Origin of the sequence: Streptomyces sp. NPDC094147, assembly GCF_044764265.1 — a bacterium.
Classification (GTDB): domain Bacteria; phylum Actinomycetota; class Actinomycetes; order Streptomycetales; family Streptomycetaceae; genus Streptomyces.
The window spans coordinates 180,616-237,150 of the sequence record NZ_JBIWHT010000005.1 but is presented as its reverse complement, the minus strand read 5'-3'; the positions used below and the strand labels follow the sequence as shown (position 1 = coordinate 237,150).

Here is a 56,535-nt window from a genome sequence, read left to right as displayed (position 1 = left end):
CCGAAGACGCGGCGCCCCGCCCGCTGTTGGATGACCACGCCGACCACCACGCGCGTGTGCTCCGCCGGCACCCGGGCGAGGTCCAGGGTCATGACCTCGTCGTAGCCGAGGCCCTGGCCGGTCTGACTGTCCCGGTTGAGGTCAATGGTGCCGTCGGGGGAGCGGCTGCCGAAGGACACCACATAGTCGGGCGGTCCGTACGGGGCGAGCGTCGGATAGACCCCCGCGACCACGTCGAGGTCGTGGGCGGGTGAGCCGAGCGGGCTGGGATCCCATCGGAGTGCCACCTCGACCATTCCGAGCCCTTTGCTGATGCCGCCCATCCAAACCCCTCCCCGAGTCCGCCCTGCCGCCCCCGCGTGCTTCCCATGCTGTCACGCTCCAGGAGGAATCCGGCGGTCGGCCGATGGCGTACTGCGCCACGTAACTCCCCTGACACGCAGCTGACTTGAGGCGGCCGTCGGCGGTGCTCGGGCTGTCGGGGTACGCGCCCGCTGTTGTGAAGCCGTTCGAGGAATGGTTTGGTGTGCGGCGCCGGGCGCGGTGATCATTGTGCGGGGTGGGGGCCGACAGGGTCCCCGGGGCCTTCGGGGGATCACGATGTGGAACGGTCAAGACGCCGACCTGGAAGCGTACTTCGAGCGGATCGGCTACGGCGGTGACACCGAGCCCACGCTGCGAACTCTGCGGGCGCTGCACCGGGCGCACGTGGCGGCGATCCCATTCGAGAATCTGGACGTGGCCCTCGGCCGGCCCGTGCCGCTGGACGTGAAGAGCCTGCTGGGCAAGCTTGTTGGGCAGGCGCGCGGAGGCTACTGCTACGAGCAGAACTCGCTGTTCGCCGCCGTACTGGAGCGGCTCGGGTTCGAGTTCGGCGGGCGTGGTGCCCGCGTCCGGACAAGCGGAACGCCGCTGCCGGTGACCCATGCGCTGCTGGTGGCCACGGTCGACGGTGAACCGTGGCTCTGCGACACGGGGTTCGGGAATCAGGGACCGCTCGAACCGGTGCCGCTGAAGGACGGCGCGGTGGTGGAGCAGGGCGGCTGGACCTTCGGGGTGCGTACCGAAGGCGACGGAACTCATGTGCTGCGGTCATTGCGGCCCGAGGGATGGGTCGACCTCTATGCCTTCGCCCCGCAGACCGTCTATCCGGCCGACTTCACGATGATGAACCACTACAGTTCCTCGCACCCCCAGTCCCGTTTCGTGGGCCAGATCGTGGCGCAGCGGACCTCACCCGGAGCGCGGCGGGCCCTGGTCAGGGACGAGTTGACCACGGTGCGTACGGACGGAACGGTGGAGCGGCGCAGAGTGCCAGCGGACGAGCTCGGACGGGTGTTGTCAGAGGTCTTCGCTATCGTGATGGAGCAGCAGGACCTCGTACAACTGGGCGCATTGGGGGGCGGGTTGCATGAGCGGGATTCTCGACCCCGCGTTCGGCATTGAACTGGGTTTCGGGCGGTGGGACATATTGCTGCGGAAGTAGTCCGCCGGAGCATGACCGGGGCGTGGATTCCCGCCGTACGATGGCGCGGTGCTGGTCAAGTGGATTCGCTGCACCGTGGTGGACCGCCGCGGTTTTGAGCGCGGGCAGCGGAAATGGGCGGGGTTACTGGGCGAGCCCGGTTTCCGGGGGCAGAGTGGCGGCTGGAGTCGGAGGCGGCCGGATGTGGCGCATGTCTTCGCTTTCTGGGAGAGCCGGGCGTTCTACGACTCCTTTATGGCGCGGGCGCACGACCGGCTCGCCGCCGCGCAGTCCGGCACATACAAGGACATCGAAGTGAAGCTCTTCGACCATCGCTTCGACGTGAAGACCGGCTTCGAGCCGCGCTTCACCGACGCGGACGTGGTCCGCGTTGCTCACTGCAAAGTGCACGAGGAACGGGTCGACCACTTCGCGCTGATGCAGGAGAAGGTCTGGAACCCCGCGATGGCCGGGTCGCCGGGCATGCTGCGCGGGGTGTTCGCCGAGGCGCCCGGCCATGAGTTCCTGGTGCTGTCCATGTGGCAGTCGGCGGCCGAGCACGGCAAGTACCGGGCCGAGCGGGTCGAGCGGCTCTCGCTGCGGGCGCAGACCGAGACCGATGTGGCGGCGCTGACTGGCGATGTCGTCCAACTCGACGGGGACTGGACGGTCTGAATCAACTCCCTTCATCAGTAGGGGACTTGATGAACGCCCCTGCCTGGGCCGCGGCGAACGCGGCCGCGGCCGCCTGGTCCGCGAGGCGCGTGTCGATCGGCTCGCGCGTGATGAACAGGCGCAGGAAGAGAGGCGCCGAGACCGCCCGCACCAGTGCGCCGGCCTCGGTGTCGGCGGGTACCTCGCCCCGCTCGACCGCGCGCCGGACAACGGCTTCGCAGCGCCCGAAGCGCTCGGTGTAGAACGTGCGCAGCGCGTCCGCCGCGCGCGGTGACTGGAATGCCGCGGCGATGAACGCGGTGGGAGCGGCGGCCGCGGCCGCATCCGTGAACGAGTCCGTCACCTCGCGGGCCAGGGCGCGCAGATCGCCCTCCAGGCTGCCGGTGTCCGGCGGGGTCCAGGCGTCCTCACCCGCCAGGTCCAGGGCGTCGGCGACCAGCCCTTCGAGCCCGCCCCAGCGCCGGTACAGGGTCGTCTTGTGCACCCCCGAATGCTCGGCCACGTACTCGACGGTGAGGCCCGGGTAGCCGTGCTCGGACAGCCCGGTGAGCACGGCGTCCCGCACGGCGGCGCGGGTGCGCGCGGTACGGCCGCCCGGACGTCGGCTGCCGGGGGCGGGGGTTGTGGGCGTGGCTGGTGGCGTGGCTGGGGCATTGGCATCGGTCGGCTCTTCGGCGGAAGGGGGGCTGAGGGGCTGGGAACCGGGTGACATATTCAATTGCTACTCCTGTTGCATTAGATAGCCCACGTGTGCCAGACTCATCGTAACGCGACGCAAGTTGCATTTCGAAGTCCTGCTGTGTCCTGCTGCCGAACGCCGGGGAGGCGACCTTGCCCACTCAGATCTCTCTGCATGACGTGACCAAGGCTCGCGGAGACACGCTGCTGCTCGACAGGGTTTCGCTGACGATTCGCCCCGGCGAGCGCATAGGAATCGTGGGGGAGAACGGCGCCGGAAAGTCCACTCTGCTCCACCTGCTCGCTGGGCTCGAACAGCCCGACGAGGGCGAGGTGGTGACCGTGGCCGACGGAGGTGCGGGGCTGCTGGCCCAGACCCCGCAACTCCCCCCGGACCGTACCGTCGGCGACGCGATAGGCCTCGCCCTCACCGAACTCCGCACGATGGAAAGGAGGTTGCGCGACCTGGAGGCCGACCTCGGCGCGGCGAGCCCTGCCGGTTTGGGCGAGTACGGGGACCTGCTGACCGCGTTCGAACTGCGCGGCGGGTATGAGGCGGACGCCCGCGTCGACAAGGCGATGCATGCGCTCGGGTTGGCCGAGACCGGCCGCGAGCGGACGATGGGCAGCCTGCCGGGCCGGCGCCCGGGTCCAGGCGTTGGTGTCGGGACGTGTCCGCAACGCCCAGGAGCGGTTGCGCAGGCTCCGGGCGGACCCGGTCGCCAAGCCGCCGGAGCCGCTGCGCTTCGCCGCCCGCCCGGTCACACCCCCGGCGTCGGAGGGATCGATGGCAGAGGCGGTGCCGACGGCCCCTGCGGCGCCAGCCGCGGGCATGACCACGGCCGTGGCTACGGCATCCGAAGCGATACGCGGGGAAAGGGTGGCGAGGCAGAAGCAGTTCCGGGCGCGGGCATGGGGCCTGAGGTGCGGGCACAGAGCGGGGGGCGGATGGCTGGTCGAGGCGAAGGGGGTACGGGTCGGGGGCCGGCTGGCGGTGCCGGAGATGGCTGTGGCGGCCGGAGAGAAGGTCCTGGTCCACGGCGGCAACGGGGCAGGCAAGTCGACGCTGCTCAAGGTTCTGGCGGGACTGGTGGAACCTGACGCCGGGTCGGTGCTGCGGCGGGGGCGGATCGGATACCTCGCTCAGGAGATACCTGTCGCGCGCCCCGCGGTGCGGGTCCTGGCGGCCTTCGGGTGGGGGCTCCCGCTCGGCGAGGACGAACAGAGCGAACGGCTGCTCTCGTACGGGCTGCTGCGGCCAGGCGACCTGCACGTGCCGGTGGGTTCGCTGTCGGCTGGACAACGCCGAAGGCTGGCGCTCGCGCGGTTGCTGGCACGGCCCGCGGATCTGCTGTTGCTGGACGAGTCGGCCAACCACCTGGCGCCCGGCCTGGTCGAAGAAGTGGAGGAGGCTTTGGCGGGATGGGACGGAGCGTCGTGGTCGTGTCCCACGATCGACGGCTGCGGCAGCGCTTCGACGGGCGGATACGCCGGATGGAGGTCGGACAACTGCTCGACTGAGGCGCGGGCGATCTAGTGTTTGGGCATGGCAAGACCGCGGCGCATCGTCCTCGTCCGGCACGGCGAGTCGGAGGGCAATGCCGACGACACCGTGTACGAGCGCGAGCCGGACCATGCGCTGAGGCTCACCGAGTCCGGTCGGCGACAGGCCGAGGCGACCGGGGAGCAGTTGCGCTCGATGTTCGGAAGGGAACGGGTCAGCGTCTACGTTTCGCCCTACCGGCGGACCCATGAGACATTCCAGGCGTTCGGCCTCGACCCCGAGCAGGTGCGGATCAGGGAGGAGCCGCGGCTCCGCGAGCAGGACTGGGGGAACTGGCAGGACCGGGACGACGTGAAATTGCAGAAGGCTTACCGGGATGCGTACGGGCACTTCTTCTACCGGTTCGCGCAGGGCGAGTCGGGGGCCGACGTGTACGACAGGGTGGGTGCGTTCCTGGAGAGCCTCTACCGCAGCTTCGAGGCGCCGGACCACCCGCCCAACGTGCTGCTGGTCACGCACGGGCTGACCATGAGGCTGTTCTGCATGCGGTGGTTCCACTGGAGCGTGGCGGACTTCGAGTCGCTGTCCAATCCGGGGAACGCCGAGACCAGGACGCTGCTGCTCGGGGCCGACGGTCGGTACTCGCTGGACCGGCCGTTCGAGCGCTGGCGCGCCCCGGAACCGTACGGGATCACCGGATAGAGTGGCTGAGCGATGACCGCTGACTCCTCGACCGAATCACTCGACCCGCGCTTCGAACGCGCGCTGGGCAGCCTGCGCGGGCTGTCCGTCGGCGACGCGCTGGGTTCCCAGTTCTTCGTGCCCGCCAACTATCCCCGCCTGAAGAACCGGGAACTGCCCGACGGCCTCTGGCAGTGGACCGACGACACCGAGATGGCGTGTTCGGTGCTCGGCGTGCTGGCCTCGTACGGCCGGATCGATCAGGACGCGCTCGCGCGGTCCTTCGCCGAGCACCACGACTTCGACCGGGGCTACGGTCCCGCCGTCAACCGGATGCTCCGGCTGATCAGGGAGGGCGGGGACTGGCGGGAGCTGGCGTCCGCCCTGTTCAAGGGGCAGGGCTCCTGGGGCAACGGCTCCGCCATGCGGATCGCGCCGCTCGGCGCCTGGTACGCGGACGATCCGGAACAGGCCACGCACCAGGCGGAGATCTCGTCGTACACGACGCACCAGCACCGTGAGGCGGTGGTGGGGGCCATGGCCGTCGCGGCGGCCGCAGCACTCGTCGCCGCCCCGGCGGGACCTCCCGGCCCCGGCGAGCTGCTCGACGGGGTGATCGCGCTGGTTCCGCGCAGCGCCGTCGGTGCCGGGCTGCGGCGTGCGCGGGACATGCTCGACTACGACGATGCGGGGACGGTGGCCGCGGTGCTCGGCTCCGGCCGGCGCACCAGTGCGCACGACACGGTGCCGTTCGCGTTGTGGTCGGCGGCGCGCGGGCTCGGCGCGTACGAGCGGGCGTTCTGGACGACCGCGCAGGTGGGCGGCGACGTCGACACGACCTGCGCGATCGTGGGCGGGGTGGTCGCGGCCGGCCGGGCCGGGGCGCCCCCTGCCGCCTGGCTGGACCGCACGGAGGACTTGCCGGACTGGGTCCCGGCCGCTCCGGTCCGCTGACCCCTCGGCCTGCCTGCCACGACGAACCTGGCCGCCCCGCCCGCTCGGTGCGGACGGGGCGGGCCCAAACACGTACCCCGGGGCGTGTGTCTAGAGTGCGGCGCTCCCGGTCGTGCCGCTCAGGGCCTCCAGGTCGCTCTTGCGGACCTGGATGACGAAGACCGCGGTGACGATCGCGAGGGCGACCAGGGCGACGGCGGCGATGAACGCGGTGCCGATGCCGTGGGCGAGGACCTCGTCGCTCCAAGGGGCGGGCAGCTGACGGGACTTGACGAAGGCCGCCTTCTGCTCGGCCGAGCCGTTCGCCAGGAAGTCCTTGACCTGGGTGGTGGCCTCGTGGCGGCTCGCGGTGCCGAACACGGTGGTCAGGATGGACAGGCCGAGCGCGCCGCCGACCTGCTGGGTGGCGTTCAACAGGCCTGAGGCGGCACCGGATTCCTGGTCGGCGACGCCGGAGACGGCGGTCAGGGTGAGGGTGACGAAGTTGAGGCCCATGCCGAAGCCGAACATCAGCATCGGGCCGAGGATCCCGCCGGCGTACGAGCTGCCGGGGGCGATCTGGGTGAGCCAGGCCATGCCGAGGCCCGTGAGGGCGGTGCCGGTCACCATGAAGGGTTTGGGACCGAGCTTCGGCAGAAGATTGGAGGAGATCCCGGCGCCCGTGACGATCGCGACGGTCACCGGAAGGAAGGCCAGACCCGCCTTGATCGGGCTGTAGTGCAGCACGTTCTGCACGAACAGCACGATGAAGAAGAACATGCCGAACATCGCCGCGGCCAGGCTGAGCATCATCACGTACGTACCGGAACGGTTGCGGTCTGCGAACATCCGCAAGGGCGTGATGGGTTGGGCCGAACGGCGCTCCACCGCGATGAACGCGAGCAGCAGGACCACGGCCGCGCCGAACGAGGCGAGCGTGAGCGGGTCGCTCCAGCCGTCCGTCGAGGCCCGGATGAACCCGTAGACCAAGGCCGCCATGCCCAGCGTGGAGGCCAGCGCGCCGGTGAGGTCGAAGCGGCCCGGATGGCGTTCCGACTCCTTGATGAAGCGGGGTGCGAGGAAGGCGATGAACACGCCGATGGGCACATTGACGAACAGGACCCAGCGCCAGTTCAGCCAGTCGGTGAGCATGCCGCCCGCGAGCAGACCGATGGCGCCGCCACCGGCCGAGACGGCGGCGAACACTCCGAATGCGCGGTTTCGTTCCGGGCCCTCCGGGAACGTCGTCGCGATCAGGGCCAGCGAGGTCGGCGAGGCGATCGCTCCGCCGATGCCCTGCAGGGCGCGTGCCGCGAGCAACTGCCATGGCTCCTGGGCGAATCCGCCGAGGAGCGAGGCGAGCGTGAAGACCAGGATGCCGGTGATGAACATCCGGCGCCGGCCGAGCAGGTCACCGGCCCGGCCACCGAGCAGCAGCAGCCCGCCGAAGGTGAGCGCGTAGGCGTTGATGACCCAGGTGAGGTCGTTGGTGGAGAAACCGAGGGCGGTCTGGATGTGGGGCAGAGCGATGTTCACGATGGTGGCGTCGAGCACCACCATCAGCTGGCATGCCGCGATGACGGTCAGGGCTATGCCGGGCCGGGCCGACCGGTCCTTGGGGCCGGGGCGGGCTTTGGTTTGCTGGGCCGTGCCGATCTGGTTGGGCGTCACTGGGTCCCCCTGAAAGCCGTAGTGAACGCTTCCGTTCACTAATGGGTGACGATAGTGAGTGGCCCGGAGTGAACACAAGGGTTTTCCTTGTGAGTTGGGCCTCGGCGAGGCCTTGCGGCGTCTGGAACATCGGGGTGACGCGGGGCCACCATGGAACGCGGAGTGCCACCGCGCGCATACGCTGCAAGCCCCGTCCCCAACGGTTGCCGCACCCGTCCCCGGCAGTTGGGGGCACCCGTCCCCAACAGGGGGATGTCCGTCCCCGCGGAGAGTCCCCAACGGAGAGAAGAAGATGGCCACTTCGCGCGCCACCGCCACCGGGGCGCAGCCCGTCTCGCTGCGTCGCCGGGGTCCCGTTCTGGAACAGGCGATCCTCGACGCCGCGCTGGAGCAGCTGAGCACGGTCGGCTGGAGCGGGCTCACGATGGAGGGCGTGGCTGCCGGCGCGCAGACCGGGAAGGCCGCGGTCTACCGTCGCTGGCCCTCCAAGGAGGACCTGGTCGCGGACGCGCTGCAGTCCGGACTCCCGAGCCTCGACGAGGCGGGGGACCACGGTTCCGTACGCGAGGACCTCTACCAGCTGTGTCGGCGGATCCGCGGGACGATGTACTCGCGATCCGGCTACGCACTGCGTTCGGTGCTTTACGAATGCGACCACGCTGTGGCCGACCGGTTCCACTCGCTGATCGTGCGCCGGGTGATCGAGCCCTCCAACCGGCTGTTCCGTGAGGTGGTGCGGCGGGGGATCGAGCGTGGTGACGTGCGCCCGGACGCCACCGGTGAGCTGGTCTTCGATGTGATCCCGGGGCTGATGATGTTCCGCTCGAAGGTGTGCGGCAGCGAATGGAGCGACGAGGACATCGCCGCGATGATCGACGAGGTGATGGTGCCGCTGCTGCGTCCGCACGTCGGCTGAACGCGGCCTCGGCGCGACCTCTGTACGGCTTCGGTGCGGCCCCCGCGCGGGCCCGGCCAGGCTCCCTGGCGACCTGGGTGTCGCGGGCGGCCTCCGGCGGCGTAACCTTGCAGGCGCCATGCCGTACGAACCACCCACCCACACCGTCGAGCGCTCGATTCGCGCCACCACCGGAGCCAAGATCGTCGCCGGTGTCGACGAAGTCGGACGCGGGGCGTGGGCCGGTCCCGTCACGGTGTGCGCCGCCGTCACCGGACTGCGACGCCCGCCGGCCGGGCTCACCGACTCCAAGCTGATCAGCCCCAAACGCCGCACCGAGCTCGCCGCGGTACTGGAGGGCTGGGTCACCGCGTACGCGCTCGGTGACTCCTCGCCGCAGGAGATCGACGAGCTGGGCATGACTGCGGCCCTGCGGCTGGCCGCCGTGCGCGCCCTGGAGGCGTTGCCGGTGCGGCCCGACGCGGTGATCCTCGACGGAAAGCACGACTACCTCGGCCTGCCCTGGAAGGTCCGCACGGTGATCAAGGGCGACCAGTCCTGTATCGCGGTGGCGGCCGCCTCGGTGATCGCCAAGGTGCGCAGGGACGCGATGATGGCCGAACTGGGGGACGCGCAGGGGGAGTACGCGGGATTCGGCTTCGCCGAGAACGCCGGCTACCCCTCGCCCGTGCACAAGGTGGCGCTGGAGGAGTGGGGTCCCACTCCCTACCACCGGCTGTCGTGGTCGTATCTGGACGCGCTGCCCCAGTGGCGGCACCTGAAGAAGACGCGGCTCTCCGCGGAGGCGGCCGCACTCGAAAGCGGGGGACAGCTCGGCTTCGACTTCTGACCCGGATTCCGGACGAGTCCGGAGGTTTTCGGTCCGTTTCCCTCACCGTGAGGCTCGGTTCCCGGAGCCTTCCGATCCGCTTCGCGGATGTCCGGAAGTCCGGTGCCACGGCCCGAAATCCCTGGACTTTCCCGCCCAGTTGCGGGGAGACTCCGCCCCGATCGCACCTTTGTGCCCACCCGCCGGTGACGCCTTCACCGGCATTTGATAGACATCCATTCATGCCTCTCATCCCCGAGGAGCCTCAGATTCACGAGAGTGCCCAGGGTCCCCGCGTCACTCCGGCCGCCGGCCGCACCGCGCAGACCCCTCGCCCCGTACCCGGTCCGCGTCCCGCGGCCGCACCGCGTCCCGGACGTCCGGGACCCGGCCCGGCCCGGCCCACGCCCCCCGCGCAGCGGACGCACAGCCCCGCCGCGCCGACCCCGGCGCCCCGGCCGGAGCAGTCCACCGGGCCGCAGATCCAGCTGATCCCGGCCCCGTCCGACGGTGCGCTCGACGCCGCGGGCGAAGCGGTGGACCTGCTGCTCGACTCCGGCCGCGCGCCGGGCGACATCCTGGTCCTCACCACCGGTGAGCTCCACCCGTGGGCGGCGCACGAGCTGTCCTTCGGAGAGGACGCGTACTGGGCCCAGCACGATGCCCGTGACGACGTCTTCTACGCCGGTGCAACCGCCGTGGGACGTGCCTCGGCCCGGCCGGTCGTGGTCGTCGCCGTCAACTCCGACGACGACTCGGCGGCTGCCGCGCTGCCGCTCGCACTGGGCCGCGCCGAGGCGCTGCTCATCGTCTGCGGCGACCCGCAGCGCATCAACGCGGCGCTCGGCGCCGGAGTCTGAACTCCTGGCCCGAGCGGGGAGTTGCCCGCGGTTGCGGGTCCTCGCGGGTCAGGACGGAATCCGGAGCGAGCGTTCCGGAACCCGGGCGTGCCTGAAGGGTCGTGCCGCCGTGCCCTACTGCCGTCCGGCGGGGGCACGGCGCAGGGCGCGCTGGCAGGGTTCAGGACACGCGTGGCTCCGAGCAGCCCGGGAGGATGTGCCCGACCCGCCTACCGCCGGTGGCGCGGCGTCCGCCCGGCATGGCGCCGGCCGTGCCGGAACGGTTCAGCGCGCCGCGGTCCGCCGCAGCATTTCCACCGTGCCCGTTCCCGAGCGCAGCGGCAGCGGCTCGGCCAGTTCGCACTCGGCGTCGGCCAGGGAGCCGGGCCCGGCCGTGGAACTGGGGCGGCGGCCGCCCCGCCCCTCGCCGAGGACCTGCCAGCCGCCCCGCGTGAGCGTGATGTACGCACCGCAGCGCAGCCCGTGCAGGGTGCAGGCGTCCCGCAGGCCCCACATCCAGGCGCCGTCCTCCTCCGTCCAGCGTTCGTCGCCGTCCCGGCAGTAGAGCAGCACGGCGGTGCGTACCGGCGTTCGGCGGCGCAGGTCGTGCGGGATCACCCGGCGCAGGTGCGCGAGGAGAGCGTTGCGGAACTCCCAGCCGTCGGCCGGTGCGGCGCGGCGGCTGAACGACGCGCTGGCGGCGAGCCGCTCCTCGTGGTCGAGCACCGCGATCACGGCGGTCGTGGGTGTCGGCAGGTGCCGGGCGTGCAGTCCGCTGACGACCTCGCGGGGATTTCGGAGCAGCGGGATCCCGGCCGCGGCCCATTCGGCGGGCTCCAGGATCCTGCCGAAACGGTTCGCGGACTCGGCCGCTATGGGGGTGGACACTGCTGCCGAGGCTGCGGACGGAGCGAATCCGAAGGTCATGGTCCTCCCTTCCGGATACGCGCCCACAGTGCGGGCAGGGTCGGGTGAGGGCGCACCACGGCACAGCCCATCCGGACCACAGGGGGACCGTGCGGGGGCGGGTCCAATTCTCGCTGCCGTACGGTCGGGCGGCAACGAGCAATTGACGCCGCTGACCTGAATCGACGGGTATGGCACTCATATCCCTGCCCAGCCTCCAGCGGGGTCACCCCCGCCGTTACGACTGGGCGGCCAGGACCAGTGGGAACACCCCCTCGGCTCCGGAGCGGCGCAGCAGCCTGGCCGCCACTGCCAGCGTCCAGCCCGTGTCGCAGGCGTCGTCGACCAGGAGCACCGGCCCCCCCGTCTCGGCCAGCGCGGCCGCCAGCGCGTCCGGGACCGTGAACGCGTGGTGCAGCGCGCGCACCCGCTGGGCGCTGTTGGACTGCGGGACCCGCTCACCCGCCGGGCCCTGCGCGTAGGCGAGCCGGCCGAGCAGCGGCATCCGGCCGATCTCGGCGATCCGGGCACCCAGGGACTCGACCAGGGCGGGCCGGGTGCGCGAGGGCACGGTCACCACTCCGGCGGGCCGGGCCGGTGCGCCGGCCTCGCCCGAGGCCCAGCCGCCCGGACCCTTCGCCCAGTCGGCGAGCACGCTCACCACCGCCTGCACCACATCGTCCGGCACCGGCCCGTCCGGGGCGCCCGGCGCGAGCATCGGGCGCAGCCGGTTGCCCCAGCCGATGTCCGAAAGGCGCCCCAAGGCCCTTCCGGGGAAGGCCAGTTCGCCCGCCGCGATGCGTCCCTTGAGGTCGATGCCGACCGCGGCGAGACCCGTGGGCCACATCTTGCGGGGCTCCACCTCGACACCGGGCCTGGTCAGTTCGCCGCGCGCGGCGTCCAGTGCCGTACCGGACACGTCCGCCGTGAAGCGCGCGCCCGCGCAGTTGTCGCAGCGCCCGCACGGCGCGGCCTGCTCGTCGTCCAGCTGGCGGCGCAGGAACTCCATCCGGCAGCCCGTGGCCGAGGCGTAGTCGCGCATCGCCTGCTGCTCGGCCGAGCGCTGCCGGGCAACCCAGGCGTACCGCTCGGTGTCGTACACCCAGGGCTGACCCGTGGTGGTCCAGCCGCCCTTGACGCGGCGCACCGCGCCGTCCACGTCGAGCACCTTCAGCATCGTTTCCAGGCGGGTGCGCCGCAGCTCCACCAGCGGTTCCAGGGCGGGCAGCGACATCGGCCGGTCCGTCTGCGCCAGCACGTCCAGGGTGCGCCGCACCTGCTCCTCGGGCGGGAAGGCCACCGAAGCGAAGTACTTCCAGATCGCCTCGTCCTCGCGGCCCGGCAGCAGCAGCACCTCCGCATGGGCCACTCCTCGGCCCGCCCGGCCCACCTGCTGGTAGTAGGCGATGGGGGAGGAGGGCGAGCCCAGGTGCACGACGAAGCCCAGGTCCGGCTTGTCGAAGCCCATGCCGAGCGCGGACGTGGCGACCAGGGCCTTGACCCGGTTGGCGAGCAGATCGTCCTCCGCCTGCTGGCGGTCCGCGTTCTCCGTCTTGCCGGTGTACGACGCGACCGTGTGCCCGCGCTGGCGCAGATACGCGGTGATCTCCTCGGCCGCCGCGACCGTCAGCGTGTAGATGATCCCGGAGCCCGGCAGGTCGGCGAGGTGGTCGGCGAGCCAGGCGAGCCGGTGGGCGGCGTCCGGCAGCGAGAGCACGTTCAGGCTCAGGCTCTCGCGGTCGAGGGGGCCGCGCAGCACCAGCGCGTCCGAGCCGCCGCCGGTGCCCAGCTGCTCGGCCACGTCCGCCGTCACCCGGGCGTTCGCGGTCGCGGTGGTGGCCAACACCGGTACGCCCGGCGGCAGTTCGACCAGCATGGTGCGCAGCCGGCGGTAGTCGGGGCGGAAGTCGTGGCCCCAGTCGGAGATGCAGTGCGCCTCGTCCACCACGAGCAGGCCCGTCGCGGCGGACAGTTTGGGCAGCACGTTGTCCCGGAAATCCGGGTTGTTGAGGCGTTCCGGCGATACGAGCAGCACGTCCACGGCGCCCGCCGCGACCTCGGCCTGGATGGCGTCCCACTCCTCCGGATTGGCGGAGTTGATCGTCCGGGCGCTGATGCCCGCTCGGGCCGCGGCCTCGACCTGGTTGCGCATCAGCGCGAGCAGCGGGGAGACGATCACGGTCGGGCCCGCTCCGGCGGCCCGCAGCAGGGCGGTCGCCACGAAGTACACCGCGGACTTGCCCCAGCCGGTGCGCTGCACGACGAGCGCCCGCCGCTTGTCGGCGACCAGCGCCTCGATGGCCCGCCACTGGTCCTCGCGCAGCCGCGCGGTGCCGGTGGGGTCCCCGACGAGGCGGGCGAGGACCGTGTCGGCCTCGGTGCGCAGATCCGCGTTGCTCGTGTGCTCCATGCCCCCATACAACAGGACGGGTCCGACAATCGCGGAACGAACCGTTCCTGATCAGCCATCTCTGCTGGTCAGGTGTCTCCACGCAGGGGCAGCCCGTTATTGGCCGGGGCACGGTCGGCGGGAGCGCCGCGATCCGGGTCGCGGCGCCGACCGGCGGCTGCTGCCGGGCTGCCGAGCAGTTCGCGTGCGGTGTCCAGGAAGGGTCGGAGACTCGGCGACGGGGTGCCCTGGGCGCGCCAAGAGACATGCAGCGGTGTCTCGCGGCGGGCGTTGGTCCACGGGACCGTCTCCACCGTGCCCCGTGCCAGGTCGGCCGCCACCGCGATCTGCGGAAGCAGCGCGCAGCCCATCCCCTCGGCGACGCAACTGCGCAGCGCCCCGATGCTGGTGAGCTCGGCCACCACGGTCGGACGCGGTCCCCGGACGCTGCCGAGTGTCTCGTCGTACATCCTGCGGTAGCTGCAACCGGGCTCGGTCACCAGGAACTCCGCGCCCGCCAGTTCCGCCGTGCTCACTTCCTTCATCCTGGTCAGCGGATGCCCGGGGGGCGCCACCACGACGACGGTCTCGGGAGCCAGCGCCATGCTCTCGAACTCCGGCTCCACGGGCGGCGGTCCGAATGTGAAGCAGAGGTCCAGGGTTCCCTCGCGCACCCCGGCGCGCGACTCCGACCGGTTGCCCGGCCGCAGTACGACCCGGATGTTCGGATGGGTCTCGCGGAACCGGGTCAGCAAGGAAGGCAGCCGGTACACACAGAGCGTTTCCGGCGCACCGATGGCGAGTTCGTCGGCCGGGTCGGCCATGCCCGCCACCGCGGCCCTGGCCTCCTCGGCGAGCTGGAGCATCCGCTCGGCGTATCCGACCAGGCGGCTGCCCGCCGCGGTGAGCCGCAGCCGGCGGCCGGAACGGTCGAACACGGCCACTCCGAGATCCGCTTCGAGTGACTGGATCTGCTCGGTGACACTCGACTGGGCATAATTCAGCCGCTCGGCCGCCCGCGTGATATTGAGCGTTTCGGCAACAGTGCGGAACGTGTTCAGCTGACGGAGCTGCATCTCTCGGCCTCCCCCGAACCATCGGTGCTTCCGATGGTGCCATCGGAATTTCCCGTTTCTCCTTCGCCTGGGCGCCCGCCAGGCTGTAACAGCCGCAGGTTCACGACCCGGCTGTCTCGAATTCGTCATTCCGAATCAGTAATGGAGAAGGGAACAACTATGTCCTCGCAGTCATCGACGGTGACGGCCGCACAAGGAGAGAGCGCTGCGGCGGGTGTCAAGCCCGGGGCCGGGATCCGGCGCAAAGGGCTTCTGCTGCTGGGTCTTTCGCTCGGCTACTTCATGGTGCTGCTCGACACCAGCGTGGTGAACGTGGCACTGCCCGCCATCCGGGATGATATCGGCGGCGGCCTCTCCGGGCTCCAGTGGGTGGTCAACGGATACACCCTCACCTTCGCCGCACTGCTGCTCACCATGGGCGCGCTGTCCGACCGCTTCGGCGCCCGCCGGGTCTTCCTCGCCGGCACCTGGGCCTTCCTCGTCGCCTCCGGACTCACCGCCGCCGCACCGGACTTGGGCGTCCTGATAGGCATGCGCGGTGTCCTCGGCATCGCGGGCGCAGCCCTGCTGCCGGCCTCGATGGCCGTCATCGCCACCGCCTGCACCGACCCCGCCGAGCGCGCCCGTGCGCTCGGCTCCTGGGCGGCGATCACCGGCGTCGCGCTCGCCGCGGGTCCGGTCGTCGGCGGTGTCCTCACCGACACACTCGGCTGGCGCTTCATCTTCGTCATCAATGTGCCGGTCGCCCTGCTCAGCGTGTTCCTCACCCGCGCCTTCGCGCCGCAGGTGCCCCGCAACCCGGACCGTGCCATCGATCTGCCGGGCCAGCTGCTCGCCGTACTCGCCCTGGCGGGCCTGACGTTCGGCGTCATCCAGAGCGAGCCGGAAGGCTGGACTTCGGCGCCGGTGCTGATCGCGCTGGCCGTCGGAGTGGCCGCCGCGATCGGTTTCCTCGCGGTGGAGCGCCGGGAGCCCGGGGTACGCGGCCCGATGCTGCCGCTCAAGCTGTTCCGCAACTCCGCCTTCTCGGTCGGCCTGCTCAACGGCCTGCTCGTCAACTTCGGCCTCTCCGGTGTCCTGTTCGTCATGTCGCTCCACTTCCAGCAGGGGCTCGGCTACACCGCCATGGCCGCGGGCCTCGCCTTCCTGCCGCTGACCCTGCCCACCGCCTTCAACCCGATCTGCACCGGGCGCCTGGTGGCCAGGAAGGGCCCGCGCGTCCCCTCGATCCTCGGTTTCTCACTGATGACGCTCGGCGCGCTCATTCAGCTGCTCTTCGTGGGCGACGTGGGAGCCGGGCAGTACGCGCTGACCGCCGTCGGCCTGCTGGTGTTCGGTTTCGGCGTCTCCTTCGCCATCCCGTCCCTGGTCACCACGCTGGTCTCGGCGGTGCCCAAGGAACAGGCCGGCATCGCGTCCGGCGCGCTCAACTCGGCCCGCCAGACCGGTGCCGTCGTGGGCGTCGCCGTACTCGGCTCCTTCCTCCAGGCATCGCCCGGCGACAGCGGCACCAAAACCGCCCTCGCGGTGGCCGCGGCGGCCCTCGCGGTGGGCGCCCTGCTCGCGGTCGGCTACATCGGCCGAGGTGCTGCCCGGTGAGCGGGCGAGCGGGCTCACGGCACGGGATTGCCCTGGTGGCAACGGCCGTTGTCGGTCAGGCCGGGTGACGAGTCGAGCCGGAGCTGTCGCGGGGGTCGCCGCCATCCGGCTCGGCCGTCGCGACTTGTATGACCAGGGCCGATGCCCTGTGGACAAGGTTATCCACAGGGGTGGTGGGGGAGCCGTGATCGCGGGACCGTCGAGGTATGCGAGACACGAGCGAACACCACGAATCCGAATCCCACGACCCGTCGGGCGAGCCCCGAATCACCTTGCGCGGCCCGGCCGAACTCGCCGACGCGCTGCCGTACTTGCTCGGCTTCCACCCGACCGACTCCGCCGTGCTGGTCGCGTTGCACGGCGAGAGTGGCCGGTTCGGCGGCCGGGTCAGGGTGGGCCTGCCCACCTCGCCGCAGGAGTGGCCGGACATCGCCGACCAACTCGCCGACTGTCTGGTCACGGGCAGCGAGCGGCGCGGACCCCGGCCCGACGGAATCGTCGTCTTCCTCTGCCAGGACCCGTCGGCGGACGGCACCGGACGTGAAGTCATGGAGCGATTGCGGCCCTTGGCCCAGCGACTGCGAACGGCCTGCGGAAGCCTGGACGTTCCCGTCCGCGAAGCGCTCTGCATTTCCGACGGCCGCTACTGGTCGTACTGCTGCCCGGACACACGCTGCTGTCCACCGGAGGGGAACGTGCTGGCCCTGCCGGGCACCTCCGTCATGGCGGCCGCGGCGACCTACGCGGGTATCCAAGTGCGCGGTTCTCTGCGGGAGATGGAGGAGCGTCTCACGCCGTGGCGCACCGCGGCGGCGGCAGATCAGGAGCGGGCGCTGGACGCGGCGGCCGCGGAGTTGTTCCCCCGCATCCTGAGCGAGGGCGGACGGCGCGGAGTGGCCGACGAGACGCTCGACCTGGCGGCGCGGCTCATGCGACGGATCGCCGAAGCGCCCCCGCAGCCCGCTCGCGGCACGGGTGCCTTCCCAATGGCCGACCGGGGCGGCGACACCCTGCTCCTCGGCAGGAACACGACGGATGACCTGGACGACGGGCTCATCGCCCACGACGAGGCCGCGGCCGTGATCCTCGGCCTCCAGGACCGCACCACCCGCGACTGGGCCGCCGAGTGGATGGAGGGGCCCGACGCGCAGACCGCGCTGCGCCTGTGGCGGGCGCTGGCCCGCCGTTGTGTGGGGTCGTACGGCGACCACGCGGCCGCGCCGCTCACCCTGGCGGGTTGGGTCTCCTGGTCGACCGGCGACGACCCGAACGCCAGGGTGGCTCTCGGCATGGCGATGCGCGCGGACCCCGACTACCGCTTCGCCGGTCTGCTCCATCAGGCCTGCAACCAGGGCCTCGACCCCGAGGAGCTCCGTATCTGCCTGCGGCAGGAGCGCGCGGCGAGGCTGGCCGCTCTCCCCGGGACGAACGACGGGATCGCCCTCGCACCCGAGGGGGCGGAGCAGTCTCCGGATCCGACCGGTCTGACCACGCCGACCGATTTGACCAAGCCGACTGATCCGATCAAGTCGACCGAGCTGCCTGAGCCCATCGAGCCGCCTGGGCCGATCGCGTCGCCGGAGCCGCGCGTGCGCAGGACGTTCCGCGCAAGGCCCGGCCGCAAGTCCGGTCTGCCGTCCGCAACCCGCCCCAACAAGCCGCCACAGAAGGGGAGTTCGGTGCGTCCCGAACCGGGGCACCCCGAGCCGAAGAAGGTCCGTGGGCGCACGCGCCGGCGGGGCGGGGAGCGGATGGAGAGGGAGGTGTGACGGGGGGTGCGTAGACCGAAGGGTCCTGATGGGCGGGGCCGGGGGTGGCCTGCCCGTGACTCGGTCGTCCCGTGCGATGTCACCGGGTGGCAGCACGGAGAGCGGCCGAGGGCGCGTAGTTCGGGCGCTCCCGTAGGGCGGGACCGGGGGCTGTCGGTCCGTGACCCGGTGGCTTCTCGCGGCGTTCACCGTGGTGGCAGTGCGGCACCGGGTCGCGTGCCGCACGGGCGAGCGGATCCGCCCGCTCCGTCTTCGCGGTCCGCAACGCGCAGAAGGGTACGCATGGCGCCCACCTACTCTTCCCGAACCGACACCGGCCCTGGCGCAGTTCCCGGGACCGGCACCGGCAGAGGCACCGCCCCTGGCATAGGTATCGGCACCGGTGCCGCTCCTGGCATCAGTACCGGCACAAGTGCAGGTGCCGGCCCTGGTTCCACCATCGCGAGCCCGCCCGGCCCGGTTCCGCCGAAGGCCGTCGGGTCGCTCGGTGAGCTTCCGGCGGTGCATGCCGCCGTCATCTGCGTGGCCCTGCCCGGCCTCGCGGTGTCGCCGGAGCACGGCCAGCTGACCGGACGCGGCCTCGAAGGCTTCTATCAGCACGGCCGACGGCTGCTCTCCCGCTGCCAGTTGAGGGTGGCGGGCCGGGAGCCCATCGCCGTTCAGGGCAGAGCGATATCGGCGGATCGCGCGCGGTTCCTCGCCGTGGTCCGCACGGCGGCCGACACCGGCCCCGACCCCGAGATCACCGTCGAGCGGCTCCGCCACGCGGATGGCAGCGAACGGATCACGCTGCGCAGTTCCTCGGCCCGGCCATTGCGGCTTCCGGTGGAAGTCGCCCTCGGGACGGACCTGGCGGACCTGGGCGCGGTCGCCGCCGGCCGCTCCGGGCCCGAACTGCCCGCCAGCGTCCACGACTCGGGGATGCGCTGGACCTCGGACGGCGCACGCTCCACGGTGAGTGCCCAGCCGCCGCCGACCGACGCGCTCGCCTCCGCGGGGGTGCTGCGCTGGACCGTGGAGCTGCCGCCGGGCGGCTCGTGCACGATCCAGCTGACCATCAGGACCGACCGGCCCGTGCGGCCGCCAGGCCGGATCGCGAGCCCGCTGCCCTCGACCCGGGAGGCGAAGGCCGAGGGGGACGATCCGTGCGTGGGAGCGCTGCTGCACCACAGCGTCGACGATCTGCGGGCCCTGCTGATCCGCGATCCGGCGCGCCCGGCCGACCTGTATGCCGCGGCCGGTGTCCCCTGGCGGTGCGGGGCGGCGCCGGCCGAGGCGCTCTGGGCAGCCCGCATGGTCCTACCGCTCTCGACCCGGCTCGCGGCAGCCACCCTGCGCACGCTCGCCAGAACACAACTCCCGGGTCCAGGACCGGAGTTAGGGCGCATTCCGGGCCCGTTCAGGGACGCGGGACCGTATCTGCCGCCCGGCTGTACGGGAGTGGAGGCGACCCTCGCCTTTCCGGTGGTGCTCGCGGAGGCGCGCCGCTGGGGCCTGCCCGAGCCGGAGGTGACCGAGCTGCTGCCCGCGGCGGAGCGCTGTCTGAACTGGCTGGCCACCGCCATCGGGGACGACGGCTACCTCGCCGACACCGGTCCAGGGCCCAGCGGATTCGTCCGCGCCGAGACCCAGGCGCACGTTCACCGGGCCGCACTGCTCGGCGCGGAGCTGCTCCGCGAGTGCGGGCGTCCGGGCGCCGACGCGTGGCTGGAGCGGGCCGGGGTTCTCCGGGGCCGCTTCCGGGCGGAGTTCTGGCTCGACGATCTCGGCGGTGGCCGGCCCGCGGCAGCCCGAGCCGCCGACGGCCGACCGGTTCCGCTGCTCGGCGCGGGCGCCGCCCACCTGCTGGACACGGGGCTGCTCGGCGGCGGCCGTCCGGCGCCGGGGCTGCTCGACAAGGTGCAGACCGAACAACTGGCCCGGCTGCTCGGCGGCCCCGCGATGGACTCGGGGTGGGGGCTGCGCGGCCTCGCCGTCAACGAGCCGGGATACAACCCGTTCGGCCACCGGGCCGGCGCGGTGCGGGTGCACGAGAGTGCCGTCGCCGTCGCGGGGCTCGCGGCCGCCGGATTCGAGAAGGAGGCCGGCGCCCTGCTTCGGGGAGTCCTGGACGCCGCGGAGGCGTTCGGCCACCGGCTGCCGGAGATGTACGCGGGGGAGCAGCGCACCGCGAACAGCGTGCCCGTGCCGCATCCGGCCGCCTGCCGGCCCGCCGCGGTGGCCGCGGCCGCGGGCATCCACCTGCTCACCGCCCTCGCCGGGATCCGCCCGGACGCCCCGGCCGGATCGGTCGCACTCGCCCCCGTACGGTCGGCCCCGCTCGGCGCGATCCGGCTCGCGGGGCTGAGCGTGGCGGGGGAGCCGTTCACCGTACGGATCAGCAGGCTCGGCGTCGGCATGGTCGAGCAGGCCGCCGCCTGGCTTCAGTTGGGAGGCTGAGAGGCGTGAGCGCCTTGGGAGCGGAGGCGGGAGAAGACGCGGCAGGGGGTGTCGAGGGGAGTGTTTATCGTCAGGCAGACGACTATGATCGCCGCATGTCGCCCTACGACCCGTCGGCCTTCCCGCCCTTCGCCGTGACCGTCGACCTGGTCGTGCTGACCGTGCGCCGCCATGCGCTCTGCGCGCTCGTGGTGCGCCGCGGGGAGCCACCGTTCCAGGGGCGCTGGGCGCTGCCCGGCGGATTCGTCCGCGGCGACGAGGACCTCTCCGCGGCGGCGGCCAGGGAACTGGGTGAGGAGACCGGGCTGTGCGCCTCGGACCCGTCGGCCCCCGCGCCCGTCAACGGCGCCCATCTGGAGCAGCTCGCCACCTACGGCGACCCCAAGCGCGACCCCCGGATGCGCGTCGTCAGTGTGGCCCACCTCGCCCTCGCCCCCGATCTGCCCGCGCCGCGCGCGGGCGGTGACGCGCACAGCGCCCGCTGGGCCCCTGTGGAGGACCTGCTCAGCCAGGACGGCGGATTCGGCCGCGACGGCGAACAGCCTGCGCCGCTCGCCTTCGACCACGCCCAGATCCTGGCGGACGGGGTGGAACGCGCGCGGTCGAAGATCGAGTACTCCTCACTGGCCACCGCTTTCTGCCCGGCCGAGTTCACCGTCGGTGAGCTGCGGCGGGTCTACGAGGCGGTGTGGGGCGTAGCCCTGGATCCGCGCAACTTCCACCGCAAGGTGACCGGGACGCCCGGCTTCCTGGTCCCGGCCGGCGGCACCACGACGCGGCAGGGCGGCCGGCCCGCCCAGCTGTTCCGGGCCGGAGGTGCGACGCTGCTCAACCCCCCGATGCTGCGGCCCGAGGTCTGACACCGGGGCCCGGCACTGGGTACAGCCCGGCCTCGGGGTCGCACCCAAAGGCCTGACACTCGGAGCCGCACTGCCCCAAACCTGCACCAAAAGTCCAAAATGTCGCGTTATCTTGCTGCGGTACCCCGGCCTGCCGCCGAGCCGTCTCACCTACCGCGAGAGAAGCGATGCTCCAGGCAATCGGACTCACCAGCGCCCCCCGCCGAGACCTCCCGTGCCTCGTGGACGACCTCACCTTCGAGGCGAGACCCGGGCAGCTCACCGCCCTTCTCGGCGCGCCCGGCTCGGGCCGGACGACGGCCCTGCGCCTGATGCTCGAACTCGAACCCGGCCGGGGCGTCACCTACTTCCGGGGCCGCCCCCTGCACGAACTCGCGCACCCGGCCCGCGAGGTCGGCACCGTCCTCGGCGATGTGCCCGGCCACCCGGCCCGCACGACCAGGGGCCAGCTCAAGCTGATGTGCACCGTCGCCGGAGTCCCGGTCTCGCGCGCCGACGAGATGCTCGACGTCGTCGGCCTCTCCGGCCTCGCCGAGCACCGCCTCGGCGCCCTCTCGCTCGGCATGGACCGCCGCCTCGGCCTGGCCGCCGCGCTGCTCGGCGACCCGCACACCCTTCTGCTCGACGAGCCCGCCGAGGGCCTCTCGCCCCGCGAGAACGCCTGGCTGTACGGACTGCTGCGCGGCCACGCCGACCATGGCGGCACCGTCCTGTGCACCTTCGCCGACCCGAAGGAGGCGGCCCGGGTCGCCGACCGGGTCGTCACCATCGACGGCGGCCGGCTCGTCGCCGACCAGGACGCCACCGAGTTCGCCCGTACCCGGCTGCGCCCCCGGGTCGCCGTCGCCACCCCGCACGCCGCCCGCCTGGGCGACCTGGTCGGCCGCGAGGCACGCGCCGCCCAGCGCTCCGTCGAGGTGGTCGCCGAGGACGGAACGCACCTGTCCGTGTACGGCAGCAGCTGTGCGGAGGTCGGGGAGACTGCCTTCCGCAACGGCGTGCTGCTGCATCGACTTGCCGACGAGATCGGTGACACCGGCCCGAGCGTCTCCGTCCCACCCCAGGAACGACCCGCCCCGCCCCGGAGTTCCCACCCGCTGCCCATCACCCCGCGACCGGCCCGCACCCCGCTGCGCCCCCTGCGCTACGAACTGCGCAGGCTCCTCGGCGTACGGACGACCTTCCTGCTGGCGTCGGGCATTCTCGCCCTGTCGGCAGTCCTGGCCGTTCTGCTCGCCAGAGCCGGGCACGAGCCGCTGCCCAGGCTCCTCGCCGCCTGGCCGGGCCTGCTTCCGCTGCCGCCCGCCGCGCTCGGCGCCGGCCTGTTCGGCGCGCTCGCCTTCGGCGACGAATACCGCTACCCGGCGCTCGCCGCCGACCGGGGCACCGTCCCGCGCCGGCTCGGCCTGCTCGGCGCCAAGCTCGTGGTGACCGCGGCGGCGGCGCTCCTGCTGGCCGCCCTCGCGGTCGCCGTCGACCAGCAGATGCTGCGCCTCGTGTACGGAGGAGACCTGGCGGGGCTGCCGCGGGGATGGCCCTCGCTGGGCGCGAGTTGGGCCGGTCTCGCCGTCGGCTGCGCCTGGGCCGGGCTGCTCGCGGCCGGGATCTTCCGGGCCACCACCGCGGGCCTCGCCGCGGTGCTGGCCGTGCCCGTCCTCGTCGTACCGCTCCTGAAGAAGGCCCTGGACGGGCCGCCGGCGCGCTCCGTCGCCGGGCTCCCCGACCGGCTGCGCGACCTGGCCTGGGTGCGGTGGCCGCACGGCCTGGACCACTGGCTCGTCGGCGTTCTGCATCTGGTCGCCGAACCGGTCGGCGCCGCACTCGCGCTGTCGCTGTCCGTCCTGGTCTGCGCCTATCTGCTCACCGGCCTTCGCGCCAGGGCCCGTTGGTGATCCCCTCGGGACCTGAGCGCGAGGATCTGCCCACAACTCCCTTGGGGATGCCCGCTTCTTTCCGATAAAGCGTCAATTGCGGGGACGACGGTGATCACCCTTTCGTGTGCTTTTCACCAAAGACCTCAAGGGCCACGGGAGTCCCGCCGACAAAGGGTGCATGAGCACCCTTGCGCACACCATGATGACCGCCCGCACCGTCGACGCCGGCCTCGCGGCCCCGGGCGACCTCGACCGCTACCCGTACGCGGAGGCGCGCCCCTCCGACCGGGTCGGCGCCCCCTCCTGGGACGGTGGTGACGCCGATCTCGGCCGGATGGGCCGGCGCGCGGCGGGCAGCCGAGGCCGGGGTCTGCACGGCCAACTCGTCCAGCAGCTCGGCCAGATGATCGTCTCCGGCGACCTCGGCGCGGACCGCCCGCTGGTCCCCGAGGAGATCGGCCAGCGGTTCGAGGTCTCCCGTACGGTCGTCCGCGAGTCCCTGCGCGTGCTGGAGGCCAAGGGCCTGGTCAGCGCCCGGCCCAACGTCGGCACCCGGGTCCGTCCGGTCAGCGACTGGAACCTGCTGGACCCGGACATCATCGAGTGGCGGGCCTTCGGTCCGCAGCGCGACGACCAGCGCCGCGAGCTGGCCGAGCTGCGCTGGACCATCGAGCCGCTCGCCGCCCGCCTGGCCGCGGGCCACGGCCGTGAGGACGTTCAGCAGCGCCTGGGCGACATGGTGGAGATCATGGGCCATGCGCTCACCCAGGGGGACTCGATCACCTTCTCGCGCGCCGACGCCGAGTTCCACTCCCTACTGATCCAGCTCGCCGGGAACCGGATGCTGGAGCACCTCTCGGGCATCGTCTCCGCGGCGCTCCAGGTCTCCGGGAGTCCGGTCACCGGTTGTGACCGTCCCACCGACGGCTCCCTCGCCCACCACGGACGGATCGTGGACGCCCTCGCCACCGGCGACGCCATGGCGGCCGAGGCGGCCATGCGTCAACTGCTCACCGTCCACCCGGAGGTGGAGCGGGTCGTTCCCGCGCCGCGCGAGCACTGACCGCAGCCCGCCGGACAGGCTGAGCCGCCGGATCCCCCGAGGGGGTCCGGCGCACTCGATTGAGGGGTATCTGTCCCTTGTGGCTCCTAAGTTCCCCTTTGGGGTGTGACTCGGGCCACGAAGATTGCGCGTAACACTCCTCGGAACCATGCGATGACTTAAGAGGTAACAGCCGAGGAGGGAATACAGCGGCCATGCGTGGCGCTGTGCAGCTCCGAGGTTCAGCCCGCGCCCCCGGCACATTCCCAGCCGGTGGTCGTCGGCTCCGGCCCGATCCTGGGCGGGGCCGGAAGCCGTTTTCCATCGTTTCGAGAGGTTGTTCGTGTCGGCCAGCACATCCCGTACGCTCCCGCCGGAGATCGCCGAGTCCGAGTCTGTGATGGCGCTCATCGAGCGGGGAAAGGCTGATGGACAGATCGCCGGCGATGACGTGCGTCGGGCCTTCGAAGCCGACCAGATTCCGCCGACCCAGTGGAAGAATGTTCTGCGCAGCCTCAACCAGATCCTCGAGGAAGAGGGTGTGACGCTGATGGTCAGTGCCGCGGAATCACCGAAGCGCACACGCAAGAGCGTCGCAGCGAAGAGCCCGGCGAAGCGCACCGCCACCAAGACGGTCGCGGCCAAGACGGCCGTGACCACCACCAGGACCGTCGCCGCCTCCGCGGCCCCGGCCGAGACCGTGGACGTGCCGGCCGACGAGGCCGGGGACGCCCCCAAGAAGGCCGTCGCCAAGAAGGCGGCCGTCAAGAAGGCCGTCGCCAAGAAGACGGTGGCCAAGAAGACCGCGGCGAAGAAGACCGCGTCCAAGAAGGGCGACGACGAGGAAATCGTCGAGGGCGACGAGCTCCTCGAGGACGCCGCGCCCGGCAAGGGTGACGACGAGGAGCCCGAGGGCGAGAGCAAGGGCTTCGTCCTGTCCGACGAGGACGAGGACGACGCTCCGGCCCAGCAGGTCGCCGTCGCCGGTGCCACCGCCGACCCGGTCAAGGACTACCTGAAGCAGATCGGCAAGGTCCCGCTCCTCAACGCCGAGCAGGAGGTCGAGCTCGCCAAGCGCATCGAGGCCGGCCTGTTCGCCGAGGACAAGCTGGCGAACGCCGACAAGCTGGCTCCGAAGCTCAAGCGCGAGCTGGAGATCATCGCCGAGGACGGCCGCCGCGCCAAGAACCACCTCCTGGAGGCCAACCTCCGTCTGGTGGTCTCCCTGGCCAAGCGTTACACCGGCCGAGGCATGCTCTTCCTGGACCTCATCCAGGAGGGCAACCTCGGTCTGATCCGCGCGGTCGAGAAGTTCGACTACACCAAGGGCTACAAGTTCTCCACGTACGCCACCTGGTGGATCCGTCAGGCGATCACCCGCGCCATGGCCGACCAGGCCCGCACCATCCGTATCCCGGTGCACATGGTCGAGGTCATCAACAAGCTCGCGCGCGTCCAGCGCCAGATGCTCCAGGACCTGGGCCGCGAGCCCACCCCGGAGGAGCTGGCCAAGGAGCTCGACATGACCCCTGAGAAGGTCATCGAGGTCCAGAAGTACGGCCGTGAGCCGATCTCGCTGCACACCCCTCTGGGTGAGGACGGCGACAGCGAGTTCGGTGACCTCATCGAGGACTCCGAGGCGGTCGTGCCGGCCGACGCGGTGAGCTTCACGCTCCTCCAGGAGCAGCTGCACTCGGTGCTCGACACCCTGTCCGAGCGCGAGGCGGGCGTGGTCTCCATGCGCTTCGGCCTCACCGACGGCCAGCCGAAGACCCTGGACGAGATCGGCAAGGTCTACGGCGTGACCCGCGAGCGGATCCGCCAGATCGAGTCGAAGACCATGTCGAAGCTGCGCCACCCGTCGCGTTCGCAGGTGCTGCGCGACTACCTCGACTAGGTCGCTGTCGTACGTCACCGAGGGCCCGGTCTCCCCAGGGAGGCCGGGCCCTCGTGCGTAGGCGCGCGGGTGCGGCGCGTGGCGGGCTGACTGACGCTGGGTGTGCCTGTGTCACCGAGAGTCAGGAGACCGTATGCGCCGTCCCATCGCCCGCGCCGTCACGGGGGTAGCCGTCCTAGTGGTCGCAGCCCTGGGGACACCCCCGTCCGCGACCGCGGACAGCATCGTCATCGGCGGGCAACCGGTGAGAATCGCAGACAGCCCCTGGGTCGTGGCGATCTCCAGCCGTGACCGGTTCGGAGGTACGCGTGCAGGCCAGTTCTGCGGGGGAGCGGTGGTCTCGCCCACCAAGGTGCTGACGGCGGCGCACTGTCTGCGCCGCGACGTGCTCGGGGTGGACGTGTCGCGGCTGCGGGATCTCAAGGTGATCGCGGACCGTGAGGATCTGCGTTCGGTGAGTGGCCAGGAGATCGCGGTGAGCGCCACCTGGGTCAATCCCGGCTACGACCCGGGCAGCAACGCGGGCGACCTGGCGGTACTGACGCTGGCCAAGCCGCTGCCCGCCTCCTCCGTGATCGCCACGGCCGGAGCGGATGACCCGGGGTACCGCTCGGGCGCTCGGGCCACGGTCTACGGCTGGGGGGACACGACGGGCAGCGGCAACTACCCGACGGTGCTGGGTGCGGCCCATGTCTCCGTATTGCAGGACGCGGCCTGTGAGCGCGCCTACCCGCCGAACTCGGACGGAACGTACCTCCGGTCCACCATGGTGTGCGCGGGCGATCCTGCGGGCGGCCACGACGCCTGTCAGGGCGACAGCGGCGGACCGCTGGTGTCCGGTGGCCGGCTCATCGGCCTGGTGTCCTGGGGGAACGGCTGCGGACTGGCCGACAGCCCCGGGGTCTACACCCGGGTGTCGGCCGTGCCCTGGCCGACGGGCGGGACCGGCTGACCCGGGCACCGACCGGGCATGAGAACGGGCGGCCACTCCCCCTGCACGGGAAGTGGCCGCCCGTCGCCGGTCCTGGACCGGCTCTGGCTCGTCGTGATGCGAGGTGTCAGCGATCCTCGTCGCCTGCGGACTCGGGCACCGCCGTGAGGCGGTCCGTCTCGTCCTGTATGTCAGCGGCGATCTTCTTCAGCTCCGGCTCGAACTTGCGTCCGTGGTGAGCACAGAAGAGCAACTCGCCGCCGCTGGTCAGGACTACGCGAAGGTAGGCCTGTGCGCCGCAACGGTCGCAACGGTCGGCGGCCGTCAGGGGGCTCGCGGGGGTCAGAACAGTAGTCACGTCGCCTCTTCTCTAGCTCGACGAGCTGTCGTACCAGGGTCAACATCCAACCAGGCCGAAAACGTTCCCGCTCGTGGCTTTTCCTCGAAACTTCTTGGTCAAGGTGGCTGTCTGCTGCCGGTTGGCGGCGAATGAGCCGTATTGCTTCGCTTTACGGGTTTCGCGTTGCTTGTCTTGGTTGGCCCTCCCGGCGGGGTTGCCGGTTGTTCATGAGGACGTGCCCGGAGCCTAAATGGTTCATGCCCGGATGGGAACGTGATATCCGCATCACCCCAACGAGGGATCGAACATGTTTGCGATGCTGGACTAGCATGAGGATTCGCGAGGGTGGCGTTACAACGGCTCTACCAGGCCTCGGTACCCTCTGACCGGCGACCGACGCCGAGCCCTTACCCACCAGGGGCGCAATTGAAATTCAGCGAGGAGCGAACTGCGTGACCGCCGAGACGTCCGTTCCGTCCACTGCGCTGCTGAGCGGGGCAGACCGCGACGGCTCCAACTACACCGCTCGGCATCTGCTCGTACTCGAAGGCCTCGAAGCGGTCCGCAAGCGACCGGGCATGTACATCGGGTCCACGGACAGCCGCGGTCTGATGCACTGCCTCTGGGAAATCATCGACAACTCCGTCGACGAGGCCCTGGGCGGCTACTGCGACCACATCGAAGTGATCCTGCACGACGACGCCTCCGTCGAGGTCCGTGACAACGGCCGGGGCATTCCGGTCGACGTCGAGCCCAAAACCGGGCTCTCGGGCGTCGAGGTCGTCATGACCAAGCTGCACGCCGGCGGAAAGTTCGGCGGCGGCTCCTACGCCGCGTCCGGCGGCCTGCACGGCGTGGGCGCCTCCGTGGTGAACGCGCTCTCGGCCCGCCTCGACGTCGAGGTCGACCGCAGCAGCGCGACACACTCGATCAGCTTCCGCCGCGGTGTGCCCGGAATCTTCACCGAGCAGGGCCCCGACTCGCCGTTCGACCCGGGCAACGGGCTGCTCAAGGGCAAGCGCGTGCCCAAGAACCGCACGGGTACGCGAGTGCGCTACTGGGCCGACCGCCAGATCTTCCTGAAGGACGCCAAGCTCTCCCTGGAGACGCTCTACCAGCGCGCCCGCCAGACGGCCTTCCTGGTGCCGGGGCTGACCATCGTCGTGCGCGACGAGCGCGGTCTGAACGGCGAGGGCAAGACCGAGGAGACGTTCCGCTTCGACGGCGGGATCAGCGAGTTCTGCGAGTACCTGGCGCAGGACAAGGGCGTCAGCGACGTACTGCGACTCACCGGCCAGGGCACGTTCAAGGAGACCGTGCCGGTCCTGGACGACCGCGGCCACATGACGCCCACCGAGGTCACCCGGGAACTGGGCGTGGACATCGCGCTGCGCTGGGGCACCGGCTACGACACCAACCTCAAGTCGTTCGTGAACATCATCGCCACCCCCAAGGGCGGCACCCACGTCACCGGCTTCGAGCGCTCGGTCACCAAGACCGTCAACGAGGTGCTCCGCTCCGCCAAGCTGCTGCGGGTCGCCGAGGACGACGTCGTCAAGGACGACGCTCTGGAGGGGCTGACCGCGGTCGTCACCGTCCGGCTGGCCGAGCCGCAGTTCGAGGGCCAGACCAAGGAGGTGCTCGGCACCTCCGCGGCCAACCGGATCGTCGCCAATGTGGTCGCCAAGGAGCTCAAGGAGTTCCTGACCTCCACCAAGCGCGACGCCAAGGCGCAGGCCAGGTCCGTCCTCGACAAGATCGTCGCGGCCGCCCGCACACGCATCGCGGCCCGCCAGCACAAGGAGGCGCAGCGCCGCAAGACGGCCCTGGAGTCCTCCTCGCTGCCGGCCAAGCTGGCCGACTGCCGCAGCGACGACGTGGATCGCAGCGAGCTCTTCATCGTTGAGGGCGACTCCGCGCTCGGCACCGCCAAGCTGGCGCGGAACTCCGAGTTCCAGGCACTCCTGCCGATCCGCGGCAAGATCCTCAACGTTCAGAAGGCGTCGGTCTCCGACATGCTGAAGAACGCCGAGTGCGGCGCGATCATCCAGGTCATAGGGGCGGGCTCCGGGCGCACCTTCGACATCGACGCGGCGCGGTACGGCAAGATCGTGCTGCTCGTCGACGCCGATGTCGACGGCGCGCACATCCGCATCCTGCTGCTGACCCTCTTCCAGCGCTACATGCGCCCGATGGTCGAGGCGGGGCGGGTCTTCGCGGCCGTCCCGCCGCTGCACCGGATCGAGCTGGTCCAGCCCAAGAAGGGCCAGGACAAGTACGTCTACACGTACTCGGACAACGAGCTGCGCCAGACCCTGCTGGAGTTCCAGCGCAAGGGCGTCCGCTACAAGGACACCATCCAGCGCTACAAGGGCCTCGGCGAGATGGACGCCGACCAGCTGGCGGAGACCACCATGGACCCGCGCCACCGCACCCTGCGCCGGATCAACATCGGCGATCTGGAGGCCTCCGAGCAGGTCTTCGACCTCTTGATGGGCAATGAGGTGGCGCCGCGCAAGGAGTTCATCACGAGCTCCGCAGCCACCCTGGACAGGTCGCGCATCGACGCCTGATCCCGGATTGACGAACGCCGGTCCGCGGAAGTCCGCGGACCGGCGTTCGTCATCTCCACCCACGGGTGGAGCCCAAACCTCCACCTGCGGTCCACCCCTGCTCCGATGCCTCTGACCAGGTCATTTCCGTACCTTCGAAGACGTAGAGACCCGTCGATCCCGTCGTCCGGAGGCACCGATGTCCGCGCTTTTCAACGTGTTGATCGCCATCGCGGTGGTGGCGCTGATCCTGGTCCGCCAGTTCAAACCACAGCAGCTGAACGGCTCCCGCTGGTGGATCATCCCCGCGGTGCTCGGGTTCCTGGCGGTGAAGGACGGCGGGCTGACCGACCCGCACCACCATGCCGCGTCCGTCACGCTGCTCGGTGCGGAGCTGGTGACCGGTGTCCTCATGGGCCTCGGCTGGGCCTGGACCACCTGGATATGGACCGAGGCCGACGGCACCGTGTGGAGCCGGGGCACCAAGGCCACCGCCGGGGTGTGGGTCGCGGGCATCGTCCTTCGCTTGGGGCTCGCGGGCCTCGGCGCCGTGGCCGGCATCCACATGGGCACCGGCGCCATCCTGCTCGCGCTGGCCGCATCCCTCCTCGTCCGCGGCGGCGTCCTGATGTGGCGGGCCCGTCCGGCCCTCACGTCGTACGGTGTTGCTGCGGAAGGCCCCCCTCGGCAGGTGTGGAAGGACCGCGTGTGACCCTGGAGAACTGGCTCAGCTGGCCCTCGCGGGAAGCACTCTCGCGAGCGGACCAGACCCGTGCCAAACGCAATCTGGCCCGGACCATCAGGGTGCTGGTGCTCGGCGCGCTGCTCTGGTCCACCTTCACCAGCCGGGCGGGCGCCGGGGGTTGGACGGTGGCGGCGGGGGTGGCCGTCGTGGTGGTCTGCGCCCTGCTGGCCCGCGCCTTCTTCCGCTTCACTCTCGATCACCGGCTCCGGCCGTCGCTGCTCACGCTCCTGCTGCTGATGGGCGCTGCGGCCGGTGCCAAGCAGACGGGGTGGGACGTGGTCGCGCTGATCCTGTGGTGCGGCTGCGCGGTGACGGCGCTCGAACGGCTTCCGCTGGCGGCCGCCGTGCCGTGCACGGTCGCGGCCCTGGGCGCGTTCGCCCTGGTCACCAATGACAACTGGCTGGTCACGGGGGTGACCACGGCCGGGCTCGGACTCGCCGGATATGTGCTGCGGCTCGACGCGGAGGCGCGCGGCACCGCCGTGAGGCTTCTCGCCCAGGAGCGGGCGGCGCGGGCCGCCGAGGCGCAGTCGGCCGCGCTGGGCGAGCGGGCCAGGATCGCGCGCGAGATCCACGACGTACTGGCGCACAGCCTCTCGGCGCAGCTGGTGCAGCTGGAGGCGGCCCGGCTGATGGCCGAGCGGGAGCCGCCCGGGGAGTTCCGCGACCGGATCCTGGAACGGGTGGTGGCCGCCCGGGGCATGGCGCGGGAGGGGCTCGCCGAGACCCGCCAGGCACTCTCCGCGCTCCGCGGAGAGATGACACCGGTCGAGGACTTCCTGCACGCCCTCGTCGAGGGGCCGGGCGGCGGGGGCGGGCCGGCACCCGGCACCCGGGTCCAGGTGGAGGGGGAGCGCAGGGCGCTGCCCGCGGAGGCCTCGCAGACCGTGCGACGGGTGGCGCAGGAGGCGCTGACGAATGTGCGCAAGCACGCGCCGGGCGCGGTCGTGGCCGTACGCCTTGAGTACCTGCCCCATGAAGTAGCCCTGGAAGTACGGGACTCGGGCGGACGGAGCAGCGCCGAGGAGCTCGCTGTCAGTGGCTCCGGATACGGTTTGCTGGGGATGAGGGAACGCGCCGAACTGCTCGGCGGGACCCTTGAGGCCGGGCCGGACGAGGAGGGCTTCGTGGTGAGACTGAGGGTGCCCGCATGACGGGGGACGGGCGCGGGGCACGGGGGAGCATCAAGGTGGTCGTGGCCGACGACCAGTCCGTGGTGCGCGAGGGAATCGTGATGCTGCTCGGGCTGCTGCCGGGCATCGAGGTCGTCGGCTCCGCACGGGACGGCGAGGAGGCCGTCGCCCTCACGGCCGAACTGGCTCCGGACATCGTGCTGATGGACCTGCGGATGCCGCGGTGCGACGGCGCCGAGGCCACCCGTCGTATCCGGGCCGAGCATCCCGGTACGGAGGTGGTGATCCTCACGACGTACGCGGACGACGACTCGCTCTTCCCGGCGTTGAGGGCCGGGGCCCGGGGCTACCTCACCAAGGACGCCGGCGGCGAAGAGATCATGAAGGCGATACACGACGTGCTGGCCGGGCAGGCCGGTCTCGCACCCTCGGTGCAGCGCCGGCTTCTGGAGCGGGTCACCGCGCCGCCGCCCGCCGCCGCACCGGCCGAGCTCCCGGACGGGCTCACCGCGCGCGAGGGCGAAGTGCTCGCTCTGGTCGCCGAGGGGATGTCCAACCCCGAGATCTCGCGGGCCCTGCACATCTCCACCGCCACCGTGAAGACCCACATCAACAACATCTTCGGCAAGACCGGGGTGCGCGACCGGGCCCAGGCCATGCGGTATGCCTATCGCCACGGACTGGCTCAGCCGCCGAGCAGCTCCATCACCTAATGGGGTGAAGCGGGGGCATAGGCGAGTCCACCGCCAGTGCCCTCCGCCCATCCTTGGGCACGCGGCCGAACGGGGTCGTGGGCAAGGAGAACTGTTCGGTGGAGAAGCAGGAAGGGCGTGATCCCGCGGCGGCGAGGATCGACGACCCCTGGTATGACGCCCTCGCCTCCGGGTGGGGCGAGCTGGACGGCGAGACGGTGTCCGCGACCGCGCCCGCCCAGCATTGCGCCGACGAGGACAGACGTCTCAGCGCGGCCGAGATCTATCTCGAAGTGCACCGCAGCGCCGCCTTCCAGGAGGTGCGCCGCCGCTACCGCCGCTTCGTCGTTCCGGCCGCTCTCGCCTTCTTCGCCTGGTACCTCGGCTATGTGATCACCGCGGTCACCGCACCCGGCCTCATGGCCCGCCCGGTGGCCGGCGCGGTGAACGTGGCGATGGCCGCCGGACTCGCCCAGTTCCTCTCCACGTTCCTGCTGACCTGGGCCTACGCGCGCCATGCCCGGCTGCGGCGGGACCGTGCCGCGCTGGAACTGCGCTGGGTCGTGTTCGAGCAGAACCAGCAGGGCAGGCAGCACGAACAGAGCCAACAGAGCCGGCGGGCCGGGCAGAGCCGCCGCGCCCCGCGCATCAACGGGCAGGGCACGACACGGGGGACCAACAGGTGATCGTCGACGGGGACCAACAGACTCTGGCGCTGCTGCTGTTCAGTGCGTTCGTGGCGGCGACGCTCGCCATCACCACTTGGGTGAGCCGCAACCGGCGCGGTTCGGCCGAGGAGTTCTACGCGGGCGGGCGGCTGTTCTCGCCCCTGGAGAATGGTTTTGCCATCGCGGGCGACTACATGTCGGCCGCCTCCTTCCTCGGTATCTCCGGACTGATCGCACTCTTCGGCTACGACGGAATGCTGTACTCCGTCGGCTTCCTCGTCGGCTGGCTCGTGGTGCTGCTGCTAGTCGCCGAACTGGTCCGCAACTGTGGGAAGTTCACGCTGGCCGATGTCGTCGCAGCCCGGATGAGCGAGCGCCCGGTGCGGATCGCGGCGGGAACTTCTTCGGTCACCGTGTCCGTTCTCTATCTGGTGGCGCAGATGGTCGGCGCGGGCAGCCTGGTCTCGCTGCTGCTCGGCGGCACCAGCGACGCCGCGCGGAACTGGACGGTCATCGGGGTCGGCGCCCTGATGGTGGTCTATGTGTCGCTCGGCGGGATGCGGGCCACCACCTGGATCCAGATAGTGAAGGCCGTCCTGCTCATGGCCGGAACGATCGCCCTCGTCGTCCTGGTGCTGCTGCGCTTCCACGGCGACATTAACCTGCTGCTCAACACGGCGGCCGAACACAGCGGCCACGGAAAGGAGTTCCTCGCACCCGGCCTCAGGTACGGCGGGGACTGGACGGCGCGGTTCGACTTCATCAGCCTGGGGCTCGCCCTGGTCCTCGGCACGGCCGGACTGCCGCACATCCTCTCGCGGTTCTACACCGTGCCCACAGCACGGGCCGCCCGCCGCTCGGTCGTCTGGTCCGTCGGTCTCATCGGCGGCTTCTACCTGATGACGATCGTGCTCGGCTTGGGCGCGGCCGCCGTGGTCGGCTCCAACGAGGTGAAGGCGTCGAGTCCCGCCGGGAACACGGCCGTTGCGCTGCTCGCCTACAACCTGGGAGGCGGCGCGGGCTCCACAGGCGGAACGGTTCTCTTCGCGGTGCTCGCAGCCATCGCCTTCGCCACGATCCTCGCGGTCGTCGCGGGCATCACCCTCGCGTCCTCGGCGTCCGTCGCCCACGATCTGTACGCCTCGCTGCGGCGGCGGCATGCCAAGCAGCGCAGCGAGGTGGCGGTCGCGCGGGTCGCCGCGGTGGGGATCGGCGCGGTGGCCATCGCCCTCGGGCTGCTCGCACGCGACCTCAATGTGGCCTTCCTGGTCGGCCTGGCCTTCGCGGTGGCCGCCTCCGCGAACCTTCCGGTGCTGCTCTACTCACTGTTCTGGCGGAACTTCACGACGCGGGGCGCGGTGTGGTCGGTGTACGGGGGGCTGGTCCCGGCGCTGTTCCTGGTGCTGGTCTCGCCCGTGGTCTCCGGCAGCCCCGAATCGCTGTTCCCCGAGGTGGACTTCCAGTTCTTCCCGCTGCAGAACCCCGGGCTGATCTCCATCCCGCTCGGTTTCCTCGCGGGCTGGCTCGGCACGGTGACCTCACACGAAGCCCCGGACGAAGCGAAGCACGCGGAGGCGGAGGTACGGGCGCTGACGGGGGCGGGAGCGGTGTAGCCGCGCCCGTGGAACCCCGACGAGACCCCGGCGGGCACCCTTGGCCGCCCCGTCGTGGGCCGCACAGCCCCCAACGGCCGTCGGCAGCTGGCCAATTGGCCCTCACACAGCCCACGCATAGCGATGTTCCGGGCGGCACGTTTCGCCGTACGCAGTGTCAGCCGGAGGCGGCCGGACTGTTCGAGCAGGCGCAGACAGCGCTGGGCCGTGGAGCGGCTCAGGCCCGTCCGGTCGGCGACCTCGTGGGCGGAGGGCGGCTGGTCGGCATCGTGCAGGACATCGCGGATCAGCTCCGCCGTCGGCACCGAGTGGCGGCTGGGCGGCCCGGTGCGCAGCGCCGTGAAGATCTGGTCGACCTGCGCCTGGTCCTGGGCCGCGGGCTCGCGCCGCTCGGCGGGGATCCCGGGACCGGCGTCGCGGACCCGCAGGACGACGGTGCGGCCCTCGGCGCGCGGCTCCACCTCGACCGTGGCACCGGGCAGGGCGGCCGTCGCGTCCAGGGCGTTGCCGACCAGGTTGCCGGTGATCGTGACCAGGCCGCGCGGGTCGACGAGCCGGTCCGGAAGCCGCGCGGCGGGGGCTAGGCTCAGGGCGCCCGTCATCTTGCCGATCAGTACGGCAGCGAGCAGCGGGTTCCTGACCTTCTCGGTGACCTGTTCGGCCGTGGCCCAGTGCACCCCGACGACTTCGCCGATGAACTCCACGGCCTCCTGGTGCAGGTCCAGTTCGAGGAGGCCGAGGAGAGTGTGAGCCGGTTGGCGTGTTCGTGGTCCTGGGCGCGCAGGGCGTCGATCAGCCCGCGCGTCGAGTCCAGTTCGCGGCTCAGGCGCTCCAGTTCGGTGCGGTCGCGGAGCGTGGCGACGGCGCCCCCGTCGTCCGTGGGCGTCCGGTTGGCGACCGCAACGCGATGGCCGCGCACGGTCAGCAGGTCGGTGCCCTCGACCCGGCCGGTGAGCACATCGGTGGTACGCCCCGCCCCGAGCACCTTGTCCAGCGCCCGGCCCCGGACCTCGGGCCCGACGCCGAGAAGCCGCTGCGCCACGTCGTCGAGCAGCCGGATCCGGCCGTCGCGGCCGAGCGCGACGACGCCCTCGCGCATGGAGTGCAGCATCGCCTCGCGCTCCCCGAGCAGCCCGGAAATATTCGGAGAAGGCCCGGTCACGGGTCTGTTTCAGGATGCGCCGCGCGATGAAGCACCCGGCGAGCGCGCCGCCCGCATAGGCGAAGAGGCCGGGGATCACGTTCAGGATCCGGGCTTGCACGCCGTCGTACTCGATGCCCACCGAGACGGCGCCCACGATCGCGACGCCCGGCTCCCGCAGCGGCATCTTGCCCCGGGCCGAGCGGCCCAGGGTGCCGCTGTCGCGGCCCGCGAGGACGTCGCTCGGGTCGGTGGAGACGACCCGGCCGATCTGCCCGGTGTCGGTGCGACCAGCGCACCCCGCGCGCGTCCATGACCACCACCCAGTCGGCGCCGGTCGCCTCCGGATCGGCTCGGCCGCCAGCTGCACCGGGCCGTCGGCGGACGGCCGGGAGGCCACCGGGTCGTCGGCGATCGCGAGCTCGCACCCCCGACCGTCCGACTGGGCCCTCAGCAGGGCGCCGAAGGGCCCGGTCGGCGGCACGGCGGCGCTCGCGGCGATGGCCAGTCGCATGAGGAGCACCTGCGGGAAGACGCGCTGTGGCAGACCGAACCGCCGCCGTCGCCGGGCGGTGGCGGTCGGCGGCGGCCATGTCCACGCACGTCAGACGGCCCGGGTCGCTTCCCGAAGTCTCCGTGGTGCGGATCCGGTACGGATGCGGTACGGATTCCGATCGACGGGAGATGGGACCGCTCAGCTGACGCTGTCGTACAGCTCCAGCGTCAGCTGGGCCACCCGCTCGGGCTCCCGCAGGGAGGGGAAGTGGTCGCTGCCCGGCAGCCGGACCAGTCGGCAGCCCGGGATGCGGGCGGCCACCGCCTCGTTGGAGCGGATCATCTCGCTCTGGTCGAGCTCGCCGAGTGCCAACAGGCACGGCGCCGTGATCTCGCCGAGCCGTCCGAAGGCGTCCGGGTCCGGGACCTGGCGGCCCAGGTTGCTGAACCACCCCGGGATCGCCGCGCGGAGCTGCGCGGCGGCCTCGGGGTCGTCGCCGGTTCCGGCCGCCCCCCAGGTGCGCAGGCCGAGGGCGACGATGCCCTCGGTGTCGCCCTTCTGCGCCAACTCGCCGATCCCGGCGAGCAGTTCGGCGGACTGGAGGTCTGGGTCACCGGTGACGCCGGGGCAGAACAGGGCGAGCCCGGCCACCCGCTCGGGGGCGTCGAGCGCGAAGCTGAGTGCGGCGGCGCCGCCCATGCTGGACCCGACGAAGACCGCTCGGTCCACCTCGAAATGGTCGATCACCGCGAGCAGATCGCCGGCCAGCGAGTACTGCGCGGTGGGTGCGGCGGAGCGCCCGAAGCCCCGCACGTCGTAACGGATCACGCGGTGCCGCTCGGTGAGCCTCGGCATGATCGCGTCCCAGATCCGGGAGCTCGCGACCCCCGGGTGCAGCAGCACCAGCGGCAGTCCCTCGCCGCCCGTGTCCTCGGCCCAGACTCCGCCGTCCTTGACCGGCACTGTGAGTTCCATGAGGAGGAGTCTGCTGGATCGGCCGGGGCCCGGCCAAGTCGCCCGGGAGACAACCGGGTTCAGGCCGCGTGCCATCCGTCAGACCGGCAGTGGACGCGGTGGCCGGGGCCCGATGTAGTGGCCGCTCGGGCGCATCCGGAGCGGCCGTTCCGCGTACTCCTCCAGGGCGTGCGCGATCCACCCCGCCGTGCGGGCCACCGCGAACACCGTCTCGCCGGCCTCCGCGGGCATGCCGAAGGCGACCGTCATCACCGCGAGCGCCAGATCGACATTGGCGTGCAGATCGGTGTGCCGGGCCGTCGTGTCGACCACGTCGCGCGCCGCGGCGAGCGCGTCGGCGGCCTGCGGGATCGCGTCGAGCAGCGCGAACAGGGCGTGGGCGCGCGGGTCTTCGCCCGGATACAGCCGGTGGCCGAGACCGGGCACGCGCCGCCCGGAGCGCAGATGGTCGGCGACGACCGGCGCCGCGCTGCCGCGTTCGAGCACCTCGGCCAGGGTGCGGTGGGCGAGACCGCTCGCGGCGCCGTGCAGCGGCCCCTCAAGCGCGCCGAGGCCCGCCGAGACCACGGCGTACGGATGGGCGCGCGCGGAGGCCGCGACGCGGGCGGAGAGCGTGGAGGCGGCCAGATCGTGGTCGATGAGCAGTGCAAGTGCCGTGTCCAGCAGCTTGACTGACTGTTCGTCAGGCAGTTGCGGGGTGAGGCGCTGCCACAGCTGCCAGGCCGTCCGGCCCTCGCCCCGGTGCCGTTTGCCCGCCGTCGGCAGGGCGCCGACCAGGGTGGGGATCAGCATGCGGGCGCAGCCGAGCACGGCCGTGGGGTCTAGGTCGAAGCGCAGCGGGTCGGCCGCCGAGACCGCGACCGCCGCGACCCGCAGCCGGTCCATCGTGCTGCTGTGCACAGGTAGCGCGCCGACCGCGAGCCGGGCCGCGTCGAGGAACGGCTGCGGCGCGGTGAACCGCGAGCCGTGCCGCAGCTCCCCGGTCCACACCCACTCGGCGACCTCCTCGAAGCCGTACGCCGACGCCAGCTCCACCGCGTCGACCCCGCGGAAGTAGTAGCGGTCCTTGTCGATCAGCGTGAGGGCGGTGCGGAACGTCAGCTCGCCGCCCGGGGCGGCGGACACCGCCTCCCGCCGGCCGCTGCGCCGGGCCAGCGCGTCGACCTCCTTCGCGTCGAAGGTGGAGCCCCGCCCGCCGGGCGCACGCTCACTGCTCAGCTGCCCGCGGCTGACGTACGCGTAGACCGTCTCGGGCTTCACGCCGAGCCGCTCCGCCGCCTCGCGAGTGGTGAGCCGTGCCTGATCAGTCATGGGGTCACCGTATCCATATTGATTTAATCAATGTTGACAGCTGTTGAGTCAATCATAGACAGTCAAGTCAACATGGAGAACTGAAGGAGGCAGCAACATGGCCAGCACCACCACCGCCCCGGCCGCGGTACCCCGCGGGCTCGCGGGCGTCGTCGTGACGGACACCGAACTCGGGGACGTCCGCGGCCGCGAGGGCTTCTACCACTACCGCCAGTACTCGGCCGTCGAGCTCGCGCAGAGCCGCACTTTCGAGGACGTCTGGCACCTGATGTTCCACGGCGAGCTGCCCGATGCGGCGGCCCGCGCCGCCTTCACCGCCCGCACCGCCGCACTGCGCCGGCTGCCCCGGGGCGTACGCGAGGCGCTGCCCGGCATCGCCCGCACCGGCGCCCTGTCGGGCCCGCTCGCCGGACTGCGTACCGCCCTCTCCCTGCTCGGCGCGGCCAAGGGCTTCCGGCCGGTGTACGACCTGGACGCCGAGCGGCGCGCCGAGGACGCGCTGGCCGCCTGCGCCGCCGTGCCCACCCTGCTCACCGCTCTGTACCGGCTCGGCCAGGGCCTGGAACCGGTCGAGCCCCGCGACGATCTGCCGTACGCGGCCAACTACCTCTACATGCTGACCGGTTCGGAGCCCGAGCCCGAGCGCGTACGGGCCGTCGAGCAGTACCTGATCTCTACCATCGACCACGGCTTCAACGCCTCCACCTTCACCGCCCGCGTCGTCGCCTCCACCGGGGCCGATGTGGCGGCGAGCCTGGTCGCGGCGGTCGGCGCGCTCTCCGGGCCGCTGCACGGCGGCGCCCCCAGCCGCGCCCTGGACACCCTCGACGCCATCGGCACTCCCGACCGCATCGACGGCTGGATCCGCGAACGCGTCCTGGCCGGTGACCGGATCATGGGCTTCGGGCACCCCGTCTACCGCACCGAGGACCCCCGCTCGCGCATGCTGCGCGGGATCGCGGAGGGCTTCGGCGGACCCTTGGTGGAATTCGCCGTTGAGGTGGAGCGCCAGGTCGAGGAGATACTGGCCGAGCTGAAGCCGGGCCGCGAGCTGCACACGAATGTGGAGTTCTACGCCGGGGTGGTCATGGAGCTGTGCGGGCTGCCCCGCGAGATGTTCACCCCGACGTTCTGCGCGGCCCGGGTGGTCGGCTGGAGCGCCAATATCCTGGAGCAGTCGGCGGACTCGAAGATCATTCGCCCGGCGGCCCGCTATGTGGGCCCGCCCGCGCCGCAGCCCGTGCCCGCGGTCTGAGAGCCTGGGTCCGAACCCCGTCCTGACCAGGACCCGGACTCCGAGAAAGGCCCCAGGTGAGCAGCCCGAGCCAGCAGATCCCCGTCATCGTCCTCGCGGGCTTCCTCGGATCGGGCAAGACCACCTTGCTCAACCATCTGCTCAGAGCCGGCCGCGGCACCCGGATCGGGGCCATCGTCAACGACTTCGGCTCCATCGAGATCGACGCGATGACGGTGGCGGGCCAGCTCGGCGACTCGACCGTCTCGCTGGGCAACGGCTGCCTGTGCTGCGCCGTCGACGCCAGTGAACTCGACCTCTACCTGGACCGGCTCACCCGGCCCGCCGCCCGCCTCGACGTCATCGTCATCGAGGCGAGCGGCCTCGCCGAACCCCAGGAACTCGTGAAGATGCTGCTCGCCAGCGAGAACCCGCGGATCGTCTACGGGGGCCTGGTCGAGGTGGTCGACGCGGCGGAGTACGACACCACGCGCGAGAAGCACCCCGAGATCGAACGGCACCTGGCCATCGCCGACCTGGTGGTGCTCAACAAGACCGACCGGGTGGACGCGGCGGAGCTGGCCCGGCTGCGCACCGCGCTCGGGGGAGCGGCCGCGGTGGTGGAGTCCGCGTACGGCCGGGTCGACCCGGAGCTCTTCTTCGAACGCAGGCCCGTCACGGAACGGGTGGGCCAGCTCGCCTTCGACGACCTCCTGGACGACCTCCCCGAAGGCGGGGGCTGCACCGAGGACGGCCACGACCACGGTGGCTGCCCGGGACACGGGCATGCCGCCCATCCGCACGCCGGGTACGAGTCCGTCGCCTTCACCTCGGCCGTGCCCATGGACCCGCGCCGCCTCATGGCCTTCCTCGACACCCGGCCCGAAGGCCTCTACCGCATCAAGGGATTTGTCGACTTCGGCGCCGCCGACGGCCGCAACCGGTACACCGTGCACGCGGTCGGCCGGTTCCTGCGCTTCTACCCCGAGCCCTGGGCGCGCGAGCAGGAACGCCTCACCCAGCTCGTCCTCATCGGCTCGGGCATCGACGCGGACGCGCTGCACCAGCGGCTCGCCGAGTGCGTGGCGGCCGGCCCGGGGGAGACCCGGGACGAGCACGCCATGTGGGGCGTGCTGCGCTACGTACCCGAGCAGCCGCAGGAGTCACAGGGGCCGGACCGGTCCGGGGAGTTCGATGAACTCCCCGGAACCGTCGGCTGGTTGATGCCCGGCCGGTAGCTACGAGGCCGGGCCCGCGAGCACCGCGACCGGTGAGGCGAGCGGGGTGCCCGAGCCGTCACGGCGCGGATCGGGCTCGGGGAGCTGGGCCGGGGCGCCGTTGGCCTGGGCCGCGCGGGCCGGGGCCGGGCCCGCCCAGGCGAGCAGCAGCTTGTCCTCGCCCTTCAGGAAGCGCTGGCAGCGCACCCCGCCGGTGGCCCGGCCCTTGCGCGGGTACTGGTCGAACGGCGTCAGCTTCGCGGAGACCGCGGTGTCGCCGAGCAGGGTGCCCCCCGAGCCGGCCACCGAGAACACCACCGCGTCCCCGGCCGGGTCGACCGCGGTGAACGAGATGACCTTGGCGCCGTCGGCCAGCTTGATGCCCGCCATGCCGCCCGCGGGCCGCCCCTGGGGGCGCACCTGGCTCGCCTGGTAGCGCAGCAGCTGGGCGTCGTCGGTGATGAAGACCAGGTCCTCCTCGCCGGTGCGCAGCTCGGCCGCGCCCACGATCCGGTCACCGTCCTTGAGGGTGATGACCTCCAACTCGTCCTTGTTCGCCGGGTAGTCGGGCACCACGCGCTTGACGACGCCCTGCTCGGTGCCGATCGCGAGACCGGGCGAGGACTCGTCCAAGGTGGTCAGGCAGACCACCGTCTCGTCCGGCTCCAGGGACGAGAGGAACTCCGAGATCGGGGCGCCGCCCGACAGATTCGGCGCGGCCGCCGTGTCCGGAAGCTGCGGCAGGTCGATCACCGCCAGGCGCAGCAGCCGCCCGCTCGACGTCACGACGCCCACGTCACCGCGCTGTGTCGCGGGCACGGCCGAGACGATCGCGTCGTGCTTGGCGCGCTTGTCGTCCTCACCGGCCGTGAACTCCTCGGCGCCCGCCGTGCGCGCGAGCAGACCCGTCGAGGACAGCAGCACCCGGCACGGGTCGTCCGCGACCTCAAGGGCCACCGCGGCCACCGGGGCGCCCGCCGATTCGAGCAGGACCGTACGCCGGTCGGTGCTGAACTTCTTGGCCACCGCGGCCAGTTCGGCCGAGACCAGCTTGCGCAGTTCGCTGTCCGAGTCCAGGATCCCGGTCAGCTCGTCGATCTCGCCGTTCAGCCGGTCGCGCTCGCGCTCCAGCTCGATCCGGTCGAACTTGGTGAGCCGGCGCAGCGGGGTGTCCAGGATGTACTGCGTCTGGATCTCGCTCAGCGAGAAGCGCTCGATGAGCCGTTCCTTCGCCTGCGCCGAATTGTCACTCGACCGGATGATCCGGATGACCTCGTCGATGTCGACCAGCGCGACGAGCAGGCCCTCCACCAGGTGCAGCCGGTCCCGGCGCTTGGTGCGGCGGAACTCGCTGCGGCGCCGTACGACGTCGAAGCGGTGGTCGAGGTAGACCTCCAGCAGCTCCTTGAGGCCCAGGGTGAGCGGCTGCCCGTCCACCAGCGCCACATTGTTGATGCCGAAGGACTCCTCCATCGGCGTCAGCTTGTAGAGCTGCTCAAGGACCGCCTCGGGCACGAAGCCGTTCTTGACCTCGATGACCAGACGCAGCCCGTGCGAGCGGTCGGTCAGGTCCTTCACATCGGCGATGCCCTGGAGCTTCTTCGAGCCCACCAGGTCCTTGATCTTGGAGATCACCTTCTCCGGGCCGACGGTGAAGGGCAGTTCGGTCACGACCAGGCCCTTGCGGCGGGCCGTCACGTTCTCCACCGACGCCGTGGCGCGGATCTTGAAGGTGCCGCGGCCCGACCCGTAGGCGTCCTTGATGCCCCCCAGGCCCACGATCCGGCCGCCGGTCGGCAGGTCGGGACCCGGCACGAAGCGCATCAGCGCCTCAAGATCCGCCTCCGGGTGCCTGATCAGATGGCGGGCGGCGGCGATGACCTCGCCCAGGTTGTGCGGCGGCATATTGGTCGCCATGCCGACCGCGATCCCGGACGAGCCGTTGACCAGCAGGTTCGGATAGGCGGCCGGAAGGGCGACCGGCTCCTGCTCCTGGCCGTCGTAGTTCGACGTGAAGTCGACCGTGTCCTCGTCGATGGACTCCGTCATCAGCGAGGTGGCGTCGGCCATCTTGCACTCGGTGTACCGCATGGCGGCCGGCGGGTCGTCGTTGCCGAGCGAGCCGAAGTTGCCGTGGCCGTCGACCAGCGGCAGGCGCATGGAGAACGGCTGCGCCATGCGGACAAGGGCGTCGTAGATCGACGCGTCGCCGTGCGGGTGCAGCTTGCCCATCACCTCGCCGACGACGCGGGCGCACTTCACATAGCCGCGGTCGGGACGCAGGCCCATCTCGTTCATCTGGTAGACGATGCGGCGCTGGACGGGCTTCATTCCGTCGCGGGCGTCCGGCAGGGCCCGCGAGTAGATCACGGAGTACGCGTACTCGAGGAAGGAGCCCTGCATCTCGTCGACGACGTCGATGTCGAGGATCCGCTCCTCGAAGTCGTCGGGCGGCGGCGGGGTCTTCGTGCTGCGGCGGGCCATCGCGGCTGCTGCTCCTTCACGTACCGGATCGGGACTGATGCCGACCATTGTGGACCGTCCCACTGACAACGCCGACCGCGACCCGGGAACTTCGCCAGGTGCCCACGCGCTTGCATACAGTGGCAGGACTTCTCCACCCAGGACTTCCCCCGCCAGTACTTCACATCGCAGTACTGCACATCGCGAACGAAGGGACGTACATGCCCATGGGTCACACGGCCACAGCGCAGGCCGGCTCCGGCGGTCTGACAGCGACTGAGCACCGACTGGCCAACGGCCTGCGCGTGGTGCTCTCCGAGGACCACCTGACCCCGGTCGCGGCGGTGTGCCTCTGGTACGACGTCGGCTCGCGCCACGAGGTCAAGGGCCGCACCGGTCTCGCCCACCTCTTCGAGCACCTGATGTTCCAGGGCTCCCACCAGGTGCACGGCAACGGCCACTTCGAGCTGGTGCAGGGGGCCGGCGGTTCGCTGAACGGCACCACCAGCTTCGAGCGCACCAACTACTTCGAGACCATGCCCACCCACCAGGTGGAGCTCGCGCTCTGGCTGGAGGCCGACCGCATGGGCTCGCTCCTCGCCGCGCTCGACGAGGAGTCGATGGAGAACCAGCGCGACGTCGTCAAGAACGAGCGCCGCCAGCGCTACGACAACGTGCCCTACGGCACCGCCTTCGAGAAGCTGACCGCGCTCGCCTACCCCGAGGGCCACCCCTACCACCACACGCCGATCGGCTCGATGGCCGACCTGGACGCGGCGACCCTCGAAGACGCCCGGAACTTCTTCCGTACGTACTACGCGCCCAACAACGCGGTGCTCGCGGTGGTCGGCGACATCGACCCCGAGCAGACCCTGGCGTGGGTGGAGAAGTACTTCGGCTCCATCCCCACCCACGACGGCAAGCAGCCGCCGCGCGACGGCGCGCTGCCCGACACCATCGGCGGGCAGCTGCGCGAGGTCGTGGAGGAGGACGTCCCGGCCCGCGCCCTGATGGCCGCCTACCGGCTGCCGCACGACGGCACCCGCGAGGCCGACGCCGCCGACCTGGCGCTGACCGTCCTCGGCGGCGGCGAGTCCTCCCGGCTGCACAACCGCCTGGTCCGCCACGACCAGAGCGCCGTCGCCGCCGGATTCGGCCTGCTGCGCCTCGCCGGCGCCCCCTCGCTCGGCTGGCTCGACGTCAAGACCTCCGGCGGTGTCGAAGTCCCCGACATCGAGGCCGCGGTCGACGAGGAGCTCGCCCGGTTCGCCGCCGAGGGGCCGACCGCGGAGGAGATGGAGCGCGCCCAGGCCCAGTTGGAGCGCGAGTGGCTCGACCGGCTCGGCACGGTCGCCGGCCGCGCCGACGAACTGTGCCGGTACGCCGTGCTGTTCGGCGACCCGCAGCTCGCCCTGACCGCGGTCGACCGCGTCCTCGACATCACCGCCGAGGAAGTACAGGCGGTCGCCGCCGCGAAACTGCGCCCCGACAACCGGGCGGTCCTGGTGTACGAGCCCATCGCGGCGCCCGAGGCAAGCAACGAAGAGGAAGAAGAGGCCGCCCAGTGACGGACGCCGTCGTGACCATGGAGTTCCACCCGCAGCCGGCCGCCGGCACCGCCAAGCCGTGGGCCTTCCCGGCCCCCGAGCGAGGCACCCTCGCCAACGGCCTCACGGTGCTGCGCTGCCACCGCCCCGGCCAGCAGGTCGTCGCCGTGGAGATCTTCCTCGCGGCCCCGCTGGACGCCGAGCCCGAGGGCCTCGACGGCGTCGCCACGATCATGGCGCGCGCCCTGACCGAGGGCACCGACAAGCACTCGGCGGAGGAGTTCGCCGCCGAACTGGAGCGGTGCGGCGCCACCATCGACGCGCACGCCGACCACCCCGGCGTCCGGGTCTCCCTCGAAGTGCCGGTCTCCCGGCTCCCCAAGGCGCTCTCGCTGCTCGCCGAGGCGCTGCGGGCCCCCGCGTTCGCCGACTCCGAGGTCGACCGGCTCGTGCGCAACCGGCTCGACGAGATCCCGCACGAGCAGGCCAACCCGTCCCGGCGGGCCGCCCAGCAGCTCTCCAAGGAGCTGTTCCCGGCCTCCGCGCGCATGTCGCGCCCCCGCCAGGGCACCGAGGAGACCGTCGCCGCGATCGACACGGCGGCGGTGCGCGCCTTCTACGAGGCGTATGTGCGCCCCTCGACGGCCGTCACCGTCATCGTCGGCGACCTGTCGGGCACCGACCTCGACGCGGTCCTCGCGGACACCCTGGGCGACTGGAGCGGCAACACCGCCGAGCCGCGCCCCATCCCGCCGATCACCGCCGACGACACCGGCCGGGTCGTCATCGTGGACCGCCCCGGCGCGGTCCAGACCCAGCTGCTCATCGGCCGCATCGGCGCCGACCGCCACGACCGGGTCTGGGCGGCCCAGGTGCTCGGCACGTACTGCCTCGGCGGCACCCTCACCTCCCGGCTCGACCGCGTACTGCGCGAGGAGAAGGGCTACACCTACGGCGTGCGCGCCTTCGGCCAGGTGCTGCGCTCGGGCCCCGAGGGCGGCGCCGCGATGCTCGCCATCAGCGGCTCGGTCGACACCCCCCACACCGGCCCCGCGCTCGACGACCTGTGGAAGGTGCTGCGCACGCTGGCCGCGGAGGGGCTGACGGACGCCGAGCGCGAGACCGCCGTGCAGAACCTGGTGGGCGTCGCCCCGCTCAAGTACGAGACCGCGGCGGCCGTCGCCGGGACGCTGGCCGACCAGGTCGAGCAGTTCCTCCCCGACGACTACCAGGCGCAGTTGTACGCGCTGCTGGCCGAGACCGGCACCGTGGAGGCGACGGCGGCCGTCGTCAACGCCTTCCCGGCCGACCGGCTCGTCACCGTTCTCGTCGGTGACGCGGCTCAGATCGAGGAGCCGGTCAGGGCGCTCGGAATCGGTGAAGTGACCGTGGTCGCGGGCTGATTGAGGCACCTGGACAACTGGGCACACAGGGACCCCGGTGGCGAATGCGCCGCCGGGGTCCTCCCTTATGGGGCGTAAATGTCCGGATTGTTGGGGAGGTTGCCTGTCTGTCATGTGGCGTGCGCTACAAAACACGGTGTCTGTTTGGTGATTGAAAGACCGGCCGTCTAGCGTCGGTCCGGCTGTCCGTCACCACCCGTCGCGCCCGCGGCACCGGACAGTGATCGCCGAGTCCCCGAACGGCGCGAGCCAGGGGAGCCGGGGACCCACTCAGTCCCTGGGGTGAATCGGACGCCTCCGCCCGCGGAGGAGCCCGTAGGAGACCTTCCTGCTCCGAACCCGTCAGCTAACCCGGTAGGCGAGATGGAAGGAAAGGACACCGCCACTTCATGGCGTTCACCCGTGCCACCGGGAAGCACCGCGCGCCCAGCCGTATGACGCGCCGCAGCGCGAACATAGCGGGCATCGCCACCCTCGCCACCGCCGGAGTCGTAGGCACCCTCGCCTCCCCGGCCACCGCCGCCCCGAGCGTCGCCGAGACCGGCCTGACCCAGGCCATCGTCATCGGCGACGGCCTCGCCGCGCAGCTCGGTGCCCAGGCCGACGCCCAGAAGCAGGCGGCCGTGAAGGCCAGGGCGAAGGCGGAGGCCGAGGCGGCCGCGCAGCGCAAGGCGGAGGAGCGGGCCAAGGCGGACCGCGAGGCCAAGGAGCGCGCGGCGCGCGAGGCCGAGCGCAAGCGCCTCAACACCTTCGTCGCCCCCATATCGGACAGCTATGTGTCCACCGGCTACAAGACCGGCGGTTCCCTGTGGTCCTCCGGCGCCCACACCGGCATCGACTTCCATGCGGAGAGCGGCACTTCGGTGCACGCCGTGGGCCTGGGCACCGTCGTGGAGGCCGGCTGGGGCGGCGCCTACGGCAACAACATAGTCATCAGGATGAACGACGGCACGTACACCCAGTACGGCCACCTCTCGGTCATCCAGGTCTCCGTGGGCCAGTCCGTGGAGCCGGGCCGGCAGATCGCGCTGTCGGGCAACACCGGCAACACCACGGGCCCGCACCTCCACTTCGAGGCCCGCACCGCCCCGACCTACGGCTCGGACATCGACCCGGTCGCCTACCTTCGCTCGCACGGCGTCTCCGTCTGACGGCCCCCGCGCACACCGAAGGCCCCCGGCGCGCTGCCGGGGGCCTTCGCGGTTGGCCAAAAGATATCCATTGGTTCCGGCCCGTCACCGGGAATTAACAAAGCCTGGAATAGAGTCGCGGAACAGGCATCGACGGACATCGATATCCGTCGACAGGCGTCGCTCGACCGCGTTTCGCGGGGATAAAGGCGGAGGTTCGGCCATGCGCATTCCGGCGCATTCGGTATGCACGGCGATCCGCGGCGACATCGTCTCGGGCGCCTTGGAGCGCGGCAGCCGGCTCACCGAGGACGTACTCGCCCGCCGTTACGGGGTCTCCCGCGTCCCGGTGCGCGAAGCCCTGCGCACCCTGGAGTCCGAGGGCTTCGTGACCACCCGCAGACATGCCGGCGCCTGGGTGGCCGAGCCCACCGAGCTGGAGGCCGCCGACCTCCTCGAACTGCGGGTGCTGCTTGAGCCGTTGGCCGCCGCGCGGGCGGCCGGCCGCCGCTCCGAGGCCCATCTCAAAGTGCTGCGCGGCCTGGTGAGGCTGGGTCAGCAACGGGCCCGGCGCGGCCAGGGCGAGGACCTGCGCTCGCTGGGCGGCTGGTTCCACGAGACGCTGGCCCAGGCCTCCGCCAGCCCCGGACTGATCGCGCTGCTCACGCAGTTGCGGCACAAGATCGCCTGGATGTACGCGGTCGAGCAGCCGGTCCGGCCGGGCGAGTCCTGGGCCGAACTCGGCGCCATCACCGACGCGGTGGCCCGGGGCGACGCCGAACGCGCCCGCTCGCTCACCGCCCTGCACACCGAGCGTTCCTTTTCCGCCCATCGGCTGCGGCGCCCCGCCGCGGTGAGCACTTCGCAACCTGCCGTACACACGGCGAGTGCCCGCACTTAACAGCCGGGCCGTATACAAAGAAAGCGCGACGCTGGGCCGTATTTCGGCTGCCCGAAATGTGGACCTCGAAATGCCGGCCCCGAAATGTGGATGCCGGAATTCCGTCATCGAAGCGCAGTCGGCGAAAACGAAACGGCCGCCGACCCCGAATGCGAGATCAGCGGCCCTTCGCTGTGAAGCCGACCGGATCAGACGGTCTCGGGGAGCTCCTCAAGACCCTCGGCGACCAGCTTGGCCAGCCGGTCGAGCGCGGCGTCCGCGCCCTCGGCGTCGGAGGCCAGCACGATCTCCTCGCCGCCCTGCGCGCCCAGACCGAGCACCGCGAGCATGGACGCGGCGTTGACCGGGTTGCCGTCGGCCTTGGCGATCGTCATGGGGACTCCGGCAGCCGTGGCGGCACGGACGAAGATGGACGCGGGGCGGGCGTGCAGGCCCTCGGCCCAGCCGACGTTGACGCGGCGCTCAGCCATGGTGTTGCCCTTCGAAATCTCTGACGGTTGTCTAGACCAGTCTCTCATGTGGTGTGCAGTGCTCGTACCGACCATAGGCCCGCTTCCGCCGCCGTTCGGCCCTCCCCACAGTGCCCCGCCCCGTATGGCCCCGCGACCCGTACGCTTTCGGTATGACGACGGCGTCCGACCCCGCGTACCCCGCTCACTGGGAGGCCGACGTGGTGCTCCGCGACGGCGGCACGGCGCGCATCAGGCCCATCACCACCGCGGACGCCGAGCGGCTCGTCTCCTTCTACGAGCAGGTCTCGGACGAGTCGAAGTACTACCGCTTCTTCGCGCCCTACCCCCGGCTCTCCGCGAAGGACGTGCACCGCTTCACCCATCACGACTATGTGGACCGGGTCGGACTCGCGGCCACCGTCGGCGGCGAGTTCATCGCGACCGTCCGCTTCGACCGCATCAACGCCCAGGGCCGGCCTGCCTCCGCCCCCGCCGACGAGGCCGAGGTCGCCTTCCTGGTCCAGGATGCCCACCAGGGCAGAGGCGTCGCCTCCACCCTGCTCGAACACATCGCGGCGGTCGCCCGGGAGCGCGGCATCAGGCGCTTCGCGGCGGAGGTCCTCCCGGTGAACAATAAGATGATCAAGGTGTTCACGGACGCCGGGTACCAGCAGAAGCGCTCCTTCGAGGACGGCTCGGTCCACCTCACCCTCGACCTGGAGCCCACCGCCGAGTCCCTCGCCGTCCAGCGTGCCCGCGAGCACCGCGCCGAGGCGAGGTCGGTGCGGCGCCTCCTCGCGCCCGGCTCGGTCGCGGTCATCGGCACCGGCCGCGCCCCCGGCGGGGTCGGCCGCACGGTGCTGCGCAACCTGTTGGACGCCGGTTTCACCGGGCGCGCGTACGCGGTGAACCGGGCGCTCGGCGACGGGCCGGGGGAGCTCGACGGCGTGCCCGCGTTCCGCTCCGTCGGCGCGATCGGCGAACCCGTGGACCTGGCGATCGTCGCGGTGCCCGCCGAGCGGGTGCCGGAAGCCGTCGCCGACTGCGGCGAACACGGCGTGCAGGGCCTCGTCGTCCTGTCGGCCGACTACGCGGAGAGCGGCCCGCACGGCAGGGAGCGCCAGCGCGAACTGGTGCGCCAGGCCCGCTCGTACGGGATGCGGCTGATCGGCCCGAACGCGTTCGGGATCATCAACACCGCGGCGGATGTGCGGCTGAACGCCTCGCTGGCGCCCGAGCCGCCGCCCGCGGGCCGGATCGGTCTGTTCACCCAGTCCGGTGCGATCGGCATCGCCCTCCTGTCGGGCCTGTACCGGCGCGGCGCGGGCCTGTCGACGTTCATCTCCTCCGGCAACCGCGCCGACGTCTCCGGCAACGACTTCCTCCAGTACTGGTACGAGGACCCCGACACCGATGTGGTGCTGCTCTACCTCGAATCCATCGGCAACCCGCGGAAGTTCACCCGGCTCGCCCGCCGCACGGCCGCCGCGAAGCCCGTCGTGGTGGTGAAGGGCGCCCGGCACAGCGGTGCGACGCCGCCCGGCCACGCCGTCCCGGTGACCCGCGTACCGGACGCGACGGTCTCCGCGCTGCTGCGTCAGGCGGGAGTCATCCTGGTCGGCACGGTCACCGAACTCGTCGACGCGGGCCTGCTGCTCGCCGGCCAGCCGCTGCCCGCGGGCCCCCGGGTGGCGATCCTCGGCAACTCCGAATCGCTCGGCCTCCTCACGTACGACGCCTGCCTGACCGAGGGCCTGCGCCCGCTCAAGCCCCTCGACCTGACGACGGCCGCGACCCCGGCGGACTTCAGGGCGGCCCTCGCGGCGGCCCTGGCGGACGAGAAGTGCGACGCGGTCGTGGTGACGGCGATTCCCTGGGTCGGCGAGAACGGGGCGGTGGAATCCGGCGACGGCCAGGTCCTGGCGGATGCCCTGCGCGAAGCGGCGACCGCGTCCCCGGCGAAGCCGGTCGCGGTGGTCCACGTGGAAATCGGCGGCCTGGCCGAAGCCCTGTCGGCAGCGGCCCGCACGGTGAGGCCGACCGGCGGCACCCCGGCCCCGGCCGCCACGATCTCCTCCTCGCGCGGACAAAATCCGGCCACGCCCGCTACGAATCCAGCGCTGCCCGGCGAAAATCAAGCCCCTCCGGCGATTGAGGAGCGGGGTCTGGGGCAGAGCCCCAGCACACCCACCGGCGGGCAGCCGAAAAACCACCCACCCCGCGAGGCCACCCGCATCCCCGCCTACCCCGCCGCCGAGCGCGCCGTCCGCGCCCTCGCCGAGGCCGTCCGCTACGGCCAGTGGCGCAGACAGGCCGCCGACCCAGGCAAGGTGGGGGAGTACGACGACATCGACGAACCCGGCACCGCCGCGCTCATCGAGCGCCTGCTCGGCCCCGCCCCCGACCCCCGCGGCACGACCCTGACCGCCACGGACGCCGAGGAACTGCTCGGCCGCTACGGGATCCCCGTGCGCCCGACCCTGCCCGCCCCCGACGCCGCCCATGCCGTCGAGGCCGCCCGCCGCCTCGGCTACCCCGTCGCCCTCAAGACCACCGCCCCGCACCTGCGCCACCGCCCCGACCTCGGCGGCGTACGCCTGGATCTCGCGGACGAGCACCAACTCGCCCGCGCATACGCCGAATTGACGGCCAGCCTCGGCAAGCCCGAGGAGCTCAAGCCCGTCGTGCAGGCCATGGTTCCGCGCGGAGTGGACACCGTCGTGCGCGCTTCGATCGACTCCGCGGTCGGCGCGGTGCTCTCCTTCGGGCTCGCCGGGGCCGCGTCCGAGCTGCTCGGCGACACCGCGCACCGGCTCATTCCGGCCACCGACCGCGACGCCGCCGAGCTGCTCAGATCCATCCGGACGGCGCCGCTCCTGTTCGGCTGGCGGGGCTCCGCGCCCGTCGACACCGCGGCCCTCGAAGAGCTGCTCCTGAGGGTGTCGCGGCTGGTCGACGACCATCCCGAGGTGGTCGCCGTCGGCCTGGAGCCCGTGATCGTCGCCCAGCGGGGCCTGTCGGTGCTCGGCGCGCACGTCCGCCTCGCCCCGCCCCCGGCCCGCAGCGACCTGGGTCCACGACGGCTGCCCAGCTACTGAGGGCCGTCGGCCGCCTGCGGCAGCTTAAGATGGACCCCATGGCGAAGACCGGTACGACGACCCAGGGGCTGCGCGCGGCGATCGAGCGCAGCGGCTACTACCCGGCCCTTGTGGCCGAGGCGGTGGAGGCCGCCGTCGGTGGTGAGCCCATCGCGTCGTACCTGGTCCACCAGGAGACCACCTTCGACGCGAACGAAGTGCGCCGCCATGTGACGGTCCTGGTGCTCACGGACAACCGGTTCATCGTCAGCCACACCGACGAGCAGAACGCGGACACCAGCTCCCCGACGCCGTACGCCACCACCTCCACGGAGTCCGTGAAGCTCGGCCGGATCTCGTCGGTCGTGGTGAGCCGCGTCGTCGCCAACCCCGAGTCGTACACGCCCGGCACCCTGCCCCGCGAGGTCGTCCTGACCATCGGCTGGGGCGCGGTCTCGCGGATCGACCTGGAGCCCGCCGCCTGCGGCGACCCCAACTGCGACGCCGACCACGGCTACACCGGCAACTCCACCGCCGACGACCTGAGCCTGCGGGTCAGCGAGGCCGGCGACGGCCCGGACACGGTCCGCCAGACCCTGGCCTTCGCCCAGGCGCTGTCCGAGGCGACCGCGGCGACCGGCCGGTGATGGCTCAGCCCGCCTGGCAGGATCCCGAACCCCTCGCCCTCGACACCGCACCCGTCCCCGAGTACGGCACCGGATCGCTCGCCGATCTGCTGCCCACCCTCGTGGCGGGCCAGGGCGTACCCGGGTTCGAACAGCGCATCGCCGGGCTCGCGCCCGCCGACCGCAACTGCGTCTTCCTGATCGACGGCCTCGGCTGGGAGCAGATCAAGGCCCACCCGGACGAGGCCCCCTATCTGCACTCCCTGCTCGGCACCTCGCGCGGCAACACCGGCCGTCCCATAACCGCCGGCTTCCCCGCCACCACCGCGACCTCGCTGGCCTCGGTCGGCACCGGGCTCCCCCCCGGCGAGCACGGCCTGCCCGGCTACACCGCGCGCAACCCGGAGACCGGCGAGCTGATGAACCAGCTCCGCTGGAAGCCCTGGACCGACCCGCACGCCTGGCAGCCGTACCCGACGGTCTTCCAGCTCGCCGACCAGGACGGCGTGCACACCGCCCAGGTGTCGTCGCCGACGTTCGAGCACACCCCGCTGACCAAGATCGCCCTGAGCGGCGGCAGCTTCCGCGGCAGGCTCTCCGGCGAGGACCGCATGGACCTCGCCGCCGCCCAACTCGCCGCCGGTGACCGGTCGTTGGTCTACACGTACTACTCCGACGTCGACGGCAAGGGCCACCGCTTCGGCGTCGACTCCGACGCCTGGCGCGGCCAGCTGATGTACGTCGACCGGCTCGCCCAGCGCCTCGCCGAACAGCTCCCGCCCCGCGCGGCCCTGTACATCACCGCCGACCACGGCATGATCGACATCCCCTTCGACGAGCAGTCCCGCATCGACTTCGACGACGACTGGGAGCTGCGGGCCGGGGTCGCCCTGCTCGGCGGCGAGGGCCGGGCCCGCCACGTCTACGCGGTGCCGGGCGCCCAGAGTGATGTGCTGACCTGCTGGCGCGAGGTGCTCGGCGAGCAGTTCTGGGTCGCGAGCCGCGAGGAGGCGATCGCGGCGGGCTGGTTCGGCCCGAGCGTCGACGAGCGCGTGCACGGCCGGATCGGTGACGTGGTCGCCGCCGCCCGCGACGACGTGGTCATCACCGCCTCGCGGCGCGAGCCCCACGAGTCCGCCATGGTCGGCATGCACGGCTCGATGACACCGGTGGAGCAGCTCGTACCGCTCCTCGAAGTACGCTCGTAGCATCCCCTTCTCCCCGCATCCGAAAGGCCGTCAACTTCCCATGCCCGAGCTGGTGTTCTTCTCCGGAACGATGGACTGCGGAAAGAGCACCCTCGCTCTTCAGATCGAGCACAACCGCTCCGCGCGAGGTCTGCAGGGCATGATCTTCACGCGGGACGACCGCGCGGGCGAGGGCAAGCTGTCCTCCCGGCTCGGCCTGGTCACCGACGCGGTCGAGGCCGCCGACGGCTTCGACTTCTACGCCTACCTCGTCGGCCACCTCTCCAAGGGCGGCCGCTGCGACTACGTCATCGCCGACGAGGCCCAGTTCCTCGGGCCCGAGCAGATCGACCAGCTCGCCCGGGTCGTGGACGACCTCGAACTCGACGTGTTCGCCTTCGGGATCACCACCGACTTCCGCTCCAAGCTGTTCCCCGGCTCGCAGCGCCTGGTCGAACTCGCCGACCGGGTCGAGGTGTTGCAGGTCGAGGCGCTGTGCTGGTGCGGCGCCCGCGCCACCCACAACGCCCGCACCGTAGGCGGCGAGATGGTCGTCGAGGGTGCCCAGGTCGTGGTCGGCGACGTCAACCGCTCCGACGACGAGATCGGCTACGAGGTGCTGTGCCGGCGCCACCACCGCCGCCGGATGACGGCCGCCGCGGCCCGCGCCGCCGCCCTCTCCCCGGACGTCCTCCCGGTGGACGCCGAGGCCGCCCGCGTCTGAGGGTCCCTCAGCTGCCCGACCGTACGAGGGTGAAGACGGCCCCCTCCGGATCCGCGACCGTCGCCACCCGCCCGCTCGCGCCCTCGCGCGGCTGCTGGAGCACCTGCCCGCCGAGGTCGGCGACCCGCAGCACGGCCTCGTCCACGTCCGCGGCCTCGAAGTACGTCATCCAGTGCGCGCCCTTGTCGCGCGCGAGAGCATGGCCCACGCCGTGCAGCGAGGCCACCGGGCGGCCCGCCAGATGCAGCGTCACATAGTCGAAGTCGGCCGAGACGACCGCGTCCAGGTCATAGCCGAACACCGCCTGGTAGAACTTGCCGACCGACGCCGTCTCGCGCGTGACCAGCTCGTTCCAGGTGGGGGTGCCGGGCGCGCCCGCGACCGCGGTGCCGACGTGCGCGCCGGCCTGCCAGATCCCGAAGACCGCACCCGCCGGATCCGAGGCGATCGCGAGCCGGCCCGCCTCTCCGGCGTCCAGCGGCCCCACCCCGACGGTGCCGCCGCAGTGGCGGATCGTCTCGGCCGTCTCGTCCGCGTCGTCGGTGGCCAGATAGGTGGTCCAGGCGATCGGCAGATGCCGGTCGGGCGGCAGCTGGCCGATCCCGGCGATCTGCTTGCCGTCGAGCAGCGCGCGGACGTACGGGCCGAGCTGCTGCGGTCCCGGCCGGAACTCCCAGCCGAACAGCGCTCCGTAGAACTGCTGGGTCGCGGCCAGGCCGTGCACCATGAGACTCACCCAGCAGGGCGTGCCAGGTGTGCGCCGGGTCTCCGACTGGGTCATCGTCACTCTCTCCTCGGCCGTCGCCATCGTGCTGCCCGGGTGCGCCGTTCGGCGAACCGCGTACCCGGGCCCCGATGCTTCCACCACCGGGGCCCCACCGCGCCCCGGCCGCGCCGCTTTTGGCGCGTTCCCGCAGGAGGATGCCCGCTTTGAGGCTTGCCATCCTTTTCGCGACCATTACGTTATGGGTGGACTCTGCGCGAGGATGGCCCCCATGAACGCCATCATCACCGCATCCGCACTCGCCGCCGAGGCGGCGGGGCCGCGGCCTCCGGTCCTGCTCGACATCCGCTGGCAGCTGAGCCTGGCCAAGGCGGCCGGGGCCGCGCCGTTCGACGGCCGCGCCGAGTACGCGGCCGGACACCTCCCCGGCGCCGTGTTCGTGGACCTCGACGCCGAACTGGCCGGACCGCCCGGGGCCGGCGGCCGCCATCCGCTGCCGGACGTGGCCGAATTCGGTGCGGTCATGCGGCGGTCGGGCGTGTCGGCCGACACGCCCGTCGTCGTCTACGACGGCGGCCAGGGCTGGGCCGCCGCCCGCGCCTGGTGGCTGCTGCGCTGGACCGGTCACCCGGACGTGCGGGTCCTCGACGGCGGGCTCGCCGCCTGGACGGGTGAGCTGTCCACCGAGATCCCCGCGCCCGCGGAGGGCGACTTCCGGCCCGCGCCGGGCGCCGTCAAACTCCTCGACGCGGACGCGGCGGCCGCCCTCGCCCGCTCCGGACTGCTGCTCGACGCCCGCGCGGGGGAGCGCTACCGCGGCGAGGTGGAGCCGATCGACCGGGTGGGCGGGCACATCCCGGGCGCGGTCTCGGCGCCGACCACCGAGAACGTGGGCCCGGACGGCCGCTTCCTGCCCGCCGATGAACTCGCCGACCGCTTCAAGGCCCTCGGCGCCTCGGGCAGCGAGGTCGGCGTGTACTGCGGCTCCGGGGTCTCCGGCGCCCACGAGGTGCTGGCCCTGGCCGTCGCGGGGATCCCGGCCGCGCTGTACGCCGGTTCATGGTCCGAGTGGTCCTCGGACGAGTCCCGGCCGGTGGCGACGGGCCCCGATCCGCAGTAGCAGGGACGTGGCGGGGGGGGGCCCCCCCCGGGGGGGGGGGGGCCCCCCCCCCCCCCCCCCGGGGCCCGGGGGCCCGGGGGGGGGTATTAAGAAAGCGTGATTGAAACCGGGG

46 protein-coding genes, 2 pseudogenes and 1 riboswitch (1 of these 49 only partly in view) are annotated in these 56,535 nt (G+C 71.8%); of the genes and pseudogenes, 34 read left to right on the top strand and 14 right to left on the bottom strand.

What is annotated here, in order from left to right; translation table 11 throughout:
* Positions 1 to 323, bottom strand: partial view of a TerD family protein gene (locus tag ACIQ8J_RS11580; RefSeq protein ID WP_403270649.1) — the 5' portion only. The gene continues 208 nt to the left of window position 1, outside the view; only the first 323 of its 531 coding nucleotides appear in the window; its start codon is at positions 321 to 323; its stop codon lies beyond the left edge, outside the window.
* A gap of 277 nt (positions 324 to 600) precedes the next feature.
* Between ACIQ8J_RS11580 and ACIQ8J_RS11575 the strand changes: the two genes are divergently transcribed.
* Together ACIQ8J_RS11575 and ACIQ8J_RS11570 are read left to right on the top strand one after the other, a co-directional pair.
* Positions 601 to 1,446, top strand: coding sequence for an arylamine N-acetyltransferase (locus ACIQ8J_RS11575; RefSeq protein ID WP_403270651.1), 846 nt, complete (start codon positions 601 to 603; stop codon positions 1,444 to 1,446).
* An 88-nt stretch (positions 1,447 to 1,534) separates the two neighbouring features.
* On the top strand, positions 1,535 to 2,140 hold the full coding sequence (locus ACIQ8J_RS11570) for a YdbC family protein (protein WP_403270654.1): 606 nt from the start codon (positions 1,535 to 1,537) through the stop codon (positions 2,138 to 2,140).
* Between the two features lies 1 nt (position 2,141).
* Here ACIQ8J_RS11570 and ACIQ8J_RS11565 read toward each other — a convergent pair whose 3' ends face one another.
* Complete coding sequence (locus ACIQ8J_RS11565; protein ID WP_403271099.1) at positions 2,142 to 2,852, bottom strand: TetR/AcrR family transcriptional regulator; 711 nt, start codon at positions 2,850 to 2,852, stop codon at positions 2,142 to 2,144.
* Positions 2,853 to 2,998: 146 nt separating this feature from the next.
* Here ACIQ8J_RS11565 and ACIQ8J_RS11560 point away from each other — a divergent pair, with 146 nt between their 5' ends.
* From ACIQ8J_RS11560 to ACIQ8J_RS11545, 4 genes are read left to right on the top strand one after another with little or no spacing between them, the layout of a single operon-like run.
* Entirely contained in the window at positions 2,999 to 3,919 is a 921-nt protein-coding gene (locus ACIQ8J_RS11560; RefSeq protein WP_403607798.1) for an ATP-binding cassette domain-containing protein, read from the top strand.
* Positions 3,822 to 4,355, top strand: coding sequence for an ATP-binding cassette domain-containing protein (locus ACIQ8J_RS11555; protein ID WP_403270656.1), 534 nt, complete (start codon positions 3,822 to 3,824; stop codon positions 4,353 to 4,355). Before ACIQ8J_RS11560 ends, ACIQ8J_RS11555 begins: the two co-directional genes overlap by 98 nt.
* A gap of 9 nt (positions 4,356 to 4,364) precedes the next feature.
* The gene (locus tag ACIQ8J_RS11550) at positions 4,365 to 5,024 is read left to right on the top strand and encodes a histidine phosphatase family protein (RefSeq protein WP_403270658.1); all 660 of its coding nucleotides are present in this window, start codon (positions 4,365 to 4,367) and stop codon (positions 5,022 to 5,024) included.
* Positions 5,025 to 5,036: 12 nt separating this feature from the next.
* On the top strand, positions 5,037 to 5,957 hold the full coding sequence (locus ACIQ8J_RS11545) for an ADP-ribosylglycohydrolase family protein (protein ID WP_403270661.1): 921 nt from the start codon (positions 5,037 to 5,039) through the stop codon (positions 5,955 to 5,957).
* 90 nt (positions 5,958 to 6,047) lie between these two features.
* Here the strand turns inward: ACIQ8J_RS11545 and ACIQ8J_RS11540 are convergent, their stop codons facing one another.
* Positions 6,048 to 7,592 carry an MFS transporter gene (locus ACIQ8J_RS11540; RefSeq protein WP_403271104.1) on the bottom strand — a complete coding sequence of 515 codons (1,545 nt, stop codon included), beginning with the start codon at positions 7,590 to 7,592 and terminating at the stop codon, positions 6,048 to 6,050.
* Between the two features lie 307 nt (positions 7,593 to 7,899).
* Here ACIQ8J_RS11540 and ACIQ8J_RS11535 point away from each other — a divergent pair, with 307 nt between their 5' ends.
* The 3 genes from ACIQ8J_RS11535 to ACIQ8J_RS11525 all read left to right on the top strand — a co-directional run bounded on the left by ACIQ8J_RS11535 (position 7,900) and on the right by ACIQ8J_RS11525 (position 10,191).
* The gene (locus ACIQ8J_RS11535; RefSeq protein WP_403270664.1) at positions 7,900 to 8,523 is read left to right on the top strand and encodes a TetR/AcrR family transcriptional regulator; all 624 of its coding nucleotides are present in this window, start codon (positions 7,900 to 7,902) and stop codon (positions 8,521 to 8,523) included.
* A 118-nt stretch (positions 8,524 to 8,641) separates the two neighbouring features.
* On the top strand, positions 8,642 to 9,352 hold the full coding sequence (locus tag ACIQ8J_RS11530; RefSeq protein ID WP_403270667.1) for a ribonuclease HII: 711 nt from the start codon (positions 8,642 to 8,644) through the stop codon (positions 9,350 to 9,352).
* 221 nt (positions 9,353 to 9,573) lie between these two features.
* Positions 9,574 to 10,191, top strand: a complete 618-nt coding sequence (locus tag ACIQ8J_RS11525) for a hypothetical protein (RefSeq protein ID WP_403270669.1) — start codon at positions 9,574 to 9,576, stop codon at positions 10,189 to 10,191.
* Positions 10,192 to 10,455: 264 nt separating this feature from the next.
* On the opposite strand, the gene ACIQ8J_RS11520 is transcribed toward ACIQ8J_RS11525, so the two are convergent.
* The 3 genes from ACIQ8J_RS11520 to ACIQ8J_RS11510 all read right to left on the bottom strand — a co-directional run bounded on the left by ACIQ8J_RS11520 (position 10,456) and on the right by ACIQ8J_RS11510 (position 14,541).
* Entirely contained in the window at positions 10,456 to 11,097 is a 642-nt protein-coding gene (locus tag ACIQ8J_RS11520) for a hypothetical protein (RefSeq protein ID WP_403270672.1), read from the bottom strand.
* A 217-nt stretch (positions 11,098 to 11,314) separates the two neighbouring features.
* The gene (locus tag ACIQ8J_RS11515) at positions 11,315 to 13,486 is read right to left on the bottom strand and encodes a RecQ family ATP-dependent DNA helicase (protein ID WP_403270674.1); all 2,172 of its coding nucleotides are present in this window, start codon (positions 13,484 to 13,486) and stop codon (positions 11,315 to 11,317) included.
* Positions 13,487 to 13,554: 68 nt separating this feature from the next.
* Positions 13,555 to 14,541 carry a LysR family transcriptional regulator gene (locus tag ACIQ8J_RS11510; RefSeq protein ID WP_403270677.1) on the bottom strand — a complete coding sequence of 329 codons (987 nt, stop codon included), beginning with the start codon at positions 14,539 to 14,541 and terminating at the stop codon, positions 13,555 to 13,557.
* Positions 14,542 to 14,700: 159 nt separating this feature from the next.
* Between ACIQ8J_RS11510 and ACIQ8J_RS11505 the strand changes: the two genes are divergently transcribed.
* From ACIQ8J_RS11505 to ACIQ8J_RS11470, 8 genes are all read left to right on the top strand, one after another.
* A complete protein-coding gene (locus tag ACIQ8J_RS11505) occupies positions 14,701 to 16,140 on the top strand; it encodes an MFS transporter (protein WP_403270679.1) in 1,440 nt (479 codons plus the stop codon).
* Between the two features lie 206 nt (positions 16,141 to 16,346).
* Positions 16,347 to 17,909, top strand: a complete 1,563-nt coding sequence (locus ACIQ8J_RS11500) for a DUF4192 domain-containing protein (RefSeq protein WP_403270681.1) — start codon at positions 16,347 to 16,349, stop codon at positions 17,907 to 17,909.
* Between the two features lie 501 nt (positions 17,910 to 18,410).
* Positions 18,411 to 20,348: a glycogen debranching N-terminal domain-containing protein gene (locus ACIQ8J_RS11495; RefSeq protein WP_403270684.1), complete on the top strand. Its 1,938-nt coding sequence runs from the start codon at positions 18,411 to 18,413 to the stop codon at positions 20,346 to 20,348.
* 95 nt (positions 20,349 to 20,443) lie between these two features.
* Positions 20,444 to 21,208 carry an NUDIX domain-containing protein gene (locus tag ACIQ8J_RS11490; protein WP_403270687.1) on the top strand — a complete coding sequence of 255 codons (765 nt, stop codon included), beginning with the start codon at positions 20,444 to 20,446 and terminating at the stop codon, positions 21,206 to 21,208.
* Positions 21,209 to 21,375: 167 nt separating this feature from the next.
* Positions 21,376 to 23,100, top strand: a complete 1,725-nt coding sequence (locus tag ACIQ8J_RS11485) for an ATP-binding cassette domain-containing protein (RefSeq protein WP_403270690.1) — start codon at positions 21,376 to 21,378, stop codon at positions 23,098 to 23,100.
* 160 nt (positions 23,101 to 23,260) lie between these two features.
* Positions 23,261 to 24,145 (top strand): FadR/GntR family transcriptional regulator, encoded by an 885-nt coding sequence (locus ACIQ8J_RS11480; RefSeq protein ID WP_403270693.1) that lies wholly within the window; start codon positions 23,261 to 23,263, stop codon positions 24,143 to 24,145.
* 322 nt (positions 24,146 to 24,467) lie between these two features.
* Entirely contained in the window at positions 24,468 to 26,021 is a 1,554-nt protein-coding gene (locus tag ACIQ8J_RS11475; RefSeq protein WP_403270696.1) for an RNA polymerase sigma factor, read from the top strand.
* Between the two features lie 133 nt (positions 26,022 to 26,154).
* Entirely contained in the window at positions 26,155 to 26,973 is an 819-nt protein-coding gene (locus tag ACIQ8J_RS11470) for a S1 family peptidase (protein ID WP_403270699.1), read from the top strand.
* A gap of 106 nt (positions 26,974 to 27,079) precedes the next feature.
* Here the strand turns inward: ACIQ8J_RS11470 and ACIQ8J_RS11465 are convergent, their stop codons facing one another.
* Positions 27,080 to 27,310, bottom strand: coding sequence for a hypothetical protein (locus ACIQ8J_RS11465; protein WP_053725523.1), 231 nt, complete (start codon positions 27,308 to 27,310; stop codon positions 27,080 to 27,082).
* A gap of 434 nt (positions 27,311 to 27,744) precedes the next feature.
* Here ACIQ8J_RS11465 and ACIQ8J_RS11460 point away from each other — a divergent pair, with 434 nt between their 5' ends.
* The 6 genes from ACIQ8J_RS11460 (at position 27,745) to ACIQ8J_RS11435 (ending at position 34,695) form a co-directional block, all read left to right on the top strand.
* Complete coding sequence (locus ACIQ8J_RS11460) at positions 27,745 to 29,865, top strand: type IIA DNA topoisomerase subunit B (RefSeq protein ID WP_403270702.1); 2,121 nt, start codon at positions 27,745 to 27,747, stop codon at positions 29,863 to 29,865.
* A gap of 178 nt (positions 29,866 to 30,043) precedes the next feature.
* Positions 30,044 to 30,556 carry a DUF1453 domain-containing protein gene (locus ACIQ8J_RS11455; RefSeq protein ID WP_403270704.1) on the top strand — a complete coding sequence of 171 codons (513 nt, stop codon included), beginning with the start codon at positions 30,044 to 30,046 and terminating at the stop codon, positions 30,554 to 30,556.
* Positions 30,553 to 31,743, top strand: a complete 1,191-nt coding sequence (locus tag ACIQ8J_RS11450) for a sensor histidine kinase (RefSeq protein ID WP_403270707.1) — start codon at positions 30,553 to 30,555, stop codon at positions 31,741 to 31,743. Before ACIQ8J_RS11455 ends, ACIQ8J_RS11450 begins: the two co-directional genes overlap by 4 nt.
* A complete protein-coding gene (locus ACIQ8J_RS11445; protein WP_403270710.1) occupies positions 31,740 to 32,435 on the top strand; it encodes a response regulator in 696 nt (231 codons plus the stop codon). The genes ACIQ8J_RS11450 and ACIQ8J_RS11445 overlap by 4 nt, the downstream gene beginning before the upstream one ends.
* Positions 32,436 to 32,533: 98 nt before the next feature.
* Positions 32,534 to 33,100 (top strand): DUF485 domain-containing protein, encoded by a 567-nt coding sequence (locus tag ACIQ8J_RS11440; protein WP_403270713.1) that lies wholly within the window; start codon positions 32,534 to 32,536, stop codon positions 33,098 to 33,100.
* Positions 33,097 to 34,695 carry a cation acetate symporter gene (locus ACIQ8J_RS11435; protein WP_403270715.1) on the top strand — a complete coding sequence of 533 codons (1,599 nt, stop codon included), beginning with the start codon at positions 33,097 to 33,099 and terminating at the stop codon, positions 34,693 to 34,695. Before ACIQ8J_RS11440 ends, ACIQ8J_RS11435 begins: the two co-directional genes overlap by 4 nt.
* A 218-nt stretch (positions 34,696 to 34,913) precedes the next feature.
* On the opposite strand, the pseudogene ACIQ8J_RS11430 reads toward ACIQ8J_RS11435, so the two are convergent.
* The 4 genes and pseudogenes from ACIQ8J_RS11430 to ACIQ8J_RS11415 all read right to left on the bottom strand — a co-directional run.
* Positions 34,914 to 35,000 (bottom strand): annotated as a pseudogene (locus ACIQ8J_RS11430) (two-component system response regulator); the annotation flags it as partial.
* A 75-nt stretch (positions 35,001 to 35,075) separates the two neighbouring features.
* Positions 35,076 to 36,350 (bottom strand): annotated as a pseudogene (locus tag ACIQ8J_RS11425) (ATP-binding protein); the annotation flags it as partial.
* A 180-nt stretch (positions 36,351 to 36,530) separates the two neighbouring features.
* The gene (locus ACIQ8J_RS11420; RefSeq protein ID WP_403270718.1) at positions 36,531 to 37,307 is read right to left on the bottom strand and encodes an alpha/beta fold hydrolase; all 777 of its coding nucleotides are present in this window, start codon (positions 37,305 to 37,307) and stop codon (positions 36,531 to 36,533) included.
* Positions 37,308 to 37,385: 78 nt separating this feature from the next.
* Positions 37,386 to 38,618, bottom strand: a complete 1,233-nt coding sequence (locus ACIQ8J_RS11415; protein WP_403270720.1) for a citrate/2-methylcitrate synthase — start codon at positions 38,616 to 38,618, stop codon at positions 37,386 to 37,388.
* Positions 38,619 to 38,715: 97 nt separating this feature from the next.
* On the opposite strand from ACIQ8J_RS11415, the gene ACIQ8J_RS11410 reads away from it, so the two are divergent.
* Together ACIQ8J_RS11410 and ACIQ8J_RS11405 are read left to right on the top strand one after the other, a co-directional pair.
* Positions 38,716 to 39,873, top strand: a complete 1,158-nt coding sequence (locus ACIQ8J_RS11410) for a citrate synthase/methylcitrate synthase (RefSeq protein ID WP_403270723.1) — start codon at positions 38,716 to 38,718, stop codon at positions 39,871 to 39,873.
* Positions 39,874 to 39,929: 56 nt separating this feature from the next.
* Positions 39,930 to 41,090 (top strand): CobW family GTP-binding protein, encoded by a 1,161-nt coding sequence (locus tag ACIQ8J_RS11405; protein ID WP_403270726.1) that lies wholly within the window; start codon positions 39,930 to 39,932, stop codon positions 41,088 to 41,090.
* Here ACIQ8J_RS11405 and ACIQ8J_RS11400 read toward each other — a convergent pair whose 3' ends face one another.
* Positions 41,091 to 43,553 carry a DNA topoisomerase (ATP-hydrolyzing) subunit A gene (locus tag ACIQ8J_RS11400; RefSeq protein ID WP_403270728.1) on the bottom strand — a complete coding sequence of 821 codons (2,463 nt, stop codon included), beginning with the start codon at positions 43,551 to 43,553 and terminating at the stop codon, positions 41,091 to 41,093.
* Between the two features lie 206 nt (positions 43,554 to 43,759).
* Here ACIQ8J_RS11400 and ACIQ8J_RS11395 point away from each other — a divergent pair, with 206 nt between their 5' ends.
* From ACIQ8J_RS11395 to ACIQ8J_RS11380, 4 genes are all read left to right on the top strand, one after another.
* Entirely contained in the window at positions 43,760 to 45,100 is a 1,341-nt protein-coding gene (locus ACIQ8J_RS11395; RefSeq protein WP_403271107.1) for a M16 family metallopeptidase, read from the top strand.
* Between the two features lie 17 nt (positions 45,101 to 45,117).
* The gene (locus ACIQ8J_RS11390; RefSeq protein WP_403271110.1) at positions 45,118 to 46,482 is read left to right on the top strand and encodes a M16 family metallopeptidase; all 1,365 of its coding nucleotides are present in this window, start codon (positions 45,118 to 45,120) and stop codon (positions 46,480 to 46,482) included.
* A gap of 215 nt (positions 46,483 to 46,697) precedes the next feature.
* A riboswitch (cyclic di-AMP (ydaO/yuaA leader) is annotated at positions 46,698 to 46,858 on the top strand.
* A 13-nt stretch (positions 46,859 to 46,871) separates the two neighbouring features.
* Entirely contained in the window at positions 46,872 to 47,633 is a 762-nt protein-coding gene (locus tag ACIQ8J_RS11385; protein ID WP_403270731.1) for a M23 family metallopeptidase, read from the top strand.
* A gap of 202 nt (positions 47,634 to 47,835) precedes the next feature.
* A complete protein-coding gene (locus ACIQ8J_RS11380) occupies positions 47,836 to 48,513 on the top strand; it encodes a GntR family transcriptional regulator (RefSeq protein ID WP_403270734.1) in 678 nt (225 codons plus the stop codon).
* A 188-nt stretch (positions 48,514 to 48,701) separates the two neighbouring features.
* On the opposite strand, the gene ACIQ8J_RS11375 is transcribed toward ACIQ8J_RS11380, so the two are convergent.
* A complete protein-coding gene (locus ACIQ8J_RS11375) occupies positions 48,702 to 48,983 on the bottom strand; it encodes an HPr family phosphocarrier protein (RefSeq protein WP_100575907.1) in 282 nt (93 codons plus the stop codon).
* Positions 48,984 to 49,135: 152 nt separating this feature from the next.
* Between ACIQ8J_RS11375 and ACIQ8J_RS11370 the strand changes: the two genes are divergently transcribed.
* The 4 genes from ACIQ8J_RS11370 to ACIQ8J_RS11355 are packed head-to-tail and all read left to right on the top strand — an operon-like array spanning position 49,136 to position 54,579.
* Complete coding sequence (locus ACIQ8J_RS11370) at positions 49,136 to 52,063, top strand: GNAT family N-acetyltransferase (protein WP_403270737.1); 2,928 nt, start codon at positions 49,136 to 49,138, stop codon at positions 52,061 to 52,063.
* A gap of 38 nt (positions 52,064 to 52,101) precedes the next feature.
* Positions 52,102 to 52,689: a DUF5998 family protein gene (locus tag ACIQ8J_RS11365; RefSeq protein ID WP_403270740.1), complete on the top strand. Its 588-nt coding sequence runs from the start codon at positions 52,102 to 52,104 to the stop codon at positions 52,687 to 52,689.
* Positions 52,689 to 53,876 (top strand): alkaline phosphatase family protein, encoded by a 1,188-nt coding sequence (locus ACIQ8J_RS11360; protein WP_403270743.1) that lies wholly within the window; start codon positions 52,689 to 52,691, stop codon positions 53,874 to 53,876. The genes ACIQ8J_RS11365 and ACIQ8J_RS11360 overlap by 1 nt, the downstream gene beginning before the upstream one ends.
* Before the next feature lie 40 nt (positions 53,877 to 53,916).
* Positions 53,917 to 54,579 carry a thymidine kinase gene (locus ACIQ8J_RS11355; RefSeq protein WP_403270745.1) on the top strand — a complete coding sequence of 221 codons (663 nt, stop codon included), beginning with the start codon at positions 53,917 to 53,919 and terminating at the stop codon, positions 54,577 to 54,579.
* Between the two features lie 7 nt (positions 54,580 to 54,586).
* On the opposite strand, the gene ACIQ8J_RS11350 is transcribed toward ACIQ8J_RS11355, so the two are convergent.
* Positions 54,587 to 55,360 (bottom strand): VOC family protein, encoded by a 774-nt coding sequence (locus ACIQ8J_RS11350; RefSeq protein ID WP_403270748.1) that lies wholly within the window; start codon positions 55,358 to 55,360, stop codon positions 54,587 to 54,589.
* Positions 55,361 to 55,574: 214 nt separating this feature from the next.
* On the opposite strand from ACIQ8J_RS11350, the gene ACIQ8J_RS11345 reads away from it, so the two are divergent.
* Positions 55,575 to 56,423, top strand: a complete 849-nt coding sequence (locus tag ACIQ8J_RS11345) for a sulfurtransferase (RefSeq protein WP_403270750.1) — start codon at positions 55,575 to 55,577, stop codon at positions 56,421 to 56,423.
* Positions 56,424 to 56,535: the final 112 nt, after the last annotated feature.

Bases quoted from the DNA above. Each gene is read 5' to 3' on its own strand.
- ACIQ8J_RS11545 (WP_403270661.1), top strand. From the start codon at position 5,037: ATGACCGCTGACTCCTCGACCGAATCACTCGACCCGCGCTTCGAACGC.
- ACIQ8J_RS11470 (WP_403270699.1), top strand. From the start codon at position 26,155: ATGCGCCGTCCCATCGCCCGCGCCGTCACGGGGGTAGCCGTCCTAGTG.
- ACIQ8J_RS11395 (WP_403271107.1), top strand. From the start codon at position 43,760: ATGGGTCACACGGCCACAGCGCAGGCCGGCTCCGGCGGTCTGACAGCG.
- ACIQ8J_RS11365 (WP_403270740.1), top strand. From the start codon at position 52,102: ATGGCGAAGACCGGTACGACGACCCAGGGGCTGCGCGCGGCGATCGAG.
- ACIQ8J_RS11520 (WP_403270672.1), bottom strand. From the start codon at position 11,097: ATGACCTTCGGATTCGCTCCGTCCGCAGCCTCGGCAGCAGTGTCCACC.
- ACIQ8J_RS11415 (WP_403270720.1), bottom strand. From the start codon at position 38,618: ATGACTGATCAGGCACGGCTCACCACTCGCGAGGCGGCGGAGCGGCTC.
- ACIQ8J_RS11500 (WP_403270681.1), top strand. From the start codon at position 16,347: ATGCGAGACACGAGCGAACACCACGAATCCGAATCCCACGACCCGTCG.
- ACIQ8J_RS11410 (WP_403270723.1), top strand. From the start codon at position 38,716: ATGGCCAGCACCACCACCGCCCCGGCCGCGGTACCCCGCGGGCTCGCG.
- ACIQ8J_RS11380 (WP_403270734.1), top strand. From the start codon at position 47,836: ATGCGCATTCCGGCGCATTCGGTATGCACGGCGATCCGCGGCGACATC.
- ACIQ8J_RS11575 (WP_403270651.1), top strand. From the start codon at position 601: ATGTGGAACGGTCAAGACGCCGACCTGGAAGCGTACTTCGAGCGGATC.
- ACIQ8J_RS11530 (WP_403270667.1), top strand. From the start codon at position 8,642: ATGCCGTACGAACCACCCACCCACACCGTCGAGCGCTCGATTCGCGCC.
- ACIQ8J_RS11485 (WP_403270690.1), top strand. From the start codon at position 21,376: ATGCTCCAGGCAATCGGACTCACCAGCGCCCCCCGCCGAGACCTCCCG.
- ACIQ8J_RS11550 (WP_403270658.1), top strand. From the start codon at position 4,365: ATGGCAAGACCGCGGCGCATCGTCCTCGTCCGGCACGGCGAGTCGGAG.
- ACIQ8J_RS11480 (WP_403270693.1), top strand. From the start codon at position 23,261: ATGAGCACCCTTGCGCACACCATGATGACCGCCCGCACCGTCGACGCC.
- ACIQ8J_RS11345 (WP_403270750.1), top strand. From the start codon at position 55,575: ATGAACGCCATCATCACCGCATCCGCACTCGCCGCCGAGGCGGCGGGG.
- ACIQ8J_RS11370 (WP_403270737.1), top strand. From the start codon at position 49,136: ATGACGACGGCGTCCGACCCCGCGTACCCCGCTCACTGGGAGGCCGAC.
- ACIQ8J_RS11360 (WP_403270743.1), top strand. From the start codon at position 52,689: ATGGCTCAGCCCGCCTGGCAGGATCCCGAACCCCTCGCCCTCGACACC.
- ACIQ8J_RS11375 (WP_100575907.1), bottom strand. From the start codon at position 48,983: ATGGCTGAGCGCCGCGTCAACGTCGGCTGGGCCGAGGGCCTGCACGCC.
- ACIQ8J_RS11555 (WP_403270656.1), top strand. From the start codon at position 3,822: ATGGCTGTGGCGGCCGGAGAGAAGGTCCTGGTCCACGGCGGCAACGGG.
- ACIQ8J_RS11565 (WP_403271099.1), bottom strand. From the start codon at position 2,852: ATGTCACCCGGTTCCCAGCCCCTCAGCCCCCCTTCCGCCGAAGAGCCG.
- ACIQ8J_RS11525 (WP_403270669.1), top strand. From the start codon at position 9,574: ATGCCTCTCATCCCCGAGGAGCCTCAGATTCACGAGAGTGCCCAGGGT.
- ACIQ8J_RS11390 (WP_403271110.1), top strand. From the start codon at position 45,118: ATGGAGTTCCACCCGCAGCCGGCCGCCGGCACCGCCAAGCCGTGGGCC.
- ACIQ8J_RS11420 (WP_403270718.1), bottom strand. From the start codon at position 37,307: ATGGAACTCACAGTGCCGGTCAAGGACGGCGGAGTCTGGGCCGAGGAC.
- ACIQ8J_RS11355 (WP_403270745.1), top strand. From the start codon at position 53,917: ATGCCCGAGCTGGTGTTCTTCTCCGGAACGATGGACTGCGGAAAGAGC.
- ACIQ8J_RS11490 (WP_403270687.1), top strand. From the start codon at position 20,444: ATGTCGCCCTACGACCCGTCGGCCTTCCCGCCCTTCGCCGTGACCGTC.
- ACIQ8J_RS11350 (WP_403270748.1), bottom strand. From the start codon at position 55,360: ATGACCCAGTCGGAGACCCGGCGCACACCTGGCACGCCCTGCTGGGTG.
- ACIQ8J_RS11510 (WP_403270677.1), bottom strand. From the start codon at position 14,541: ATGCAGCTCCGTCAGCTGAACACGTTCCGCACTGTTGCCGAAACGCTC.
- ACIQ8J_RS11505 (WP_403270679.1), top strand. From the start codon at position 14,701: ATGTCCTCGCAGTCATCGACGGTGACGGCCGCACAAGGAGAGAGCGCT.
- ACIQ8J_RS11445 (WP_403270710.1), top strand. From the start codon at position 31,740: ATGACGGGGGACGGGCGCGGGGCACGGGGGAGCATCAAGGTGGTCGTG.
- ACIQ8J_RS11535 (WP_403270664.1), top strand. From the start codon at position 7,900: ATGGCCACTTCGCGCGCCACCGCCACCGGGGCGCAGCCCGTCTCGCTG.
- ACIQ8J_RS11455 (WP_403270704.1), top strand. From the start codon at position 30,044: ATGTCCGCGCTTTTCAACGTGTTGATCGCCATCGCGGTGGTGGCGCTG.
- ACIQ8J_RS11515 (WP_403270674.1), bottom strand. From the start codon at position 13,486: ATGGAGCACACGAGCAACGCGGATCTGCGCACCGAGGCCGACACGGTC.
- ACIQ8J_RS11400 (WP_403270728.1), bottom strand. From the start codon at position 43,553: ATGGCCCGCCGCAGCACGAAGACCCCGCCGCCGCCCGACGACTTCGAG.
- ACIQ8J_RS11385 (WP_403270731.1), top strand. From the start codon at position 46,872: ATGGCGTTCACCCGTGCCACCGGGAAGCACCGCGCGCCCAGCCGTATG.